Source organism: Tenebrionibacter intestinalis (genome assembly GCF_016632365.1).
Classification (GTDB): Bacteria; Pseudomonadota; Gammaproteobacteria; order Enterobacterales; family Enterobacteriaceae; genus Tenebrionibacter; species Tenebrionibacter intestinalis.
In genome coordinates this window covers 57,672-106,325 of sequence record NZ_JAEPBH010000005.1, presented here as the reverse complement: position 1 = coordinate 106,325, position 48,654 = coordinate 57,672, and the positions used below count along the sequence as shown (strand labels likewise).

Here is a 48,654-nt window from a genome sequence, read left to right as displayed (position 1 = left end):
GGTTTATTAGCGCTGAGTTTGTGGGGATCCCTCAGGGCTCAGGCCGGGTTTTTTGTTTTTCAATGCTAAGGAGAATGCGATGCCTGAATTACCTGAGGTTGAAACCAGCCGTCGCGGTATAGAACCACACCTGGTGGGCGCGACAATCCTTCACGCAGTGGTGCGTAACGGCCGTCTACGCTGGCCTGTATCTGATGAGATCCACGCCCTTAGCGACCAGCCCGTCCTGAGCGTGCGGCGCAGAGCGAAATACCTGCTGCTGGAATTACCGGCTGGCTGGATTATTATCCACCTGGGGATGTCCGGCAGCTTACGTATCCTGCCCGCAGAACTGCCGCCGCAGAAGCACGATCACCTGGACCTGGTTATGAGCAACGGAAAGATACTGCGCTATACCGATCCGCGCCGCTTCGGCGCGTGGCTGTGGACGAAAGCGCTGGAAGGGCACAGTGTGTTGGCGCATCTCGGCCCGGAGCCGCTTAGCGATGAATTCAGCGGCACGTGGCTATACGAAAAAAGTAAGCGTAAAAAAACAGCGATTAAACCCTGGCTGATGGACAACAAACTGGTGGTAGGAGTGGGCAATATCTACGCCAGTGAGTCGCTGTTCGCGGCGGGTATTCATCCAGACCGCCTCGCCAGCTCGCTATCTGTGGAAGAGTGCTGCCGTCTGGCGCAGACAATTAAAGCCGTATTGCTGCGCTCTATTGAGCAAGGCGGCACTACGCTGCGCGATTTTCTGCAAAGTGACGGTAAACCGGGCTATTTTGCACAGGAACTCCAGGTCTATGGGCGGGAGAAGGAACCGTGCCGCGTCTGCGGTACGCCGGTATCGGCTGGAAAACATGGGCAGCGTAGCACTTACTGGTGTCGCCACTGCCAGCGCTGATTAATCCAGCTTATTAAGCAGCGCCTTGCAAACGTGCTCTGGCAAAAAGTGGGAAACATCGCCGTGGTGGCGCGCCACCTCTTTTACCAGCGTCGAAGAGGTAAATGTCCACTCCTTTGTCGGCATCAGGAACACGCTTTCCAGTTCAGGCATCAGGTGGCGGTTCATATGCGCCAGTTGCATTTCATACTCAAAATCAGCAACGGCGCGCAGGCCGCGTACCAGTATATTTGCTCCCTGTTGGCGAGCAAAGTTGGCCATCAGGTCGCTAAACCCCATCACTTCTACATTCTTTATATGGGCTGTTGCCTGCCCGGCCAGCGCGACGCGTTCATCCAGCGTAAACAGCGTGTTTTTGTGTGGGCTGGCTGCAATAGCGATGATGATGCTATCAAACATCTGCGCCGCACGGTTGACGATATCAAGGTGACCATTGGTAATGGGATCGAATGTTCCGGGGTAAATGGCGCGTCGTTGCATCACAGGTTCTCAATGCTGTCTGGGTGGCAAATAAGGCTTCAGCAGGTCCAACAAACGCTGTAGCGCTCCCTGATTCTGGTATAACACCTCAACGGCATGGCGGCCATAGTAGTTACGGTAATCCTCATCAGAGAGCAGCGAACTGATTTCTTTAGCCAGCGAAGCCGCATCGGTAACGGTGATCAAACCGTCAGCTTGTTCGAGACGGGCGCAGATATCTTTGAAATTAAACGTATGCGGCCCCATCAGCACGGGTATAGCGTGAGCGGCAGGCTCCAGTGGATTATGGCCGCCACGCTCAACCAGAGAACCGCCAACAAATGCCAGATCGGACATACCGTATAGCAGCATAAGCTCACCCATTGTATCGCCGACGACAACCTGCGTACTGCCTGATGGAACCTCGCCTGAAGAGCGTGTGATGTAGCTCAGGCCGGCTGTGCGCACCAGTGAAATCGCATCCGGAAATCGCTCCGGGTGGCGCGGCACCAGAATGAGCAGGAGATTGGGAAATTGTTCAAGCAGCGACTTATGGGCAGCAAGAATAACGCTTTCTTCCCCTTCGTGAGTGCTGGTCGCTATCCAGACCGGGCGATGCGGCGCCCACTGCCGGCGTAACGTGACGGACTTTGCCGCCATCTGCGGCGTGACGGAAATATCAAACTTCAGGCTACCCGTAACGGCAAGCTGCGAGCGTCCGGCGCCGAGCGCAATAAAACGTTCGCCGTCTTCTTCATTCTGGGCCGCGATAAGCGTAATACGACGCATAAGGGTACGGGTAAATTTACCAAGCCTCGCGTAGCTTTTCGCAGAACGTGCGGACAGACGTGCGTTTGCAATAATCAGCGGTATCTGGCGACGGTGCAGCGCGGCAATCAGGTTCGGCCACAGTTCTGTTTCCATTACCAGCACCAGCCTTGGCTCGATATTATTCAAAAAGCGGCTAACGGCGTCTGGTAAATCATAAGGCAGGTAAACATGCTGCACATCGCGCCCGAATGCCGAGAGCACGCGCTCAGAACCGGTAGGCGTCATTGTGGTAACGGTGATGGGTAATGACGGGTAACGATGACGCAGGGCACGTACCAGTGGGATTGCGGCCAGCGTTTCACCCACGGAAACAGAATGCAGCAAAATGCCGCCCTGCTGTAATGGCTGGCGGTAAAAACCGTAGCGCTCTGCCCAGCGTTTGCGATAGGCGGGAGCCTTACGACCACGCAACCAAAGCCGAATCCAGATCAGAGGCTGGATAAGGTAAAACAGTGCGGTGTAAAGCAACTGGAGCATATTACATACTTATGCAGGGAACGTGCAGGGATTCTATGTATTTAGCCAGGGCAATGCTATTACTTTCGCGTCAGGAAGGTTCGATAGCGCACAGATGAAGCCGCAAAGCTGAATATATAATGCATTATCCGCCCGTCCACGCTGGATTACTTAATCAGGAGTAGGAAATTTAAGCCAATATATAAGATGTTGCTGTATAAAAAGCATTCATATCGGTTTGTGGAGCAGGAAGTGGTACACTGCCCGCCATATTGAAAACTGTGTCCGGTGAGCAGGTCATCGCGCCTGTCCGATGTCTCACCATTGCGGCACTTTCAGGGAGCGCATCGTCCCCTGCGGCGGATACCGGCATGAAAATTGCTTTTTGCTTATACAAATATTTTCCCTACGGGGGGTTGCAACGAGACTGTATGCGCGTCATGCAAACCGTTGCAGCGCGTGGACATTCTGTTCAGGTTTTTACTCAGCAATGGCAGGGCGAGCGCCCTGATAATCTGGATATCATCATTGTTCCGGCAACGGCTCGTACCAATCACGGTAAAAACGCGCAGTATCACGAATGGGTGAGTAAATATCTTGAACAACATCCTGTGGATCGCGTTGTGGGCTTTAATAAAATGCCCGGTCTTGATGTCTATTACGCCGCTGACGTATGTTATGCGCAGAAAGTCGCGCAGGAAAAAGGTTTCTTCTATAAACTCACAGCACGTTACAGACATTATGCCGGGTTTGAAAAAGCCACATTTCAGCCGGGCGCAAAAACAGAAATTCTGCTTCTGACTGAAAGGCAGCAGCATGATTTTCAAAAACATTATCATACTGAAAGCGCCCGCCTTCACCTTCTGCCGCCGGGTATTTATCCAGAGCGTAAATACAGCCACCAGATCGCAGACGGATATCAGATTTACCGTGAAAAAAACGGTATTAGCGATGAACAGTTCCTGCTGTTACAGGTAGGGTCGGATTACAGACGCAAAGGCGTTGTACGATCGTTACACGCTATTGCGGCATTGCCGGAAGCGATTCGCCAGCGTACGGTTTTTATGGTTGTAGGGCAGGATAAATCTTCACGTTATCAAGCCATTGCGCAAAAATTAAATATTGCTTCTAATGTGCGTTTTTTTACCGGGCGTGATGATATCTCACAACTTATGACGGCGGCCGATTTGCTGATTCACCCCGCAGTACAGGAGGCCGCTGGAATTGTGCTGCTTGAGGCACTAACCGCCGGGCTTCCCGTGATTGTCACGGATGTTTGCGGTTATGCTCATTACATCGCAAAAGCCCGGAGCGGAAGCATTATACCGGCGCCTTTTCGCCAGGAAGCACTGAATCAGTCGCTTAAGCATGCACTGGAAAACAAAACGCAGCGCGAGCGGTGGAGCCGGAATGCGCGACATTTTGCGGATACAGAAGATTTATACAGTCTGCCGGAGAAAGCCGCAGATATTATTTTAGGTAGTCGATATGGTTGAGTTAAAAGAGCCTTTTGCGTCGTTGTGGCGAGGAGAAGATCCTTTTACCGAGGTGAAAAAGCTGGACGGTAAAATATACCGCGCGCTGGAAACCCGTCGGACGCTGCGTTTTGATGTCATGGATAAAGGGTATTTCCTGAAATATCACTATGGCACAACGATAAAAGAAGTGCTGAAAAACCTGGCGTCTTTTCGCTTGCCCGTGCTGGGAGCCGATCGGGAATGGCGCGCGATTCATCGCCTGAAGGCGCTCGGTGTGGCGACCATGACGGGTAAAGCGTTTGGGCAAAAAGGACTCAATCCGTTACGCCGTACCTCGTTTATTATCACTGAAGATTTAGCACCGGCGATAAGCCTGGAAGATTTCTGTAAAGACTGGAAAAGTAACCCGCCAAATGTAAAACTAAAGCGTGAAGTTATCTACCGAATTGCCGATATGGTAGGGAAAATGCATCGTGGCGGAGTAAATCACCGTGACTGTTATCTGTGCCATTTTCTACTGGATCTGTCACAGTCTCCGCTACCAGAACATTTAAAAATATCGGTTATCGATCTTCATCGCGCGCAGATTCGCACAAAGGTTCCTCGCCGCTGGCGTGATAAGGACCTGACAGGACTCTATTTTTCTTCAATGAATATTGGCCTTACATCTCGCGATATATATCGGTTTCTACGTGTTTATTTTTTAGCCTCGCTGCGCACTATTTTTTGTCAGGAGCAACATTTACTTGCGCATGCAGCCAAAAAAGCAAAAAAAATACAAGAAAGAACAATAAGAAAGGCACTGTGAAGTGTTGATTGAATATGAAGGCTTGGGTACATGAACATTGACTTTAATAATGTTATTTTAAAGAAATACGACATCGATCGATCGGATAGTACATCGGTCAAAAAAATGAATATCGCCTATGGCGTCGATCGTAATTTTCTGTTCGGCTCCGGAATATCTATGACCTCGGTGTTGGTAAACAATCGGGATATTGCTATCCATTTTTTTGTTTTTACCGATTTTGTTGATAATGACTATATAGATTGCGTCACGCGTCTTGCAGAAACTTATCGTACAACGATTACTATCCTGGTATTCGATAATCAGGCATTTCGTCAGTTACCAAGCACAAAATTCTGGTCCTATGCGATGTATTATCGCTACGTTGCTTTTGAATACTTAAGCAAGGATTCTGAGTCGGTATTGTATCTCGACGCGGATGTTATTTGTAAAGGCCCATTGCGTGAATTAACGCAGATAGATTTTAACGGTGAATATGCCGCTGTTGTTAATGATATTGATGATGTCAGATTAAAATCTGGCGATCGCCTTGGTATTCCGAAACTGACAGAAACTTATTTTAACTCCGGCGTTGTGTTCGCAAACCTGGTTGTCTGGAAAGAACAGAAACTGTTAACAAAGGCCTTTGGCATCTTACTCGATAAAAATAAAGAGCTATTGTATTTCGATCAGGATGTGTTAAATATTCTTTTTGTAGGTAACGTGATACTTCTCCGCCGTGATTTTAACTGTATATACGGAGTTGACTGGATATTGTCCTATGAACAATATCAGGAATATATATTAGATAAACATTATCTCACTGATGAAACACGCTTAGTCCATTATGTAGGCGTTACTAAACCCTGGCATGGTTGGGCGAATTATCCTGTTTCAAAATATTTTATAAAAGCCTATAAAAAATCAGCATGGTCCGATAAACCGCTATTAAATGCAAATACAGCCAAATTATTTAAGCGTAAATCTCGTCATGAGCGCCTACAAAAAAAATATTTTCGCTCATTAATTAGCCATATTATGTACATTAAAGCAAAGCTGGGTAGTTAACGTGTTTAACATAGAACGCGGAGTTTGCATGAATTTTAATATAAGTGACGCCATTAAAGCAGTTTGCAAATATGGCCATAACGACAAAAAAAGTAATAACGAATTACATATTGCCTATGGAATAGATCAGCACTTTCAATTTGGGGCAGCAATATCTTTGACATCAGTATTGATGAATAATAGAGATATTAAACTTAATTTCCATATCTTTACAGACAACGAAGATAAACTATTTTTTAATAAGCTGAGGCAACTTGCTGAAAAAGAAACGGTTACAATAAATATCTACCTTATCGACAAATCTTTCTTTTCTGTATTGCCTAGCACCCTTGCCTGGTCAGTTGCAATATACTACAGATTTATTGCTTTTGAATATTTAGCGCAGACTTTTGCGCAAGTATTATATCTTGATGCTGATGTTATATGTAAAGGTTCTCTTCTGCCGCTAAGCCAAATGACTTTACCTGAGGGATGCTATGCTGCGGTTGTTAAAGATATCCCAGAGACAAGGCAAGGAGCGGGTAGCAGGCTTGACGAGCCACAGTTGAATGAAGACTACTTTAATTCTGGTGTGATGTTGGTTTCTCTTGATGCATGGCGTGTTAATCAAATTTTTCATCGATTACTGGAATTATTATTAACCAGCAAATTAAAACTTCAATTTTTCGATCAGGATGTATTAAATCTTCTATTTATTCGACATACCCGATTTTTGAGTGAAGACTATAATTGTATTTATGGCATCAAAAATGAACTTAAATATCGAGATATGAATAAATATAAAACAAAAATAAAAGACTCTACAATACTTATTCACTATATCGGGGTAACGAAGCCATGGAATTCCTGGGCTAATTATCCTTCAGCGCAATTTTTTAAAGTTGCTTACTTCTATTCCCCCTGGGCCACACAAAAGCTGCTCGGCCCAAGAACACCGAAACAATATAAGAAAAAATCCAGACATGAAAAGATGCAGGGAAAAATTATTGCCTCTATTATCAGTTATTTTGGTTATTTATGGGCAAAAATAAAACCATAATATAGTAATAACGCTCTCTGAGCGTTATATTATAAAAGGCGTGAGTAAAGATATTTTATATACCATTTTATGGATTGTAAATGTTTTCCCTGGCGCCAATTCTTCCTTGAATATACACGGTAATCGGTTGGGCGCATTCTTTCTTGATAAGAGCGTAGTGGAATATTTTTCCAGGGAGTAAAATGATGATAAAAAAGGAATAGCTGCTGGGATAGCCCGTCATGTTCTTTAAACCACGGTTTTCTTCCACCGGTAAAATGAATAATGCGGGGCAACTTCTCTTTTACGTAGAAAAAGGTTTCCTTTTGTTCTTCTGTATACCAGTTAAATATATAGTTCCAACTGTTATCAATAAAAATAAAGTTATTGCACATAGCGATATTCAGGGCATCTTGATCCGGATAAGGTAACGTTTCACCTTTTTCGAAAAGAATAAGATTAGCTTTTCTTTCAACCTCATTCGCTATCCAGTTTCCTATATTAATATATAAAAAACCAGAGTTAAAGTACTTACCAGTTTGTATATTAAGGCGTTGAGCATTTATATTATTATTTGTATCCAGGGAGTCATGGCTAACAGCACAAATAACTTCATCGATATTTATTTTATTGATGCCGCTGATGTCAGAAAAACACAGCGTATCAGCATCGAGGTATATAAATTTATCAACTTTCCCAGCTAATAGTCTTGGCACCGCAAGGCGCATATAAACTGATCGGTTGAGGTGTTTGATTGTAAAATTGTCTTGATACTTTTCAATCTCTGCTTTATCGATCTCAATAACCAAAATGAGTGGACTGGTCGCTCTTAATCTTTCAATATCGCTATCGCAAACATCATAAACAAAAACATAAAACGCCAACGGAATATGAACATTATTCATGATCACAGAAGTTATTGACGTTGCAACGTATTCCAGGTAATTAGCATCCGTACAATAAGCAATATTTATAGTTTTATTATTCATTACTGATTCTACCACCTTTAGTTCTGGTATGCCTGGCAAGCAGCGCAGCTACCGCTTCAGTAACTGCACTAACCGGTATCCAGGAAAGATATTTTTTTGAACGATCAAGCTCGTCTCTTTTAGGCATTACATGATAATCTCCAGCCCAAATTATTACAGCTTTATCTGTCCATGGACGCCACTGTAGATAGTTTGTCGCACCAAACAAACTGACCTGAGGAGTTTGCAGCGCAGCAGCCATATGCATAGGTGCCGAATCAACGCCAATATATAAGGTGGCACCGTCAATAAGGGCAGCAAGCTGCAGAAAGGTGGTTTTACCCGCAAACTGCAGATCTGGTTTATGAGTACACAGATTAGCAATATTTTTAACCTGTTCCAGTTCATTTTGTAAAGGTCCACAGGTTAGTATTACATGCAACCTGTACTGTGCCAGATAATCAATAACAGCTGCAAATTTACTGTCATCCCAGCATTTAAAGCATTGACGGGCAGTGGGTTGTATCACAACGTAGCGTTTATCATTAAGCATTGGGTTTATCTGAAGCAACGAACGCCGATCGCTTTCAGTATAATAAAGTGATAGCGCTTTAACCCAATATTTTTTTGCTATATTTATACCCGTTAATATTGACAAATTTTGTTCAACGATATGTGTGCCTGTTAGAGGTACAACGTGAGAAAATAACTTATTCCAGGAATTTTTATTACGTTCAAAAGAAACAGAAAAGCGATGTAATGAAGCAACCAATAGACCGATTGGCCACTGTTCAGATAAATTCAAAATGAGATCATATTTATTTTTTTTTAGCTTTCTTCTGATGTAGAGGAAGTTACAGATTTTTTTTATCAGCCCAACCTTTTTTTCAATGAGATAAAACTCATTAATATTAGGATCTGCAGATAAAATGGCCTTAGTATCTTTATAAAGCAATATATCTATATTTGCCTGAGGATAAATTTTTTTAAGGGTTGCTATTACTGGCGTAATAAGCAGCATATCCCCGTAAAATTTGAGTTTACAAATTAAAATACGGTTAACTTTTTCTGGCATATTATATTCCCTTGCCCGGTAGTAATACTTTGCAAGCTTTTAGTAAGCGGTAACGAACAGACGAGACGAAAGTATCAATAGCGATATATTTCATTTTAAAAATAACTTTCTTTTCAATAACGCCAGCATCACAATACCGTAACGCAGTTTGAATATTATCAATCATATCTGTTTCATAGCAATAGTATCCTTTTTTCTTACGCAGAATCTTTCGAGCCTCAAGAAAACAGTTAACAATCATCAAAGTGCCGAGGATCTTTTTTTCACTATTTTGAGATATATAGTGACACATTTTATTCATCGCAAAAAAAATGTGTCTGGCATCGCTTTCTTTAATATTTTCGGTGATACCTGATTTATTAACGCGGTAGAAATATAAATAATTTTCTATCTTAAGTATAGTGCTGCATTTAAAATACTGGAATGGACAGAACATAATGTCTTCATAACGACGATGCTCTTCAAAACGATCGCTACCGATAATACTTCTGCGAAAAACCTTAGTAACCAGGTGCCATTGTGAAGCCCTGAAAGTCGGCGTCAGTAAAGAAAGTCCCTGATCTGATAACGCTATCACTTGTTCGTTAATAGGGCAATCCCGATAAAGGTTGAACCCTTGCAGCTCGTCCATATTTCTGGTGAGTTTAAACTCAACAATGTCATAGCGCTCATTTTTCAGTTTTGGCAACAAAATATTAAAGTAGTCAGGGCTAATAACATCATCACTATCAACGAATGCGATATATTTTCCGCTTGCATTTTCAAGGCCCACGTTACGAGCGATGGCAACACCAAGGTTATCCTGGCAAAAGTATTTTACGTTAGGGTTTGGATTGCTTTGATAAAATTCAACTATCCGTTGTTCAGTTTCGTCAGTAGATCCATCATTGACGATGATGATTTCAACTTCATCGGTGATTTTTCTTTGTAATGAACTCAGCGTGCTAACAATCAGCTCAGCGTTATTAAACGCTGGTATGATGATGCTGAGCAAATAACCTGACGGATTATTCATGGTTTTGCTCTCTCGCCATATTTAGCGTAATCATTAATGCAAGACATAGGTAAGACATACAATTTAGGGCGCCACTTTTATCATACAATAGTGTGTCACTAAGCCCATAAATAATAATAGCTAACGTAATAGTTAAGAGCGCTATGCTGCGATTAAGTTTTGCTGCGTGTAACATAGCACCATAAACCCCAAGCAGCAAAACGACTCCAATGATGCCCTTTAAGGAAAAAGTATCTGCCATTTCATTATGAAAATGCGTATTTTTGTAACTTAACACGCTTTTAAAGGTTGGATTTAATTTAATCAGTTCATCTAAGCCATTGCTTCTTGCTTCAAGGGATTGACCGAATGGATGCGACATTCCCGTAAATACACCAGCCTGTTGCATAGCAAAGCGAGCACCAATAGATGTATTACTGTTTTTGTTACCGTATGAAATAAGATCATGTTGGAAATCAGAGTAACGTTTTACCAGAATCGGCTTGAGCAGAGCAAAAATCATACAACCAAAAAAAATAAAAAAGAAAAAAGCTCGTATAAGTAATTTCCTGTCATGGCGGAAATGTATAAAAAATAAAAAAATACTGAGGAAAGGATAAATAAGTATCGCTGCTCGAGTTTGAGTGCTAATGATAGCCGATAATGAGATAATAAAATGCAGTAAATAGAATACAATACACCATTTAGAACGTAGATTTATAATAGCTTGTGAAAACCCTAAAGCTACAAAAGTTAATGCATATGCTGCAGTTGTTGCATTTTCATAACCAAGTTGTACTCGATAAGTGGTGAGGTTTGCTCCGCTATTATGATATAACTGCCAGCCGGCATAACAATAGAGTCCTGTACCCACTAAAAAGATGAAATAATGTAACGAAAAAGTTGCTCTTAACTGACGGGAAGATGGACAGCAAAGCGCAGCCACAATGAAGGAAGTAAATATAAGAATTTTTCCTCCATTTTGATAAGCACGATATGCTCCTGTGAAAGCGCTTCCGTGTACTTTAAACACCGCGACCCAGATAACTTGCATAAGTCCTAAAGCCAACAGCATACCCGGCAGGATAAGTTGTTTTTTGTTGCCTTTCAAATAAGGCAAATTTTTGTAGATAACGGCCAGAGAAATAATAGCACTAAAAATAAAGACCTTAAGTGCTTTTTCAGGAATAACCGGAGCCATCGCAAAAGATAGCATACATCCCAGGTAGAGCATGATGCTGGCTACTCCAGCCGAATCGTTTTTTGAGCTATCCATAATACGCGAGAAAATATGGCTACAAAGCATAATAAGACTCTGGAATAGTTATATGATATTCAAACGTAAGAGCAAATTGTTCACTGAGTCTGCATACGTCGATGACATTTTCAGATCTTCGCTAATCAACGCATACTGATTTTTTCCATATCCGCCAATCAACCCAGGGTCGGTTGGACCATATAGCGTCACATTGGGGCGGTCAAGCGCCGCTGCAAGGTGGCTAAGCCCGGTATCTACCGACACAATAAATTTAGCGCCTGCCAGCAGCCGCGCCACCTCTGCAAGGCTCATCCGTGGCAGTACGTCAACATAGTCAAATCCCTGAGCCAGCCGTTTTGCTCGTGCTTCTTCATGAGGCGCCCCCCAGGGCAGTTTGATACGTAAGCCTGTGGACGCCATTAGCGCAATCAGCTCTCGCCAGCGCGCTTCCGGCCAGTGTTTATCGTCACGCGTAGTGGCATGCAGGAATACTGCGTAATTTGCTGCGTCAGCATGCCGATCGTGCGAAAAAGCGTGGGCGATAGCATAGTCGCCCTTTGCTTGCGGCTTGTGGTACCCGAGGCTTTTAGCAAACAATTCACGCGTACGTTCAACGGCATGTTGCGCCCTGGGGACAGGATGACGGCGTTGGTAAAAAAGGCAGGCCAGGGGTTCACGCGCGCTTTGCCAGTCCATTCCGTGCTTTATCCCTCTGGCAAGACGCGTTACCAGCGCTGCGCTTTTTACCAGCCCTTGCGCATCAATTATGGCATCGTAGCGTACAGATTGCAGCGTTTCCCTGAAGGCTTGCCGCTCTTTTTTGACCGGCGCCGAAAACCACGCTTTACGCCAGCGTCGCAGCGCAACGGGAATCACTCGCTCTACCGCGCTGTGCCAGCCGGGAATCTGCGCAAATCCCTCTTCGACCGCCCAGTCGAAACGAATGCCGTTAATTGCCTGAGCGGCGTCGGTTAACGAAGGTAACGTGTGAAGCACATCTCCCATAGAAGACGTTTTAACGATCAACACTCGCATCCGTTATGCGTCCCCCGCTCTGTAATAAATCATGTAGCTCGTCCAGCACCTGCTGCGGTTTGATATCAATCAGACTCTGATGATAGCCGCTTTCTTTATCGCCCTGTCGAATTTTGAGATAACCCTTGATTAGGCGGATAACGCGCGCCTTGTTAGACAGCGGTGGCGTAAAATCCGGGCTGCTTGGGCCATAAAGCGCCACCAGAGGTCGCCCAAGCGCGGCAGCAATGTGCATCAGCCCCGAGTCGTTAGTAACCACCGCTTCGCAGGCGGCAATTAAGGCGACGGCCTGCTCTAGCTGGGTTTCACCTGCCAGTGTACGGCACCAGCAGCGCATTTCTGCAGGTAGAGCGGCGACAATTTCTTCGCTGGCTTCGCGGTCCTTTACAGAGCCGAAAAGCGCTATTTGCTTCCCCTCGGATATAAGCGTTCGTGCCAGCGCGGCATAGTGATAATGCGGCCAGCGTTTGGCCGGGCCAAATTCCGCGCCGGGGCAAAAACCAATAATGGGACGTTTACAGCTCAGTGAGAAACTGGCGCAAACCTGGCTTTTTTCATCATCGCTGACCTGTAACTGTGGCCACAGTAGCGGCTGAGGAAGATCTTTTGCCGATAATATTGTGCCCTTGTCATAGGCCAGCGCCACATAGCGCTCAACCATTAGCGGCCACGCTTGTTTGTCAAGGACGCGCACATCGTTAAGCAGGCCATAGCGCATCTCGCCACGCCAGCCGGTGCGTAACGGAATACGGGCAAAGAAAGGGATCAGCGCCGATTTAAATGAGTTAGGCAGCACGAAGGCGCGATCGTAACAACGCTCGCGCAGGCTAATGCCCAGTCGGCGGCGTTCGCCAGGCGCCAGCGCGCCGTGTCCGAGCGGCATTTCAATCGCTTCGTTTACCTCGGGCATACGCGACAGCAGCGGACGGCACCATGCTGGCGCCATCACGTCGATTGTCGCATGGGGATAGCGAGCCTTGAGCGTGCGATACAGACTTTGCGACATCATCATGTCGCCCACCCATGAAGGGCCAACCACCAGTATTCTCATAAACCAGATTGTCCGTTATGCGTCGCGGTTAAGCCAGGCCATGTATTCCGTCACGCCTTCGGCAACGGTTTTGAATGGCTTGTTATAACCCGCAGCGCGCAGATTGGTTAAATCTGCCTGGGTAAAGGCCTGATAGCGGCCTTTTAGCCGATCGGGAAAGGCGATGTACTCAATTTTGCCTTTTTTATGGTACGCCAGCGCGGCATCGGCCACCGCCTGGAAAGATTCAGCCCGGCCTGTGCCGCAGTTAAAGATGCCGGAAACGCCGTTTTGCCAGAACCACAGGTTGACGGCGGCGACATCGCCAACATAGATAAAGTCGCGCCTGAACCTATCGCTGCCTTCAAACAGCTTCGGGTTTTCGCCATTATTTAGCTGCGTATTAAGATGGAACGCCACACTTGCCATGCTGCCTTTATGCCCTTCGCGCGGCCCGTAAACGTTGAAGTAGCGAAAGCCGACCACCTGTGAATCAACATGCGGCAGGATCTCACGTACATACTGATCGAACAGAAATTTAGAATAGCCGTAGACATTAAGCGGCTGCTCGTACTCACGCGACTCGATAAAATCGCTGGTACGACCGCCGTAGGTCGCCGCAGATGAGGCATACAGGAACGGAATTTCACGCTCCAGACAAAAATGAAGCAACTCTTTGGAATACTGATAGTTGTTGTCCATCATATACTTGCCGTCCCACTCGGTAGTGGAAGAGCAGGCGCCTTCGTGGAATACCGCTTCAATGTCGCCAAAATCATCGCCCGCCATCACTTGCATAAGAAAGTCTTCTTTATCCATGTAGTCAGCGATGTCGAGGTCAACCAGATTTACGAATTTGGTGCCGTCTTTGAGATTGTCGACAACCAGAATATCTTTACGGCCGAGTTCATTCAGCGCTTTTACAATGTTGCTGCCGATAAAGCCGGCGCCGCCGGTGACGATGATCATAAGCATTAACCTTCTAAGATAGGGGCCTGGAGGTCATTTCCGGGCGCGAATGTCTCTTATCATACCATCACATCCCCGTGACCGGCATCCAACAGCCGACGTTATGACGGCAACCTTGTTCTTTAGCGCGTGATTTATGCTGCAAAATGTAAACATACTGAAGCGTCGTCTCGTTACGGGGCCTGGTTTTGGGTAAAATATGCCGTATTTTGCCATGCCTGGAGAATGGAAATGCGAGAAGATTTTTATCAGCAGTTAGCGGCCAGCCTGGATACAGCGCGTGCGGAGGGGCTGTTTAAGGAAGAGCGCATTATCACTTCTGCGCAACAGGCGGATATTGCTGTTGCCGACGGTAGCCATGTTATTAACTTTTGCGCCAATAATTATCTCGGCCTGGCTAATCACCCGGCGCTGATTGAGGCTGCGAAACAGGGGATGGATTGTCACGGTTTTGGTATGGCGTCCGTACGTTTTATCTGCGGCACACAGGATAGCCACAAGGCGCTGGAAAAGGCGCTGGCGGCGTTTCTTGGTATGGAGGACGCTATACTTTATTCCTCCTGCTTTGATGCCAATGGCGGTCTTTTCGAAACGCTGCTCGGGCCAGAAGACGCCATTATTTCCGATGCCCTGAACCATGCTTCTATTATTGATGGCGTACGCCTGTGTAAGGCCAGGCGCTATCGCTATGCGAATAACGATATGGGCGAGCTGGAATCCCGGTTGAAAGAGGCGCGTGAAGCGGGCGCTCGCCACGTTATGATCGCAACAGACGGCGTTTTTTCTATGGACGGCGTCATTGCAAATCTTAAAGGCGTTTGCGACTTAGCGGATAAATACGATGCGCTGGTTATGGTTGACGATTCGCATGCGGTTGGTTTCGTTGGGGCTAACGGGCGCGGTACGCATGAGTATTGTGACGTGATGGGGCGTGTTGACATTATCACCGGCACGCTGGGGAAAGCGCTTGGCGGCGCATCCGGCGGCTACACCGCGGCGCGTAAAAATGTGGTGGAATGGCTGCGCCAGCGCTCACGTCCGTACCTTTTTTCTAACTCTCTGGCGCCGGCGATTGTTTCTGCTTCCATTAAGGCGCTGGAAATGTTGGAGACTGGCGATGCGTTGCGCAACAGCCTCTGGCGTAACGCGCGTCTGTTCCGTGAAAAGATGACTGCCGCAGGTTTTACGCTGGCAGGAGCCGATCATGCCATCATTCCGGTAATGTTAGGCGATGCCGCTGTTGCGCAATCCTTTGCCCGCGAACTGCAAAAAGAAGGCATATATGTTACCGGCTTTTTCTATCCTGTCGTGCCGAAAGGGCAGGCGCGCATTCGTACCCAGATGTCCGCAGCGCACACACCTGAACAGATCGCGCGCGCGGTAGATGCGTTTACCCGTATCGGTAAACGGTTGGGCGTCATTTCCTGAGGATAAGCGATGAGAGCATTAGCGAAACTGAAAGCCGCAGAAGGCATCTGGATGACTGACGTTCCTGAACCGGAAGTGGGCCACAACGATTTGCTGATTAAAATCCGTAAAACGGCGATCTGCGGTACTGACGTACATATTTACAACTGGGATGCGTGGTCGCAAAAAACCATTCCCGTGCCGATGGTAGTCGGCCATGAGTACGTAGGCGAAGTGGTAGGGATAGGCCAGGAAGTTCGCGGCTTTAAAATTGGCGATCGCGTTTCCGGCGAGGGGCATATTACCTGCGGCCACTGCCGCAACTGCCGGGCTGGCCGTACCCACCTGTGCCGCAACACTATTGGCGTAGGGGTTAATCGACCGGGATGCTTTGCCGACTATCTGGTGCTGCCGGCGTTTAACGCATTCAAAATTCCCGACAACATCTCCGACGACCTCGCGTCAATCTTTGATCCCTTTGGTAACGCGGTACATACCGCGCTGTCATTTGATCTGGTAGGTGAGGATGTACTGGTATCCGGCGCGGGGCCTATTGGAATTATGGCTGCGGCCGTGGCGAAGCATGTAGGCGCGCGCAACGTGGCTATCACCGATGTAAACGACTACCGTCTGGCGCTGGCACGCGATATGGGCATAACGCATGCGATAAACGTAAGCCAGCAAAACCTTGCAGATGTCATGTCTGAACTGGGTATGACCGAAGGGTTTGACGTAGGGCTTGAGATGTCCGGCGCGCCCGCGGCATTTCACACTATGCTGGATACTATGAATCATGGCGGCCGTATCGCAATGCTGGGAATTCCGCCTGGGGAAATGTCTATCGACTGGAATAAAATCATCTTTAAGGGGTTGTTTATAAAAGGAATTTATGGGAGGGAGATGTTCGAAACCTGGTATAAAATGGCGGCGCTGATTCAGTCTGGCCTCGATCTTTCCCCCATTATCACCCACCGTTTTTCTGTTGATGATTTCCAGCAAGGGTTTGACGTCATGCGGTCAGGCCAGTCCGGGAAAGTGATTCTCTCCTGGGATTAAGCGTGAACAGGCCGGTTTTGCGGCCTTTTTATCAAGTTTTATCTGAAAATGACGGTCGGTTGTAAATTCGTTCAGGTGATATAAAACTTTATCTGCGTTCGTTACTCTTATAACGATGCAGGCTTGTTAGTTGTACTTTGATTGAACCTGGCGCACCTGCGTCATGGCAGTACGCCGCTGAGTTCAGGCCTAACTCAACAAGAAGAGTTTGCAAAGGCGTTTTGAGTACCAAAGCGCCAAAACAATCCATATGAAGGGTAACCGGAAACAGCAATATTTATGTCTGAATTTAAACGATTAAGCGTCATTATGCCGCTTTATAACGCCGGCGATGATTTTGTCGCCTGCATGAATTCTTTAGTGGCGCAAACGTATCCTGAGCTGGAAATTATTATTGTTAATGATGGTTCGACCGATAAATCCCCTGAAATCGCCGCACGTTATGCAGAAAAATATGCGCATATCCAGCTATTACATCAATCCAGCGCCGGCGCTTCAGTAGCCCGTAACCGTGGACTGGAAGCCGCGACCGGGGAGTACGTCGCTTTTGTCGATGCGGATGATATTGTTTATCCCGATATGTATACAGTCCTGATGAAAATGGCGCAGGAAGACGATCTTGATGTTGCGCAATGTAATTCAGACTGGTGCATACGCAGCAATGGCCACACCTGGCCTTCCATCCCCGTCGAACGCCAGGGTTCGACCGGCGTTATGCGCGGCCCGGACTGGCTGCGCGCGGCGCTGGCAACCCGCCGCTGGACCCACGTCGTCTGGATGGGCGTTTATCGACGAACGTTGCTGAACCAGACCGGTATCCGCTTTATCCCCGGCTTGCATCATCAGGATATTATATGGAGCACTGAATTCATGTTTAACGCGCGCCGCGTGCGTTATACCCAGCAACCCCTTTATAAATATTTTATACATGAACAGTCGGTCAGCCGTCAGCGTCGCAGCGGCGACAGGAATGTCGCTTATCAGCGTCATTACATAAGAATCACCCAGTTGCTGGAAAAAATGAACCGCGACTACGCCGACAGGATCCCCATTTACCCGGAGTTTCGTGACCAGATAACGCGTGAAGCGCTGCGTGTATGCCATGCAGTACGCAAAGAGCCGAATGAAGAGACGCGGCAAAAAATTATTCACGAGATATTTAACAGCGGCACACACCGGCTTATGTTGCGCAACACGCGTAGCCTGAAGCTGTGGTATCAGGTTTTACTGTGGCTGACGCGTCTGTACTGCTGGCGTAACAGGAAAACCGGCGTTCGTCGGCTGCTTTCTCTCAAATAATTGTCGCAGGCAGGGGCATGCGCTTAATTGCGCGGCTTATCCCACCCCTGCCACTGTAGCTGTAAATATTTGACCAGCATGCTTTCGCTGATGCTGTCGCTTATTACGCTAAAGAAACGCGTGGCGTTGACGGGGGCAGGCGGATATTTTGCGCGGCAAAGCTTCACGCCAGAAAATGGATTGCGTGGCGCGCTGGGTTCCCGGAGCGCTGGCGTTTGTTCCTGTCCGCCGGAAGGCGTTGTTCCTGCCTGAGGCGCATTCAATAAGGCGCTTGGGCGTACAAGTTTAATATCTGCGGGCAGCCTGGGGATCATTTGCTGTAAAACGCGTATGGTGGAGGGGTGTGGATGCCCGATGGCGATGGCTGAACCATTGCGGCGCGCCAGCGCAACCGCATGATTAAATTGTTGGCGAATAGCGGCTTCATTCTGGCTGTCGTCAAGAAACACCTTGCGTTTAATGACCTTAACGCCGGTGCCGGCTGCGGCGCGCGTAGCCTGGCTGTTGCCAATAGTGACGCTGTCGAGAAAATAAATATTGTAGCGTTCCAGCGCCTGCATCACTTTTTGCATGCCAAACAGGCTGGATGTCATCGCGCTGCCCATATGGTTATTCAACCCAACGGCGTAAGGCACGTTGTTCACGGCATTACGGATGATACGCTCAATTTCCGCGCTGCTCATCTCCGGGCGCAGCGTATCTTTCTCAAGAGGTTGTTTACTCAGCGGCGCCATTGGCAAATGGATCAGCACTTCATGACCCGCGTGGTGAGCTTTCTCGGCCATTACACGGGCGTGCGGGGCGTTAGGTAAAACGGCAACGGAAATGGGTGCAGGCAGCGCAATGATCTGATTTTCCTGATGAGGGCGGTAGCCAAAATCATCAATAACCAACGCCAGTTTTCCTGCATCCGCAGAAGCGGCCGCCAGCGCGGCCAGAGCAAAAACAACGCGACGAAATTGCAACAAACTATCTTCCTAACCACGGCAGTGGATTTACGGCCTGACCCTGGCGTCGGATTTCAAAATAGAGTGACGGCCTGCCCTGACCGCCGCTGTTGCCCACCAGAGCGATGGGCTGACCTGCGCGAACCTGTGAACCTACATTCACCAGCGCGCTCTGATTATAGCCGTACAGACTCATATCGCCTTTGCCGTGCTCAACGACAACCACCAGCCCATAGCCCTGCAGCCAGTCGGCGAGGATCACGCGGCCATCGGCGATAGCGCGTACTTCCGTGCCTTCCGAGGCGCCAACAACAATGCCTTTCCAGCGCAGCTCTCCCTGGAGTTGCTCGCCGTAGCGGTGCAGTAGCGTGCCTCTGACCGGCCAGCGCGCCTGGCCGCGCGGAGAGCCCAGGCCGCCGGTTCGTGCCATGAGCGCGCGTTCGTTTTCCGTGGGTTTATAGGTGGAGCCTTTGCGGGTAGCTTCCTGCTGACGTTTTCGTACCTGCCGGGCTTCTTTAGCTTCACGATCGGCGCGCGCTTTTGCCGCCGCTTCGGCGCGCGCAATGCTGTTACGTAGCTGAGATTCATTGCGCCGTAGCACGCCGAGCTGCCGTTGCCCCTTCTGTATAGACGTTTCAAGGCTGCTTAGCGTTTTTTTACGCTCGTTGCGGGCTTCTTCAAGTTTAGCTTGTTGGGCACGCTGGCTGTACAATAGCGTCTGCTGCTGAGACTGCTTTTCCTCCAGCGCGGCGCGTTGACCGGTGACTTCTGCGCGGGTTTGCTGTAGCTGGGCAATGGTTTCCTGACGCGCCTGATTCAGATAGCCAAAATAGGCCTGCAGACGTTGACCGCGCTGGCTTTCTTCATTGCTGAAAAGCAACTGGATGCCGGTGTGCGGCCCCTGACGAAAAGCGGCATCGAGCTGGGCTGCAAGGTTGCGCTCCTGTACGGCGCGCTGCTTTTCCAGCCGTGCGATTGAGGCATTCATTGCAGAAATCTGGCGATTTAGCCGATCGAGCGTATTCTGTGTTTCACGCAGCCTGCGCGCAACGGCGGCAATGGCCTTCTCTTGCGCTTTAAGCCTGTCTATCAGGGCGGCGTACCGCTGCTGCTGCTGGCGCACGGCCCGCTCTTTGGCGGCAATATCCTGCTGCAGACTCTTTAGCTGCGTGCGATCGTCGGCGTAGGTAAAAGGCAGATATAACAATACGCCAGCGCTAAGCGCGCTGGCGTAAATCACGGGCCTGATGAACCTGCCCCATGTTAATAAAGCAATCGTCTTTCCCCTCATGGGGAAAGATTATTCCACGATGAACAGCGGCTTGCCAGTCATCTCTTTCGGGATTTCCAGGTTCATGAGGCTTAACATGGTCGGAGCGATGTCGGAGAGCTTACCGCCGTCAACGGCCTTAACGGTTTTATCGCCGACATAAATTAGCGGAACCGGCAGATTGGTGTGCGCCGTATGCGCCTGACCGGTAGAGGGATCGCGCATTTGCTCTGCGTTGCCGTGATCTGCGGTAATCAACAGTTGGCCGCCAACGCCTTGCACGGCACGGGTAACCTGATCAATGCAGCGATCAAGCGCTTCCACGGCTTTTACGGCAGCGTCAAACACGCCGGTATGGCCTACCATATCGCCGTTCGGATAGTTACAGATGATGGCGTCATATTTGCCGCTTTCAATAGCAGCAACCAGCTTACCGGTAAGTTCTTCAGAACTCATTTCCGGTTGCAGGTCATAGGTCGCCACTTTCGGCGAGTTAATTAAAATACGCTCTTCACCGTTAAACGGCGCTTCCACGCCGCCGTTAAAGAAGAAGGTGACGTGAGCGTATTTCTCCGTTTCAGAAATACGTAGCTGCGTTTTGCCTTGTTTCGCCATCCATTCGCCGAACGTATTAAGCAGCGCGCTGGGCGGATAAGCGCAGGCGGTTTTAATATCCGCGGCATATTCGGTTAGCATGACAAAATCACAAAACTTCACCACTTTTTTGCGATTAAAGCCGTCAAATTCAGCGTTAACAAACGCGCGCGTGATCTGGCGGGCGCGGTCAGCGCGGAAGTTCATGAAAATCAGCGCGTCGCCGTCTTCCATAACCGCGCTCTCTTCGCCTGCGGCACGGATAGTTGTAGGTTTAACAAATTCGTCATTTTCATCGCGGGCGTAAGCTGCTTTAAGCCCCGCAACAGCGCTGTCGGCCTGGAATTCGCCCTGCGCAAGCGTCATCAGATCATACGCCAGCTCAACGCGATCCCAGCGGTTATCGCGATCCATTGCAAAATAGCGGCCAATGATGGAGGCGACGCGGCCTTTACCGAGGCTTGCGAATTTATCTTCAAAACGCTTCAGCGTTGCTTCTGCGCTGCGTGGCGGCGTATCCCGACCATCGAGAAACGCATGTAGATAGATTTTTTCTGCGCCGCGTTTAGCGGCTAAATCAACCATAGCAAGGATGTGATCTTCGTGGCTATGCACGCCGCCTGCGGACAACAGACCCATAATATGAACCGCTTTGCCAGCAGCGACGGCGTTATCCACAGCGCGGGTCAACACGGCGTTTTCAAAAAAAGCGCCTTCTTTGATTTCCACATCCAGGCGCGTCAGGTCCTGGTAAACAATGCGGCCTGCGCCCAGATTGACGTGACCGACTTCTGAATTGCCCATCTGACGGTCTGGCAGACCCACTTCCAGCCCGGAGGCGTCAATCAGCGTATGGGGGCGCTGGCGCCACAAAGTATCCATAACCGGCGTGCGGGCGTTGGAAATAGCGTTGTCTTGCTGGTCTTCGCGGTAGCCGTAGCCATCCAGAATCACCAGAACCATAGGTTTTTTAGAAACCGACATTGGTAGTTAACCTCATGCAGAGAAGATAAAAAATTTGTGTAATTTTACTACGATGTATAGCGGCGGGTAACCCCGAAAGATCAAAGAAGCGCCGGGAAAAGCGCGCCTGTGGCGGCTATTTTTATTATTTTTCCGTAACACTACGCAGAAAATGCATTACCTGCAGTTCACTGGCTGTAATTGACACAACGCGCAGGTATACTCTGCGCTGGTTTTCATAAATATTTGTCGGGAGTTGTTACCCCCCATGCAAGAGATTATGCAATTCGTTGGTCGCCATCCGATACTGAGTATCGCATGGGTTGCGCTTCTGGCGGCAGTCATCTACACCACCTTTAAGGGCATGACCTCAAAAGTTAAGGTTATTACCCGTGGTGAAGCCACGCGCCTTATCAACAAAGAAGAGGCTATCGTTATCGATGTGCGTCAACGCGATGAGTTCCGCAAAGGACATATTTCGGGCGCGCAGAACTTCCCGTTAAGCGATATTAAAAACAACAATTTTGGTGAACTGGAAAAACACAAAAACAGGCCCATTATTGTGGTTGATGCCAACGGTATGTCAGCGCAGGAGCCGGGCAATATGCTTTATAAAGCCGGTTTTGAACACATCTTCGTGATGAAAGAGGGCGTGGCTGGCTGGAACAGCGAGAATCTGCCGCTGGTACGCGGAAAATAAACGCACTGGAGCGACCTATGGCCAATATCGAAATCTACACGAAAGTCACATGCCCCTACTGCCATCGTGCAAAAGCGCTGCTGGAGAGTAAAGGCGTGACGTTTGAAGAACAGCCAATTGATGGCGATGCATCAAAGCGCGAAGAAATGATCAAGCGCAGCGGTCGTACAACGGTGCCGCAAATTTTTATTGATGCGCAGCATATTGGCGGCTGTGACGATTTGTTCGCACTGGATGCGAAGGGCGGGTTAGACCCCCTGCTGGTCTGATGTTGTTCGGTTCGCGCCTTTGAAGGGCAAACTGAATGCGCCAACTGGCGAGTCGTTTTCGGGTTTGGGCGACAAAGAGCGCCCGGCCCGTTATCTAATGGAATTTAAAATATCACTATTAAGGGGTTTCTTTAATGTCTGAACAAAACAACACCGAAATGACCTTCCAGATCCAGCGTGTTTACACCAAGGATGTTTCCTTCGAAGCGCCGAATGCGCCGCAGGTTTTTCAAAAAGAGTGGCAGCCGGAAGTGAAACTGGATCTGGACACGGCGTCCAGTAAACTGGCTGACGATGTTTATGAAGTTGTGCTGCGCGTTACCGTAACGGCAACGCTAAACGACGAAACGGCATTCCTGTGCGAAACTCAGCAGGCCGGTATTTTCAGCATTGGCGGCATTGACGGCCCGCAGTTGGCACACTGCCTGGGCGCCTACTGCCCGAACATTCTGTTCCCTTACGCGCGCGAATGTATTACGAGCCTGGTTTCACGCGGCACTTTCCCGCAGCTTAACCTGGCGCCTGTGAACTTTGATGCGCTGTTTATGAACTACTTACAGCAGCAGCAGGCCGGCGCTGAAGGTGAGCCGCCACATCAGGATGCCTGATGAGTACCCTACATGCGTCAATGACAGTAATCGGTGCCGGCTCGTACGGCACCGCTCTAGCCATCACACTGGCGAGAAACGGCCATCAGGTCGTGCTCTGGGGGCATAACCCGCAGCATATCGCTCTGCTGCAGCGCGAGCGCTGTAATAGCGCTTTTCTTCCCGACGTTCCGTTTCCGGATACGCTCCATCCTGAAAGCTCGCTCGCCGATGCCCTGCGCGCCAGCCGCGATATTCTGGTCGTGGTGCCAAGCCACGTATTTGGTGAAGTGCTAAACCAGATTAAGCCGTTAATGCGCCCTGACGCGCGCCTTGTGTGGGCGACAAAAGGCCTGGAGGCGGAAACCGGGCGACTTTTGCAGGATGTGGCACACGAGATTCTGGGCAAGAAAATCGCGCTGGCGGTTATTTCCGGCCCAACATTCGCCAAAGAGCTGGCCGCAGGTATGCCGACGGCTATTGCCGTTGCGGCGACGGATGATGCTTTTGCGCAGGATTTACAGCAGCTTTTGCACTGCGGTAAAAGTTTTCGCGTCTATCGCAACCACGATTTTATCGGCGTGCAACTGGGAGGCGCGGTAAAAAACGTCATCGCTATTGGCGCCGGCATGTCTGACGGTATTGGCTTCGGCGCTAATGCCCGTACGGCGCTTATCACACGCGGTTTGGCAGAAATGTCGCGGCTTGGCAGCGCGCTTGGCGCCGATCCGGCTACGTTCATGGGTATGGCGGGCCTGGGCGATCTGGTGCTGACCTGCACCGATAACCAGTCACGTAACCGCCGTTTTGGTATGTTGCTGGGACAGGGGATGGACGTTATCAGCGCGCAGGACAAAATAGGCCAGGTGGTGGAAGGTTACCGAAATACCAAAGAAGTGCGTGAACTTGCCGCGCGTTTTTGTGTAGAAATGCCAATAACTGAGGAAATTTATCAGGTATTGTATTGCGGAAAAAACGCGCGCGAGGCAGCATCAACCCTGTTAGGTCGTACGCGCAGAGACGAAAGCCGCTGACGGAATAAAAATAATCACCGCAGGCCCGGTAATTTGTCTTCAGATTGCCGGGTTCGTTATTTCTGGAGAAAGCGATGTTGTGTGAAGAAGTTAATCTGGTCTGGAATAATATCAAAGCCGAAGCCCGGGCGCTGGCGGATTGCGAACCTATGCTGGCCAGTTTCTATCACGCAACGCTCCTCAAACATGAAAGCCTCGGTAGCGCACTGAGCTATATGCTGGCGAATAAGCTTGCTTCAGCGATTATGCCCGCCATCGCGATTCGTGAGATGGTAGAAGAGGCCTACGCGGCCGACCCGCAAATGATTGCTTCTGCCGCTTATGATATTCAGGCGGTACGCACGCGCGATCCGGCGGTGGACAAATACTCCACGCCGCTGCTTTATCTCAAGGGCTTCCATGCACTACAGGCTTACCGTATCGGCCACTGGCTATGGAATGAAGGACGTCGGGCGCTGGCGATCTTCCTGCAAAATCAGGTGTCGGTTTCTTTTCAGGTTGATATTCATCCGGCGGCTAAAATTGGTCGCGGTATTATGCTCGATCACGCGACCGGTATTGTGGTGGGTGAGACGGCTGTCATTGAAGATGACGTCTCCATTTTGCAGTCAGTAACCCTGGGCGGCACCGGTAAAACCAGCGGCGACCGCCATCCGAAGATTCGTGAAGGGGTTATGATTGGAGCAGGCGCGAAAATCCTCGGTAATATTGAAGTCGGGCGCGGCGCTAAAATTGGCGCAGGTTCCGTAGTGTTGCAGCCTGTTCCCGCGCATACCACTGCCGCAGGCGTGCCTGCGCGCATTGTTGGCCGCCCCGAAAGCGATAAGCCGGCAATGGATATGGATCAGAATTTTAACGCAATGCAGGGCTTTGAATACGGCGATGGCATTTAGCGTTGCCTGCCGACAGGCGCTTTCGGGCGTGTTCAGATTTATTTGCACGCTAAAAGCGCGATCCTGGCCAGCCGCGCTGGCGCCGCCCCCTCCCCAGCTACTTACCTTTCTCTGAAGCCTGGCGCGTTTTTTACGTAGAGCTTTTCCATGTGGCGCAATTTAAATGGGCCGATCGACTTCAAAGAAAATCAGGGCAGACGGCGCATTGGGGCGGGCAAGGAAAGTGAATTTCATCAACCTCAGCGCGTCAGAGCGCCGGGGAATCCCAGTTGACGCCATGCTTCATACACCACCACAGATACCGCATTTGACAGGTTCATGCTACGGCTGTCGGGTAACATAGGGATACGGATTTTCTGCTCTGCGGGCATTGTGTCAAGAATGCTGGCGGGCAGACCGCGGGTCTCCGGCCCGAACAGCAAATAATCCCCTTCGTTATAGCTAACAGCGCTGTGCGCTGGCGTGCCTTTCGTTGTCAGAGCGAACAGGCGTTTCGGTTGCGCCGTTGCCGTAAAAGCTGCAAAGTCGGCATGGCGATTCACCTGGGTAAACTCGTGATAATCCAGCCCGGCACGCCGCAGGCGCTTATCGTCCCAGGCAAATCCCATTGGTTCAATGATATGCAGACGAAAGCCGGTATTGGCGCACAGGCGAATAATATTACCAGTATTAGGCGGTATTTCTGGTTCAAACAGCACGATATTGAGCATCAGCCCTTCCCTTCCGTTCGGGGGGCGCAGAATAGCAGATTTGCCGGCAGAGGGCATCTCTTCTCCCGTCACAGGAAGAAGAGAGTCAGGTTTACGTGCGGCGATGCAACGGTAGCCAGAGCGTGAGGCGCAGCCCTCCCAGGGGGCTATTATCGGCTTTTACCCAACCGCGGTGTTGCTGCACAGCGGTCTCCACAATCGCAAGCCCCAAACCGGTACCGCCGGTTTCGCGATCGCGGGCTTCGTCGGTACGAAAGAACGGGCGAAAAATCTGCTCACGATCTTCTGCGCTAACGCCCGGGCCATCATCATCAACCGTAACGGTAACGCCTTGTTTATCCACTGAAAAATTTACGGCGATACGGGTATGTGAATAGCGCAGCGCGTTACGAACAATGTTTTCCAGCGCGCTTTCAAGCGCATTAGGGTTACCGTACAACAGCCACGGGCCTGGCGGATAGGTAATCTCCAGCGTTTTGCCTTTTTGCTCAGCTTCAAAGACGGCGTTGTCCAGCATTTCACTCCATAGCTGGTTCGCCTTCAGCGTTTCGCTGACCAGCGCGTTTTTCTGCTGCGTGCGCGACATAACCAACAGATCGTTAATCATGCTGTCCAGGCGCTGTGCCTCTGTTTCGATACGTTCCAGTTCTTTGCTCTCACCGCTGCGGCGGCGCAGGAGCGCGGTACCAAGCTGCAGACGCGTAAGCGGCGTACGCAGTTCGTGAGAAATATCAGACAGCAGGCGCTGCTGGCCGGTCATCATGCGTTCAAGGGCAGACACCATCTGGTTAAAGCTGGCGCCGGCGGCATGAAACTCCTGCGGCCCGGATTCCAGTTCGGGATGCTGGCGCAGGTTGCCCTGAGCGACTTCATCTGCGGCATTTTTCAGTTTACGCGCAGGCTTTGCCAGGCTCCAGGCAAGCCACAGCAGTAGCGGCGAGCTAACCAGCATCGTCACAATGAGCAGCAAAAGCGGGCGGTCAAACAATAAATTAATAAAGTCGGACTGAGAATTACTGGCCGGGCGAATCAGGTAGAGTTGGTAGCTATCTTCGCCGTCCCGCACGGAAAAAGGCCCAACCAGCTCCTGGCGGCCATATTTTTTCTTTTGCGGGCGATCGACGTTATCGGACTGGCCGATAAAGTTGCGAATGATCTGCATTTCATTGCGCTGGGCGCCGATAACACGCCCTTCGCTGGTAACCAATAGCAATCGCTGCCCGGGGGGAGCCCACTTGTCGATAGAACGAAACAAGCGACGCCACCACATCAAATCATTGGGTGGATCGTTCGCCAGCTCGGCTTCAACATGTTGTTCAATCATGGTGCCCTGGCGCTGCTCGCTCTCCAGAAGTTCCGTCATCTGACGAGAGTCGAGCTTAGGCAACATTAAAACCAGCATTAATACCAGCGCCAGCGTTAGCCAGAAAATGGCAAAAATGCGTGCGGTAAGGCTTCCTATCATGAAGCCGATACCATCAGATAACCGCGTCCTCTGAGCGTTTTAAACCAGGGGTGGCCATCTTTGCGTTCCGGGAGCTTGCGACGCAGATTGGAGATATGCATATCAATGGCGCGATCGAACGGCGTCAGGCGTTTACCCAACACTTCCTGACTCAGATGCTCGCGGGATACCACCTGGCCGAGGTGTTGCGCCAGTAAGTAAAGCAGCGTGAATTCGGTGCCGGTCAGTTCCAGTATTTTACCGTCAAAGCTGGCTTCCTGGCGACCGGGGTTGAGGCTCAGCGAGTCCACTTCCAGCGTTGGAGAACCTGTTTCGGTCGTTTGCTGTTGTTCACTCCAGTGCGAGCGTCGCAGGATAGCGCGAATGCGGGCGACCAGCTCACGGTCATTAAATGGTTTCGGCAGGTAATCGTCAGCGCCCAGCTCAAGGCCCAGCACGCGATCGAGCTCGCTGCCGCGGGCTGTTAGCATAATGACAGGGGTTTGATGCGACTGGCGCAGCTCCTTAAGCGTATCAATGCCGTTTTTTTTCGGCATCATGACATCCAGCAATAGCAAATCCACGGTATCGTCCAGAAGATTTAACGCCTGCTCGCCGTCGTGGGCGACAAGAACATTAAACCCTTCCATATCGAGTAATTCCTTAAGAAGGGAAGTGAGCTCCCGGTCATCGTCGACTAACAGAATTTTATTCATTTTTAATACCTCCGGCGCAGAAATTACGTCATCCAGGACGGCTAATCCATGACTTTACGTTGTTTTACACCCCCTGACGCTAGTTTTCAGCGGGAATCGTACACTCCTTCTCGTTGAATCGCAGCACACAAGATTTTTTGGGAGTAAGTGATGCGCAATGTTACTGCTGTCATCATGGCCTCGGCCCTGGCGCTCACTCTGTTCCCCGGGCAGGTTGTTGAAGCAAACACAGGCGACAGATGGCATCAGGTTGAAGAGACAACGCAGCACAACATCATTCAGCAGCATATGTTTGACGGTATTAGTCTGACTGAACAGCAACGCCAACAAATGCGCGATCTGATGCATCTGGCAAAACATAGCCAGTCCCCTGTTAATGTTAGCGAATTAGAAGTTATGCACCGGCTTATTACGTCTGAAAATTTTGACGAAAAAGCTGTGCGTATTCAGGCTGAAAAAATGGCCCGGGAACAGGTTGCCCGCCAGGTGGAAATGGCAAAGGTACGCAACCAAATGTTTCGGCTGCTAACGCCTGAGCAACGGGCAATTTTAAACGATAAACATCATCAGCTTATGAACGAGCTTCGTGAAATTGCCGACCAGCAAACGCATTCCATTTTACAGCTTAGTAGCAGTAATCCGTAACCTTAGTAACCAGTAATACTTCTGTTTTCCTTGCCATAGACACCATCCCTGTCTTCCCCCACATGATGTGGGGGCCTTTTTTATCAGGCAGTGAGAAGAAAACCCTTAAAAATGAGTCCACCGTAAAAACGTTTTAAGCAGTTGCAAGTCGCTTTAAGCGCCTGGGGTTATCCGTCTCTACAGACAGTGACGGATCTTCAAACTGGCGTATTGTTGAAATATTTCATTGCCAGGGCGCCTCTTCTGCCAGCATTTTTCCCGTTGCCTGACTTGCTGACAGCCCAACAGAGCAAATATTTACATCGCTGACCGGTACACGGCGCAAGATTTTTTACAGCAGATCTTTTACCCTTTTGGCATTTATCCCCTCAGGACTAAATGCCGTGAAACAGCTCACTTTTGCGCCGCGTAACCATCAGCTTACCAATATCAACGCCTGGACGCCCGACGGCCGCTGGCTGGCTTTTGACGTCCGCCCGTCCGGATCATCGTTTACCGGTGAGACCATTGAGCGCGTAAACGTGCAAACAGGAGAGGTACAGGTGATTTACCGGGCACCACACGGCGCACACGTGGGTGTTGTAACCGTAAATCCGCAGTTGCCGACACGCTATGTGTTTATTCACGGGCCGGAAAACCCGAACGCAGACTGGCATTACGACTTTCATCACCGGCGCGGCGTGGTGGTGGCGCAGACAGGACAGGCGAGCAATCTGGATGCGATGGATATTACTACGCCGTATACGCCCGGCGCGCTGCGCGGCGGCAGTCACGTTCACGTCTGGAGCCCGGACGGCAGCCGTCTGAGCTTTACCTATAACGATCATGTATTGCATATGCGCGATCCGGCGCTTGATTTGCGCAACATAGGCGTGGCGCTGCCCTATGGGCCGGTTACGCCGCCGGGGCGCCATCCGCGTGAATATGCAGGCAGCCACTGGTGCGTGCTGGTTAGCCGCACTATGGCGCAGCCGCAGCCCGGCAGCGACGATATCAATCGAGCTTATGAAGAAGGCTGGGTGGGAGCAGAAGGATACCTGAAGCCAGACGGCACGCGTCAGCGCTGGGCGCTGGCGTTTATTGGCGACACCCGATCGCTTCAGGGCGATAACGTGCCGGAGTTATTTATTGTCGATTTACCCGCAGATGAGAACGCCTGGAAGCAGGCGGGCGATGCGCCGCTACAGGGAACGGATGACACCCTACCGGCGCCGCCGGCAGGCGTGGCCCAACGCCGCCTTACGTTTACCCATAACCGACGCTATCCGGGGCTGGCAGGCACGCCCCGCCACTGGATTCGCAGCGATCGGCAGGGAGAAAACCTGGCCTTTTTAATGCTTGATGATGGCGGCGTTGCGCAATTGTGGCTGCTTTCGCCTAACGGCGGCGAACCGCGTCAGTTGACGCATGGCGCGGGCGTGGATTCTGCGTTTAACTGGCATCCTGCCGGAAGCCATATTGGCTTTGCGCAGGGTCGCCGTATTGTAATATGCGACGCGCTAACCGGTGAAATAACGGCGCTCACTGACGAATTGCCCGTCGCGCCTTCGGCGGATGCCGTGCTGTTTTCGCCTGACGGTAGCCAGGTAGCATGGATGCAGGACGTAGGCGGTTTCCGGCAACTCATGGTGACGGAAACCTCGCTATAGCTATGGTTTAGCCGGAGGAATAACGGAATTAGTGAAGAGAGAGGAATCCTCGCTCTCCTTTACGCGGTTTTTCACCGATTTATCGGTGCGAAAGGCATCCCAGGGCAGCAGCACGGTATCCATAATGGCGGAGAAGGGCAGATCCAGCGCCGCAAGCGGTTTCATTCCCCAACTGGTCTTGTCGTCTTTTAGCATGTTATAGCTGGCGCGCGTGCCTGTATAGTAGCCCGGCTCGCCTCCGGTATGGGTCATAATGCTCGAACAGCCGCATAAAACGGCGACCGCGCTGCCGAATAAAATTCTATGAAAATAGCTTCTCAACATCATTTTCTTCCCCTGGAAGTGAGGCACTGCGCAATGCCTGTTAAAGGGTTATAAACACCCCGGTCCGTATTGAATAGTCTTAAAACTCCGCTCTGTGGGTGTGTTCGCAGATTCTCTGGAATTTACTGCTCGCAACGCATATTTTCTGGCTACTTCCGCCCTGTAGTCTAAGCAAAGAACGTGCGTAGCTCAAAAAAATAACGATACCCGCCTTGAAATTCAGATTTTCGGATTCATTTTATATTCGTGGTCTGAAAGCGGCTTGCCGAACGGGAGCGCACACCACAAGGCCTGTCCAAATGGAAGGCGTTATACATTCTCGCTGATTTCAGGAGCTAGCACTTATGCGTAATTTTGACCTGTCCCCGCTGTATCGTACTGCTATCGGCTTTGACCGCCTGTTTAACCTGCTTGAAAGCAACCAGAGCCAGGGCAATGGCGGCTACCCTCCATACAACGTTGAACTGGTAGATGAAAACCACTACCGCATTGCGATTGCCGTCGCCGGGTTTGCTGAAAATGATCTTGATATTACGGCTCAGGATAACCTACTGGTAGTCAAAGGCGCTCGTCCTGGCGAGCAAAAAGAGCGTACATATTTGTATCAGGGCATCGCCGAACGTAATTTCGAACGCAAATTTCAGTTGGCGGAAAATATCCACGTGCGTGGCGCCACGTTGGTTAACGGCCTGTTGTATATCGAGCTTGAACGTGTCATCCCGGAAGCGATGAAACCGCGTCGTATCGAGATTAATTGATTTACCGCGCGCCGCCGCACGGCGCGTTTACCTTAATTGCTTGCCGTTAACGGAAGCAGATGTCGGCCGCCTGTGCTGACAATATTCACTCGCTTCAAAGAAGGAGTATCATTATGCGTAATTTTGACGTATCCCCGCTGCTGCGGCAGTGGATTGGTTTTGACAAACTGGCTAATGCGCTGCAAACCACCGGCGAAGCACAGAGTTTTCCTCCCTATAACATCGAAAAAAGCGATGATAACCACTATCGCATCACACTTGCGCTGGCGGGTTTTCGTCAGGAAGACCTGGAAATTGAACTGGAAGGAACGCGCCTGAGCGTAAAAGGCCATCCGCCACTGCCCGCAACCGAGCCAAAGTGGCTGCACAAGGGGTTGGTAACACAGCCATTTAGCTTAAGCTTCACGCTGGCGGAAAATATGACAGTTGCCGGCGCGACTTTTACCAATGGCCTGCTGCATATCGATCTGGTGCGTAACGTCCCGGATGCGATTGAACCGCAGCGCATAGCCATCAGCGAACGACCTGCGCTGAATAGCTAATTGCGCTGCAAGTAAAAAGGCCCGGAGATAAAACGGGACTCGCTCAGGCCATAACAGCCTCTCGTCGTACGAGAGGCTGTACTGCGCAGAAACTGGCGAACCGGAGCGCAACAGAAAATTAGCCCGCCCGAATGGCGGGCTGAATTCGCAAAGCAAACGCCCCTTATCCTGCCTGTCTGGCAACAAATTTCCGCCTTGCAAGTAAACAGAACACGCTCTTACCCCCATCGACCGCCATTTCCCCACAGGTTTTTTATAGAAATACGCCCAAACACCCTATTTGACCTTTGCACAGGCGAAAAGTGACTACTTCTGAATCGGCCGGGCAGGTTAAATATCAAGCGGTGTTTAAGCATATGCATAACGTAATCCAGCCATCTGCGTAAAGAGCGATAGTTTGTTTTTGTCGCGAGCCGTGGCTGAATGCTTTTTAAACGTGTTTCCTTATTGAATTTCATGAAATTCATCTTAAAACCTGGGATATCGCCTGGCGAAGTTACAGGGAGCGCACTCCCGCCAGCCATTGGCAGATAATTAATATTCATAATAAAAACAGCAAAATAAAGCGCCAGCAGGCGATTAAAAATATTATTGATATGCGCATATCGTTTAACGACACAGCAGATGTCGTTGAACGTTCTGGCGTTGCGGCGTTTTTTCTGAATAGTCAAAGCTGGGGTTAAACGTTACAGTGATTTCTTTATGGCGCGCAAGGAGAAAAGAATGCTTTATATCTTTGATTTGGGGAACGTCATTATTGATATCGATTTTGGTCGCGTGCTTGGCGTGTGGAGCGACTATACGCGTGTTCCGTTGGCGAACCTGCAAAAAAGTTTTGTTCCCGGCGAAGCGTTTGAGCGCCACGAGCGTGGAGAAATCAGCGATGAAGATTTCGCAGCAGCCCTTTGTCAAGAGCTGGCGCTGCCGCTGAGCTATGAGCAGTTCGCCGCAGGCTGGCAGGCGGTGTTTGTCGGGCTACGTCCGGAAGTGATTGAGATAATGCACAATCTGCGGGCACAGGGCAATCGCGTAGTGGTGCTGTCCAATACAAACCGTCTCCATACCACCTTCTGGCCAGACCAATATCCGGAAATTTATGCCGCTGCGGACCGCGTATGGTTGTCCCAGGATATGGGGATGCGTAAACCGGAGGCGCGTATTTTTCAGAAAGTGCTGGAAGAAGAAGGTTTCAGCGCGGCAGATACGCTATTTTTTGATGACAACGCTGAAAATATTCGAGGCGCAGAAGCATGCGGCATCGCCAGCGTGCTGGTAGTTGATAAATCGACTATCCCTGGCTACTTTGCAGCTAGCGCTGCGCTAAGATGAGTACATCCCGCCGTATAAAACAGACCCCGAAAGTTGGACGTTCAACGATTAGGGGTTTTTATTGCGTATTAGCGCAGGCGGTTGAAGGAAACAGTGAGTGTGATTATCCCCGGCAGAAATGTTCATCCTGATTACATGGGCTGTGCGCGCAACCGACGTTTCCCATGCCGGAGCGCTTGCCCGGTAACCTGTTTGCTGCCACTCTCACAGGTTGTGAGTAATAAAAAAGCCTTACGGAATTGCCATGATTGCATTAATTCAGCGCGTAACACGCGCCAGCGTTACCGTAGATAATGTGGTAACAGGGGAAACAGGCCCCGGACTTTTGGTGTTATTAGGGGTCGAAAAAGAAGACGATGAACAAAAAGCGGACCGCCTGTGTGAACGGGTGTTGGGCTACCGCATTTTCAGCGACGACGAAGGGAAAATGAATCTTAACGTGCTGCAGGCTGGCGGTAGCATATTAGTGGTTTCGCAGTTCACGCTGGCGGCGGATACCACGCGAGGTATGCGGCCTGGTTTTTCTCGCGGCGCGCGCCCCGAACGCGCTCAAGCGCTTTACAACTATTTTGTTGAACGCTGCCGCGCGCAGGGCGCTGAAACCGCAACCGGTCGTTTTGCCGCCGACATGCAGGTTTCGCTGGTCAACGATGGCCCGGTGACCTTCTGGCTTCAGGTCTGATGCGCCGTGTGCGGCGCCGTTAACCGCAGAGAGTACAACAATGTATCACCTACGTGTACCGCAAACGCAGGAAGAGCTGGAGCGCTATTACCAGTTTCGCTGGGAAAAGTTGCGCAAACCTTTACACCAGCCCAAAGGCTCTGAGCGCGACGCCTGGGATGCGCTGGCTCACCACCAGATGGTGGTGGACGAAGACGGTAAGATCGTTGCCGTTGGGCGGCTTTATATCAACGCTGAAAATGAAGCGTCGATACGCTTTCTGGCCGTGGATGCGGCAGTACAGCATAAAGGGCTGGGTACGCTGGTTGCAATGACGCTGGAGTCAGTCGCGCGCCAGGAGGGCGTTAAGCGCATTACCTGCAGCGCGCGTGAAGATGCTGTTGCATTTTTTAGCAAGCTGGGCTTTATCGATCAGGGGGAGATCACCACGCCGCAGACGACCCCGGTGCGCCATTTTTTAATGGTAAAACCGGTGCAGACCCTGGATGACATTTTGCATCGTGCCGACTGGTGTGGGCAGCTACAGCAGGCCTGGTATCAGCACATTCCGCTGAGCGAAAAAATGGGCGTACGTATACTTCAGTACACCGGGCAAAAATTTATTACCACAATGCCCGAAAGCGGCAATCAGAACCCTCACCATACCCTGTTTGCCGGTAGCCTCTTTTCCATCGCGACGCTGACCGGCTGGGGGCTTATCTGGCTAATGCTGCGCGAGCGCCACCTTGGCGGTACGATTATCCTCGCTGACGCCCATATCCGCTATAGCAAACCCATCAGCGGCCGCCCCGGCGCCATTGCGGATCTGGGTTCGCTTAGCGGTGACCTCGATCGCCTGGCGCGCGGGCGCAAGGCACGGGTTCAACTGGAGGTAGAGCTATACGGCGACGATGAAGTCGGCGCCGTGTTCGAAGGCGTTTTTATCGTATTGCCCGCTTGCCCGTTTGGGCCACTCGAAGAAGGCGGTAACGAAGAGGAGTAGTCAGATAAACCCTGCGTCGAACGCCTGATGCTCAGGCTGCCCGGTGGTCGCATTCGCCGGCGCCTCACGGGCTTCATCGCGGCTGGCAGAACTATCCTGCGCAGCCGGCTGGTTTTGCGCGGCTGCGCTGTCTTCCTTGTTTGGCTGTTGTGGTTGCGTTAAGGCTTCGCCGCCGCGAAGGATACCGGCTTCCATTGTCTGCTGCGCCGTGTTGCCCTGCCCGTCTACGGCATGTAGCTGACCGCTAATAGTCGGCCTTAGCGGTTGCCCTGCCTGCAGGCTTCCCTTGATATTCATGCGTAGCGCCCCGTTTCCCTTCAGCATGAGCGGTGGCCAGCCCCAGTTATTAAGCAGATCGAGCGGTACGTTGCGTGCGGATACGTTTAGCGTAAACGGGCGCTGGAATTGCTGGCCGATACTCCCCGTCGCTTCCAGCATGCCTTCACCGGCAAACGCGCTCAGTTCGCTAATGTTGATATGTTCCGGCATGGCGCTGAGCTTCAGAGAAGGACGGCGAACATCGTTGCGGTTAAACGTGGCCGCCGCCGCCGTCAGATCGAGTTTGCCATCCCATAGCCCCCACTGCCTGTTATGCGCCAGCCGTAGCCGTTGGCCGCTGGCATCCAGTGAGGTTATCTGGAACGGGAAAGTTGGATCAATATCAATCAGCAGATTGCGGCTGGCGGAAAGGTTTTGCACGGTAACCTCGCTAAGCCAGCCCGGGAGTGGAGCAAGCCATACGGCTTTCCAGTTTTCAGGCAGCGTATATTCCAGCCCTGCCAGCGCCAGATCGGTAAGCGCCAGGGTGTGCGTATCCCGTAGCCACTGGCCGGAAGCCCGTACCATGCCCTTTTGCCAGTGAGAACTAAACTGGCGCAGCGTTACGCCCTGCGCGGATAAATTAGCGTCAAGTACAGGGTTACTGAATTGCTGATTGCCCCAGATGACTTCGCCGGCGTTTAGCGACAGCGTTCCATCCTGGCTGCTCCATCTGCCTTTTTCCAGGGTGAGATTTCGCAGGCTAAGGCTGAGATCGCTCAATGCCCAGCCAGGGCCTTCAAGGCGGGCATCAACAATTTCCATACGTTCAAGCGTTAGCTCTGCCAACTGGCTAACGGGAGAGAGCCATTCTGCCAGCGGTTTATCGCTTTGCAAACGAATGTCATTCAGGCGCAGGTTTTTCACCCGCCAGCGTCCCTGTGCGTCGCGCAGGGCGCGGCCGGTAAGCGTGCCGCGCGCCAGATCGGCCCCTATTGTCTGTAAATTAATTTCGCCGTTGCTGACGCTGCCCTGTACCAGCGCGTTGCGCGCATTAATGCCGTTGAGCGTCAGTTCTTCGGCGCTAAACTGAAACTGCGCCCTGCGCCCGAGAATATGTTCTGCATCTGGCTGCCAGGGGCGAATTCCCCCGGTAACCTGGCGGGCGCTAACGGCAATACCCTGACCGGGGTTAGTCACCGAGACGCCCTTCAGGCGCAGCGTATCGGCACGCAGCGGTAAGGGCGCAAACGCGAGGTTTAGCGCGCCGTTTTCCAGCAAAATGCTGTCAACCCGGCGCGGTTCAGCTATCTGGCGGCGGCTCAGGCCAATATCTACCTTTTTTGCTACAAGCGCAGCAGGCTCGCCGCTGCGGCCAATGCTAACGTTTTCAAAAATCAGGTGCGAGGGGGATGACCAGCGGTGGTCCATTCTGTCGAATGTGAGACGCCAGCGGCTGTTTTCAGCGATAAGATTGCTGATGGCACTCGCTCCCCAGTGCGTCTGCAACAGAAAATACAGAGCGATCCCGAGACTCCCAGTGATGATCAGCACTGTTATAACGAGTTTTTTCAACAATTTCATAAATCCCTTCCGTTAGCGCATCCAAACCGGCCCAGCAGGTGTTATGCCTGAATTATTGTGACAGCTCAAGGGAAGGGATTCGCAAAACAGCGCGCGGAAGAATCACCGCGTAGATTGACGGCAAAGAGAGCAAAAGCACAGTCTTGCCCTCTTTGTGGTTAGCAGATGAAAAACAAGGCGATTAATTTGTTGTTATTGCAAACTGCAATGGTTTGACCCAACCTTTGCCAACTGCTTTAGCAGCGACGAACCGCTGCTAAAGCAGAATCAATTTTTTTCCGGCGGGAAAATCAAATTCAGCACAATAGCTGTGATACCGCCCGCAGCAATACCGGAAGAAAACAGATTTTTAATCCAGTCCGGCATGAATTGCAGTATCAGCGGCTGTTGGGAAATCCCTAACCCGGCCGCCAGCGACAGCGCGATAATCATAATAGAGCGGCGATTAATAGGCTCACGCGACACGATGCGCACGCCAGAGGCGGCGATAGTACCGAACATTACGATAGTTGCGCCGCCGAGCACGGGTTCAGGAATATGTTGCACGAATCCGCTTACTGCCGGGAACAGGCCCAGTACGATAAGCATCAGCGCAACCACAAATCCGACATAGCGGCTGGCGACTCCGGTTAGCTGAATGACGCCGTTATTCTGACCGAAGCAGGAGTTAGGAAAGGTATTGAAAACGGCGGAAACGAACGAGTTAAGGCCGTTTGCCAACACGCCGCCTTTCAGGCGCCGCATATACAGCGGCCCGGAAACCGGTTGCTCTGAAACATCGGAGGTAGCAGTGATATCGCCAATGGTTTCCAGTGAAGTGATCATGAACACCAGCACCAGCGGCAGCAGCAGATTCCAGTCAATACCGAGGCCGTAATAGAGCGGCGTGGGAACCATAATCAGTGCGTCGTTGGCTGGGGCGGTATTCTGCGGCAGCATATCCAGCGCCCAGGCCAGCAGGTACCCCACGACCATTGCAATTACCAGTGAAGCGATACGCAGATAAGGATTACGCTGGCGGTTAAGCAGGATAATCGTTAAAACAACGGCGCCGGCCAGCAACAGGTTTTTCGGCGCGCCAAAAGTATGATTGCTTATTGCTGAATACCCCCCGCCTATCGACGTTAACCCTACCTGAATCAGCGACAGACCGATAATCATCACCACCACGCCGGAAACCAGCGGCGTAATAATGCGCCGGGCCAGATGGAGCACGCGTGAAACAACCATTTCGGTGCAGCTTGCCAGCATCAGCGTACCAAACAGCGCGGCCATCATCGTCGGCACGTCAGCGCCGCCGTTTTTCAGCGCCATTCCGCCCATAATAAGCGGTGAAACAAAATTAAAACTGGTGCCCTGAATTGACAGCAACCCCGAACCTACCGGCCCCCAGGCTTTAATCTGAATAACAGACGCCACGCCCGACGCAAACAGCGACATGCTGATAATATGCTGGGTATCCTGAGCGGGCAGCCCCAGCGCCTGGCAAATTAACAGCGCAGGGGTAATGACGGCAACAAACATCGCCAGCAGGTGTTGCAGCGCGGCAAAGAAAGTTTGCGGCAGCGGTGGTCTGTCTTCGAGACGGAAAATCAGTTCGCTGGGGGTGGATGGCGTGTGTGGCTGCGTATTCTGCGAACCGGCTGTGTTAACGGACATCGGAAGCTATTATCCCGTGGTGGAAAAACGCTGATTTTATCGAAGTGTGATACAGGAAAGCAAACGATTGCTCCACAGGCCGGATTTGCGAAGGCACAGAGGCGGGCGAACGCATCGCTGCTTGCCTCACTTTTTCTTTTCAATCAAAAATTGATGTCGAAATACAGAGACTAAAGTCAGCATAGCTATGTTTGTTACCGCCACACGCGCAGACGCTGTGGTTTCGACAACGGTGGAGGCTGCCAGCCATAAAGTATTTGGGCATTAGCGTGAGCGGTTGTGGGACATTTTGCGCTTAACACAGCTAGCGCAGTCATTTCGCGAAGCTGTAGAGCGACAGGAAAGCCGCTTGCCGGGCACGCAGGGAGAAAGGAGATAATAGAGAGCGACTGCTTTCCGGGGCAAAATTCAGGCGTTGGAGTAGCGCTCGGTTTGCGGCATCCAGCGTTCAATCAGCGCCGCCGCCTGTTGCGGCCAGCGTTCGTGAATATGGCGCGCCATACGCTGTACTTGCGGGATCATAGCCTGGTCGCGCAGTAAATCGGCAACCTTAAACTCCGCGTTTCCGGTCTGGCGGACGCCAAGCAGCTCGCCGGGGCCGCGGATTTCCAGATCTTTTTGCGCGATAGCAAAGCCGTCGTTACTGTCGCGCAGCACCTGCAACCGTTTCCGGGCAGTGGCGGAAAGCGGCGACTTATACAGGAGCACGCAGTGAGACGCCACCGCGCCGCGCCCCACGCGCCCGCGTAGCTGGTGTAGCTGAGCCAGCCCAAGCCTCTCCGGGTTTTCAATAATCATCAGGCTGGCGTTTGCGACATCTACGCCAACTTCAATAACCGTGGTTGCAACCAGCAAATGCAGTTCGCCTTGCTTAAACATCTGCATAACAGCCTGCTTTTCAAGAGGCTTCATACGGCCGTGTACCAGCCCAACGTTTAGCTCCGGTAGCGCCAGCTTCAGCTCTTCCCAGGTGGCCTGCGCCGCCTGCGCTTCCAGCAGGTCTGATTCTTCTATTAGCGTACATACCCAGTATGCCTGGCGGTTTTCTTCCATACAGGCGTGACGCACGCGGTCAATGATATCGCTACGGCGAGTATCGGCAATGGCAGCAGTGGTAACCGGCGTGCGGCCCGGCGGCAACTCGTCGATAACCGAAGTATCCAGATCCGCATAGGCGGTCATAGCCAGCGTACGCGGAATGGGTGTCGCAGTCATAATAAGCTGGTGCGGATGAAAACCTTGTTGCTGCCCTTTTTCCCACAGCGCCAGGCGCTGATGAACGCCGAAACGGTGCTGTTCGTCAATAATAACCAGCGCGAGCGCGCTAAACTGCACCTGCTCCTGAAATATAGCGTGGGTGCCCACAATCATTGCTATCCTGCCGCTGGCGATAGCCTCCTGCTGCATCAGACGCGCTTTGCCTTTCTGTTTACCGGAAAGCCAGCCGACTTCCACGCCAAGCGGTTCAAACCAGGCGCGGAACGTATTCGCGTGCTGCTCGGCAAGAAGCTCAGTAGGCGCCATTAATGCCGCCTGCTGGCCATTGGCAATCGCCCGCAGCGCGGCCAGCGCGGCTACCAGCGTTTTCCCTGAGCCGACATCGCCCTGAAGCAGCCGCATCATCGGCACGTTTGACTGGAGATCGCGCTCAATATCCGCCACCACACGCTTTTGCGCGCCCGTAGGTTTAAAAGGCAATGCGTCCAGCAGGCTGTTTTTTAGCGTATCCACGGCGGCAAGCGGCCTGGCGTGATAACGTTGCGCGCCAGCCCGCAACGCCAGCATACTCAGGTTGTGCGCCAGCAGTTCCTCTATAATCAGGCGACGCTGGGCCGGATGCTTGCCGCTTTCCAGATCGCTAAGTTGCATTGAGGGAGGCGGGCGGTGCAGCGTGCGCAGCGCTTGCGGCAGGCTCATTAACCCCTGCGCCAGTTCTGGCGGCAATAGCTCGGCAATGGCGCAACTGTCGAGCAGATCCAGCGCCTGGTCGGTCAACTTGCGTAAAGTGGCCTGCCTGACGCCTTCGGTGGTTGGATACACCGGCGTCAGGGTTTCCTGTAGCACGGGTGCGTCATGTTCACCCTGAAGCTGGTATTGCGGATGAATCATCTCCGCGCCGTGTTGCCCGCGCTTTGCCTCGCCATAGGCCAGCACGCGGCGGCCCGTGACGAGGCTATTTTTCATTGCCGCATTAAAATTAAAAAAGCGCATGGTAAGAATGCCGCTGCCATCGCTAACCTGGCAAACCATCATGCGGCGGCGGCCAAACGTGACCGCGCAGTTAAGAACCTCTCCCTCAACTGTGGCATACATACCGGGAAGAAGTTTGCCGATGGCGTAGAGCTGCGTTCGGTCCTCATAGCGCAGCGGCAGATGCAACAAGAGATCCTGCACCGTGTGCAGACCAATTTTTGCCAGCTTCTCGCTCTGGCTGGCGCCGACGCCGGTCAGCGAGCTAAGCGCAATAGCGTCCAGCAGCCTGCCTTTCATGGTTTATTCCCTCGCCTGTATACAAACCCGTAAGCCGGCAACGGCGTCAATTCCGCCGGTATCCTGTGCGCAATGCCGGTTTTTTTCCTGTTCATAAGAATATGGGGCGAGCGGGGGCTATCGATATGGCGAAAATCAGCGGCTGGGGGGGAAAAACGGGCGGCGAGCATGTGTAACCACCGCGCCCTAAGACGAACGCTCGTATTACCCACGGCTGCGCGTAACCAACCTGTGGTCCTGATGGCGCGCGTTTTATGTATCATGACGGCTGCCGAGCGGAAAACAGCCGATATAGCAGGCGTCTTCCCCATGCATACTGTGAGTCCGGGCTGACGTAAGCCCAGCCTTTCACCGAGATGTGCATAGCGCCGTGGGTTCATAATTTAGTTTCGGTTGCGGTTCACTTTAAACACATCCGGCATTACGCGAATTTTACGCATAATGTTTGCCAGTTGGACGCGATCGCGCGCCGTCAGGCGAATAAACGCGGTATAGACGCGGCCGTCTTTCTCTTCCGTATTCAGGCTCTGGATACTGGAGCCCGCAGTATTAATAGATGCCGTCAGGTTTGCCAGCGCGCCATGGTGGTTGAACATTTCAACCTTAATTTCAGTGATAAATTCCTGCTCGGTTTCGGCTGCCCATTCTACCGCCATGAATTTCTCAGGCTCTTTCTGATAGCCGCGAATATTGCGGCAGGATTCATGGTGAATCACCAGGCCTTTGCCCGGGCTGACGTGTGCGACAATAGGATCGCCGGGAATCGGGCGGCAGCATTTGGCAAAGGTAATAAGGACGCCATCGGCGCCTTTGATGGGCAGGTGACTGTGGCCGATAGCCGAGGTTTGCATAGCCTGCTGCGCGGCGCTTTCACCCTGCAACAGGTTCTTTGCAATAACCACGCTCATGGCGTTGCCCAACCCAATTTCCGCCAGCAAATCGTCAAGCGTTGTCAGCTTCATGCGATCCAGTTCGCGCTGGATGTTTTCCGGCGGAATTTCCGCCAGCTTGCGGCTACCGCCAAGCGCGTGGTTAAGCAAGCGGCGGCCCAGGCTTACAGAGTCTTCCCGGCGCAAATTTTTCAGCATCTGGCGAATGCGCGCACGGGCTTTAGAGCTGACCACAAAGTTCAGCCAGGCGGCATTGGGCCGCGCGCCTGGCGCGGTAATGATTTCTACCGTCTGGCCACTAAAAAGCGGTTGAGACAGAGGATAGGGCTGGCGATCCACGCGCGCGCCGACGCAGGCATGGCCGATATCGGTATGTACAGCATAGGCGAAGTCCACAGGCGTAGCGCCTGCGGGCAATTCAACAATGCGGCCTTCTGGGGTGAATACGTAGATTTCGTCCGGAAAGAGGTCTGATTTTACGCTTTCAATAAATTCAAATGAACTGCCGGCGCTTTGCTGAAGCTCAAGCAGGCTTTGCATCCAGCGCTGGGCGCGGATCTGCGCCGTTGTGCTGCTTTCGCCCTGTTCTTTATAAGCCCAGTGCGCCGCCACCCCCATTTCCGCCATCATATCCATATCTTCGGTGCGAATTTGCACTTCAACCGGCACGCCGTGCGGGCCAATCATAGAGGTATGAAGAGACTGATAGCCGTTAGCTTTAGGGATGGCGATATAGTCTTTAACGCGGCCGGGACGGGGTTTGTACAGATTGTGCATCTGCCCCAGCACGCGGTAGCAGGTATCCACATCTTTTACGATAACGCGAAACGCATAGATATCCATAATGGAGTGAAAGCGTTGCTCTTTAAGCACCATTTTGCAATAAATGGAATAGAGGTGCTTTTCGCGGCCGCTAACGAGGCAAAGTATGCCAGCCTCCTGTAATCGCCCCTCGATTTCAGAAAGGATCTTCTGGATCATCTCCTTACGGTTGCCGCGCGCGGCTTTTACCACTTCTTTAATGACGCGGTAACGGTTAGGGTATAGCGCCTCAAACCCCAGCTCTTCAAGCTCGGTTTTAAGATTATGGATGCCGAGGCGGTGCGCCAGCGGACTGTAAATTTCCAGCGTTTCTCTGGCAATGCGCCGACGCTTATCCGGGCGCAGCGCCCCGAGAGTACGCATATTGTGCGTTCGGTCGGCGAGTTTGATCAGTATGACGCGGATATCCTGCACCATCGCCATGATCATCTTGCGAAAGTTTTCGGCCTGCGCCTCTTTCTTGTCGCGAAATTTCAGTTTATCCAGCTTGGAGACGCCCTCTACCAGTTCGGCAACGCTTTTGCCGAACAACTGTTCCATGTCCTGGTAGGTGGCGGGGGTGTCTTCGATCACATCATGCAGCAGGGCCGCCATTAGCGTTTCGTGGTCGAGCTTCATCTCGGCCAGAATACAGGCTACCGCTACGGGATGGGTGATGTAGGGCTCGCCGCTTGAACGAGTCTGGCCCTCGTGTGCGTCACGTGCGACCAGATACGCCTGCTGCAGCCGCTTGATCTGGTCTGCAGGCAAATAGTTTTGAATCAGTTGATTCAGGCTTTCAAACAGATACAAGGGTTACCCGCTGCTGGTTAATTAACGTCGCCCTTCAGCAATCGCGGTGACTGCCTGCAGTTCGGCGGCTTCCTGCTCCTGCTGCTCCTGGCGCTCGCGCACGTCGAGGATCTGATTGTTGATCAGGCCTTCTTCAATTTCGCGCAGCGCAATAACGGTAGTCTTATCGTTTTCTTCCGGCACCAGCGGATCTTTGCCACCAACCTGCATCTGACGAGCGCGACGCGCAGCGACCAGCACCAGGTCAAAACGGTTACCAATTTTCTCTACAGCGTCCTGAACAGTTACGCGTGCCATAATTACAATGCCCCACAGGTGAAGAAATGACTGAGCATAATACCCGAAAGCGCCCTCAGTCTGCCAATAATTTGCTGATTAAACCGCCGTGACGCTGCTTTTGGCGTTCCATTCGCAGGCGCTCAGCGCGAATAACGGTCTTGAGGTCGCTCAGCGCTGTGTCAAAATCGTCATTAACAATAAGATAATCATATTCAGCATAGTGGCTCATTTCCGCCACGGCCTGCCTCATACGCTTAGCGATAACCTCTTCGCTGTCCTGACCGCGTCCGCGCAGGCGGCGGTCAAGCTCAGCCGTTGACGGCGGCAGAATGAAAATACTGCGCGCCTGCGGCATTTTTTGTCGGATTTGCTGAGCGCCCTGCCAGTCAATATCAAGAAAAATATCCACGCCGGTGGCCAGCACCTGTTCGATGGCTTCGCGCGACGTGCCGTAAAAGTTGCCGAAGACCTCCGCATACTCAAGGAAAGCCTCCCGGGCGATCATCGCGTTAAACTCGTTTTTATCAACAAAGTAATAATGTTCGCCGTGAACTTCGCCGGGGCGCGCCGAGCGTGTTGTATGCGAAATGGATACCTGCGTATCGTACAGCGGTTGTGTTTTCAGTAATGCCTGAATAAGGCTGGATTTACCGGCTCCGCTGGGTGCGGAAACAATATAGAGCGTGCCCTGGACCATGAATAGAGTTGCTTATGGTATATGTCATTAAAAGTTAGCCATGTCGTGCCCGACACAGCGTCGGCTGCGCTGCGGGTCCCGGTGGGATACGCGGCCAGCCAGCGCCTGGGTACAAATACGGCGGTCGGATAAGCGTTTATTATACACAGCAAAGGCAGCGGGCGTATGTCCGCAGCCCGCTTCTCTTTAGTTTCACGCGCTGTTTTCCTTCTTTTTAGCGCAATAGCCGCAAAGGCGATGGTTTACGTGAAGCGCGCTCGCACGTATGTAACGAAGCTCGAAATGCGAAGCGGCCAGCGTTATACCGGTATTTCTCACGCAACAGGAAGCTAATGGGTGGAATCGACAAATCGCCTGTTCACCACTCCCCCGGCAGCGTAGCGCCATTATACGCAGCAAAATAGCGCATTTTGCGCAACGCTAATTGCCGCAATGGCCCGCCCTGACGCAGTTTTGCATCAGCATCGCGATAGTCATCGGCCCCACGCCGCCCGGCACAGGCGTAATTGCCCCAACTATATCTTTCACGCTATCGAAATCCACATCGCCGCACAGCGTGTTATCCGCCATACGGTGAATCCCTACATCAATAACCACCGCGCCGGGCTTCACAAAATCAGCGTTAATCAAACGCGGTACACCGACGGCCGCTACCAGTATGTCCGCACGGCGGCACACCTCAGCCAGGTTACGGGTGCGGGAATGGCACTGCGTGACGGTGCCGTGCGCCTGCAACAGCAACTGCGCGACCGGCTTGCCCACAATATTGCTGCGCCCGACCACCACGCATTCCTTACCGTTAATATCCACGCCGTTGCTTTTAAGCAGCGCGATAATACCTGCCGGCGTACAGGGCAACAGGCAATCTTCGCCCAGCATCATTCGACCGATATTAATTGGGTGGAAACCGTCTACGTCTTTCGCCGGATCGATCGCACGAATCACCTCACCCTCATCTATTCCTGACGGTAGCGGTAGCTGCACCAGAATCCCGTCAACGTCCTCACGGCTGTTAAGCGTATGAACGGTGTCCAGCAGGCTGCCGCTGGTGATATCGCCTTCAAGATGAATGTGCAGCGAACGAATGCCGACTTTCTCACAGGCTTTATGTTTGTTGCGTATGTACACCGTTGAAGCCGGATCGTCACCTACCTGCACCACGGCGAGAGTTATCTGCCGCTGCTGCTGCGCCACGCTATTTTTCAGTTTCGCCATCAGGCTCGATGCAAGCGCTTTACCATCAATAAGCTGTGTCATAGCACATCCTTTTAAGTTTAAAACAGCCCGCTGATAAGACCGTTATCGTCGATATCTATACCCAGGGCTGCGGGGGTTTTTGGCAGGCCGGGCATCGTCATGATATCGCCCGCAAGCGCAACCACGAAACCTGCGCCAGCCGCAACATAAGCATCGCGAATGTGAACTGTAAAACCTTCTGGTCGCCCCAGCTTTTTCGGGTCATCGGACAGTGAATACTGGGTTTTTGCAATGCATACCGGGAACGACGCCATACCGACATCGCTAATTTTTTTAAGCGCTTTTTGCGCCGCCGGGCCAAACGTCACGCCGTCCGCACCGTATATTTCTCGGGCAATGGTGGCGATTTTGTCCTCAAGCGGCATGGCGTCCGGGTACAGCACCCGGAAATCAGAAGGCCGGTTTTCCAGCGTATTTAGCACGCTTCGGGCCAGCGCCATGCCGCCCTCGCCGCCTTTTTCCCAGACTTCAGTGAGCACAACCTCGCAACCGCGCGCGCGACAGTAATCGCTAATCAACGCCTGTTCAGCCGGCGTGTCGGTAACAAAGGCATTCAGCGTTACCACCACCGGTACGCCAAACTTCTGCAGGTTCTCAATATGTTTGCCGAGGTTAACAATGCCGCGCTCAAGCGCGGCCAGGTTCTCCACTGCCAGCTCGCTTTTTGCCGCGCCGCCGTTGTATTTTAACGCCCGCACCGTTGCCACCAGCACCACGGCATCAGGCTTCAGGCCGCTTTTACGGCATTTAATATCAAAGAATTTTTCGGCGCCAAGATCGGCGCCGAATCCGGCTTCAGTAACGACCACATCCGCCAGCTTCAGCGCGAGCCTTGTTGCGCGCACGCTGTTACAGCCATGAGCAATATTGGCAAAAGGCCCGCCGTGTACAATTGCCGGGCTGTTTTCAAGGGTTTGTACCAGGTTCGGCTTAAGCGCATCCTTAAGCAGTACCGCCAGCGCCCCGGTAGCGCCCAGATCCGCCGTGGTTACCGGGCTGCCGTCATAACGCCAGGCAACAATCATGTTACCCAGCATCCGTTTAAGGTCGGCCAAATCGCCGGCCAGGCAAAGGATAGCCATGATTTCAGAGGCAACGGAGATAACAAAGCGATCTTCACGCACGACGCCATCCGCTTTACCGCCAAGGCCAACGACAATATTGCGCAACACGCGATCGTTCATATCCAGGCAGCGCTTAATAACGATTTGCTTGCTGTCTATTCCCAGCGCATTACCCTGGTGAATATGATTATCAAGCAGCGCCGCGAGCAAATTATTTGCAGACGTAATGGCGTGAAAGTCGCCGGTGAAGTGCAAATTTAACTCCTCCATCGGCACAACCTGCGCATAGCCGCCGCCGCTGGCGCCGCCTTTAATGCCAAAACAGGGACCAAGCGACGGCTCACGCAGCGCAACCGTCGCTCTTTTTCCAAGGCGGCTTAGCGCCTGACCAAGCCCAACCGTGACGGTGGTTTTGCCTTCGCCTGCCGGCGTTGGGTTGATAGCGGTAACCAAAACCAGCTTGCCCAGCGGCGCATGCGCCAGTTTATTCCACAGCGTATCGCTTAGTTTGGCTTTGTATTTCCCGTAAAGCTCCAGGTCGTCTTCGGGTATGTCCAGCACGCGCGCAACTTCGGCAATGGGCTTCATCCGACAATCTCTGGCTATCTCAATATCTGCTTTCATTCTTGTCTCCCTGACAGGGTCATTGGCGAGGTTTGAATAGAAACAACAGGCACGCATTCGCGTGACTCAGGGTTATTTCGCATTAAATGCATTTATGCATTTGATGCAAGTAATTTCTTTCATTTTAATGATCGGCCCGACGAAGAAGCGGCAATACTTTGCAGGGAGGGAAGTTCCGGTCAACGAGACGACCGGATAAATTACGAGGAAAAATTACTGTAACGCAAAGCGCTCAATAGCGTGCGCAACGCCATCTTCCAGATTGGCGCGCGTAATAAAATCGGCCGCCTTTTTTACAGAATCAATCGCGTTGCCCATCGCTACACCGGTACCGGCGTACTCAATCATGGCGATATCGTTTTCCTGATCGCCTATCGCCATGACTTCATCTGCGCCTATGCCGAGCGCCTGCGCCAGCGAGCGCACGCCAGTGCCTTTATCCACACGTTTATCAAGGATTTCAAGAAAATAAGGCGCGCTTTTCAGCAGGGTATAACGCGCTTTAACCTCCTGTGGAATACGGGCTATCGCGTTATCCAGTATTTCCGGCTCATCAATCAGCATTACTTTAAGTAATGCGATATCGCGCGGCATATTCTCCGCCTCGCAAAACACGAGCGGAATGGTGGCAACATAGGATTCATGTACGGTGTAATAGCTGATATCGCGGTTGGCGGTATACAGTTTGTGTCTGTCAAGCGCATGGAAATGGGATCCGACCTCGCGTGACATTCGCTCCAGATAGCGATAGTCATCATAACTCAGCGTGGTTTGCACAACCGTGCCGCCGTCACTGGCTTTTTGCACCAGCGCTCCGTTATAGGTAATACAATAGTCGTCCTGTTGATCCATTTTGAGCGTCTGGAGATAACGGCGCACGCCTGCGTAAGGGCGCCCTGTCGTCAGCACAACTTTAATACCACGAGCGCGGGCTGCGGCAATAGCGGCCTGTACGGCTGGAGAGATAGTGTGGTCCGGTAGCAGCAGTGTGCCATCCATATCGAGCGCAATCAGTTTTATAGCCATAGTGTCCGGGGCTCTAATGACGTGAGTAAAGAGGTAAATTTACAACATTTTAGCGTGATTATGGTCACAGAAACAGCAGCGATGCACGTCAGGGTAT

At 51.5% G+C, this 48,654-nt stretch carries 47 protein-coding genes; 20 read left to right on the top strand and 27 right to left on the bottom strand.

Annotated elements, in window-relative coordinates:
* Positions 1-79 precede the first annotated feature (79 nt).
* A complete protein-coding gene (gene mutM / locus JJB97_RS03315) occupies positions 80-889 on the top strand; it encodes a bifunctional DNA-formamidopyrimidine glycosylase/DNA-(apurinic or apyrimidinic site) lyase (protein WP_238712381.1) in 810 nt (269 codons plus the stop codon).
* Here the strand turns inward: mutM and coaD are convergent, their stop codons facing one another.
* The 3 genes from coaD to JJB97_RS03300 form a co-directional block, all read right to left on the bottom strand.
* Positions 890-1,369 carry a pantetheine-phosphate adenylyltransferase gene (coaD, locus tag JJB97_RS03310; protein ID WP_238712384.1) on the bottom strand — a complete coding sequence of 160 codons (480 nt, stop codon included), beginning with the start codon at positions 1,367-1,369 and terminating at the stop codon, positions 890-892. It abuts the gene before it with no gap.
* A gap of 9 nt (positions 1,370-1,378) precedes the next feature.
* The gene (gene waaA / locus JJB97_RS03305; RefSeq protein ID WP_238712380.1) at positions 1,379-2,656 is read right to left on the bottom strand and encodes a lipid IV(A) 3-deoxy-D-manno-octulosonic acid transferase; all 1,278 of its coding nucleotides are present in this window, start codon (positions 2,654-2,656) and stop codon (positions 1,379-1,381) included.
* A 169-nt stretch (positions 2,657-2,825) separates the two neighbouring features.
* Entirely contained in the window at positions 2,826-3,032 is a 207-nt protein-coding gene (locus JJB97_RS03300; protein ID WP_238712385.1) for a hypothetical protein, read from the bottom strand.
* Here JJB97_RS03300 and JJB97_RS03295 point away from each other — a divergent pair.
* The 4 genes from JJB97_RS03295 to JJB97_RS03280 are packed head-to-tail and all read left to right on the top strand — an operon-like array spanning position 3,007 to position 7,007.
* The gene (locus JJB97_RS03295; protein WP_238712379.1) at positions 3,007-4,131 is read left to right on the top strand and encodes a glycosyltransferase family 4 protein; all 1,125 of its coding nucleotides are present in this window, start codon (positions 3,007-3,009) and stop codon (positions 4,129-4,131) included. The genes JJB97_RS03300 and JJB97_RS03295 overlap by 26 nt on opposite strands.
* A complete protein-coding gene (rfaP, locus tag JJB97_RS03290; RefSeq protein ID WP_238712378.1) occupies positions 4,124-4,921 on the top strand; it encodes a lipopolysaccharide core heptose(I) kinase RfaP in 798 nt (265 codons plus the stop codon). Before JJB97_RS03295 ends, rfaP begins: the two co-directional genes overlap by 8 nt.
* A 30-nt stretch (positions 4,922-4,951) precedes the next feature.
* The gene (locus JJB97_RS03285) at positions 4,952-5,968 is read left to right on the top strand and encodes a glycosyltransferase family 8 protein (RefSeq protein WP_238712377.1); all 1,017 of its coding nucleotides are present in this window, start codon (positions 4,952-4,954) and stop codon (positions 5,966-5,968) included.
* A 28-nt stretch (positions 5,969-5,996) separates the two neighbouring features.
* A complete protein-coding gene (locus JJB97_RS03280; RefSeq protein WP_238712376.1) occupies positions 5,997-7,007 on the top strand; it encodes a glycosyltransferase family 8 protein in 1,011 nt (336 codons plus the stop codon).
* A 29-nt stretch (positions 7,008-7,036) separates the two neighbouring features.
* Here the strand turns inward: JJB97_RS03280 and JJB97_RS03275 are convergent, their stop codons facing one another.
* From JJB97_RS03275 to rfaD, 7 genes are read right to left on the bottom strand one after another with little or no spacing between them, the layout of a single operon-like run.
* Entirely contained in the window at positions 7,037-7,975 is a 939-nt protein-coding gene (locus JJB97_RS03275) for a glycosyltransferase family 8 protein (protein ID WP_238712375.1), read from the bottom strand.
* Positions 7,968-9,029: a lipopolysaccharide core heptosyltransferase RfaQ gene (gene rfaQ / locus JJB97_RS03270; protein ID WP_238712374.1), complete on the bottom strand. Its 1,062-nt coding sequence runs from the start codon at positions 9,027-9,029 to the stop codon at positions 7,968-7,970. The genes JJB97_RS03275 and rfaQ overlap by 8 nt, the downstream gene beginning before the upstream one ends.
* A gap of 1 nt (position 9,030) precedes the next feature.
* Positions 9,031-10,044: a glycosyltransferase family 2 protein gene (locus JJB97_RS03265; RefSeq protein WP_238712373.1), complete on the bottom strand. Its 1,014-nt coding sequence runs from the start codon at positions 10,042-10,044 to the stop codon at positions 9,031-9,033.
* Positions 10,037-11,299 (bottom strand): O-antigen ligase family protein, encoded by a 1,263-nt coding sequence (locus tag JJB97_RS03260; RefSeq protein WP_238712372.1) that lies wholly within the window; start codon positions 11,297-11,299, stop codon positions 10,037-10,039. Before JJB97_RS03260 ends, JJB97_RS03265 begins: the two co-directional genes overlap by 8 nt.
* A 48-nt stretch (positions 11,300-11,347) precedes the next feature.
* Complete coding sequence (gene rfaC, locus JJB97_RS03255) at positions 11,348-12,316, bottom strand: lipopolysaccharide heptosyltransferase RfaC (RefSeq protein WP_238712371.1); 969 nt, start codon at positions 12,314-12,316, stop codon at positions 11,348-11,350.
* On the bottom strand, positions 12,297-13,367 hold the full coding sequence (gene rfaF / locus JJB97_RS03250) for an ADP-heptose--LPS heptosyltransferase RfaF (RefSeq protein ID WP_238712370.1): 1,071 nt from the start codon (positions 13,365-13,367) through the stop codon (positions 12,297-12,299). Before rfaF ends, rfaC begins: the two co-directional genes overlap by 20 nt.
* A gap of 15 nt (positions 13,368-13,382) precedes the next feature.
* Entirely contained in the window at positions 13,383-14,315 is a 933-nt protein-coding gene (gene rfaD, locus JJB97_RS03245) for an ADP-glyceromanno-heptose 6-epimerase (protein ID WP_238712369.1), read from the bottom strand.
* Positions 14,316-14,546: 231 nt separating this feature from the next.
* Here rfaD and kbl point away from each other — a divergent pair, with 231 nt between their 5' ends.
* From kbl to JJB97_RS03230, 3 genes are all read left to right on the top strand, one after another.
* Positions 14,547-15,743 carry a glycine C-acetyltransferase gene (gene kbl, locus JJB97_RS03240; protein ID WP_238712368.1) on the top strand — a complete coding sequence of 399 codons (1,197 nt, stop codon included), beginning with the start codon at positions 14,547-14,549 and terminating at the stop codon, positions 15,741-15,743.
* Between the two features lie 9 nt (positions 15,744-15,752).
* Positions 15,753-16,778 (top strand): L-threonine 3-dehydrogenase, encoded by a 1,026-nt coding sequence (gene tdh / locus JJB97_RS03235; protein ID WP_238712367.1) that lies wholly within the window; start codon positions 15,753-15,755, stop codon positions 16,776-16,778.
* Between the two features lie 279 nt (positions 16,779-17,057).
* Positions 17,058-18,077, top strand: a complete 1,020-nt coding sequence (locus tag JJB97_RS03230) for a glycosyltransferase (RefSeq protein WP_238712366.1) — start codon at positions 17,058-17,060, stop codon at positions 18,075-18,077.
* Positions 18,078-18,100: 23 nt separating this feature from the next.
* Here the strand turns inward: JJB97_RS03230 and JJB97_RS03225 are convergent, their stop codons facing one another.
* The 3 genes from JJB97_RS03225 to gpmM are packed head-to-tail and all read right to left on the bottom strand — an operon-like array spanning position 18,101 to position 21,872.
* A complete protein-coding gene (locus tag JJB97_RS03225; RefSeq protein WP_238712365.1) occupies positions 18,101-19,045 on the bottom strand; it encodes a divergent polysaccharide deacetylase family protein in 945 nt (314 codons plus the stop codon).
* Position 19,046: 1 nt separating this feature from the next.
* Positions 19,047-20,315 (bottom strand): murein hydrolase activator EnvC, encoded by a 1,269-nt coding sequence (gene envC / locus JJB97_RS03220; RefSeq protein WP_238712364.1) that lies wholly within the window; start codon positions 20,313-20,315, stop codon positions 19,047-19,049.
* Between the two features lie 9 nt (positions 20,316-20,324).
* Positions 20,325-21,872, bottom strand: a complete 1,548-nt coding sequence (gene gpmM / locus JJB97_RS03215; RefSeq protein WP_238712363.1) for a 2,3-bisphosphoglycerate-independent phosphoglycerate mutase — start codon at positions 21,870-21,872, stop codon at positions 20,325-20,327.
* Between the two features lie 247 nt (positions 21,873-22,119).
* Between gpmM and JJB97_RS03210 the strand changes: the two genes are divergently transcribed.
* The 5 genes from JJB97_RS03210 (at position 22,120) to cysE (ending at position 25,334) form a co-directional block, all read left to right on the top strand.
* On the top strand, positions 22,120-22,551 hold the full coding sequence (locus JJB97_RS03210) for a rhodanese-like domain-containing protein (protein WP_238712362.1): 432 nt from the start codon (positions 22,120-22,122) through the stop codon (positions 22,549-22,551).
* 17 nt (positions 22,552-22,568) lie between these two features.
* On the top strand, positions 22,569-22,820 hold the full coding sequence (gene grxC, locus JJB97_RS03205) for a glutaredoxin 3 (RefSeq protein ID WP_238712361.1): 252 nt from the start codon (positions 22,569-22,571) through the stop codon (positions 22,818-22,820).
* Positions 22,821-22,954: 134 nt separating this feature from the next.
* On the top strand, positions 22,955-23,428 hold the full coding sequence (gene secB / locus JJB97_RS03200) for a protein-export chaperone SecB (protein WP_238712360.1): 474 nt from the start codon (positions 22,955-22,957) through the stop codon (positions 23,426-23,428).
* Positions 23,428-24,441: an NAD(P)H-dependent glycerol-3-phosphate dehydrogenase gene (gene gpsA / locus JJB97_RS03195; protein ID WP_238712359.1), complete on the top strand. Its 1,014-nt coding sequence runs from the start codon at positions 23,428-23,430 to the stop codon at positions 24,439-24,441. Before secB ends, gpsA begins: the two co-directional genes overlap by 1 nt.
* A gap of 74 nt (positions 24,442-24,515) precedes the next feature.
* The gene (gene cysE / locus JJB97_RS03190) at positions 24,516-25,334 is read left to right on the top strand and encodes a serine O-acetyltransferase (RefSeq protein WP_238712358.1); all 819 of its coding nucleotides are present in this window, start codon (positions 24,516-24,518) and stop codon (positions 25,332-25,334) included.
* A 239-nt stretch (positions 25,335-25,573) separates the two neighbouring features.
* Here cysE and trmL read toward each other — a convergent pair whose 3' ends face one another.
* The 3 genes from trmL to cpxR form a co-directional block, all read right to left on the bottom strand.
* Positions 25,574-26,044 (bottom strand): tRNA (uridine(34)/cytosine(34)/5-carboxymethylaminomethyluridine(34)-2'-O)-methyltransferase TrmL, encoded by a 471-nt coding sequence (gene trmL, locus JJB97_RS03185; RefSeq protein WP_238712357.1) that lies wholly within the window; start codon positions 26,042-26,044, stop codon positions 25,574-25,576.
* Between the two features lie 91 nt (positions 26,045-26,135).
* Positions 26,136-27,509, bottom strand: coding sequence for an envelope stress sensor histidine kinase CpxA (cpxA, locus tag JJB97_RS03180; RefSeq protein ID WP_238712356.1), 1,374 nt, complete (start codon positions 27,507-27,509; stop codon positions 26,136-26,138).
* The gene (cpxR, locus tag JJB97_RS03175; protein WP_238712355.1) at positions 27,506-28,204 is read right to left on the bottom strand and encodes an envelope stress response regulator transcription factor CpxR; all 699 of its coding nucleotides are present in this window, start codon (positions 28,202-28,204) and stop codon (positions 27,506-27,508) included. The genes cpxA and cpxR overlap by 4 nt, the downstream gene beginning before the upstream one ends.
* A gap of 150 nt (positions 28,205-28,354) precedes the next feature.
* Between cpxR and cpxP the strand changes: the two genes are divergently transcribed.
* Both cpxP and JJB97_RS03165 read left to right on the top strand, forming a co-directional pair.
* Entirely contained in the window at positions 28,355-28,849 is a 495-nt protein-coding gene (gene cpxP / locus JJB97_RS03170) for a cell-envelope stress modulator CpxP (RefSeq protein ID WP_238712354.1), read from the top strand.
* 383 nt (positions 28,850-29,232) lie between these two features.
* Positions 29,233-30,498, top strand: coding sequence for a DUF3748 domain-containing protein (locus JJB97_RS03165; RefSeq protein ID WP_238712353.1), 1,266 nt, complete (start codon positions 29,233-29,235; stop codon positions 30,496-30,498).
* On the opposite strand, the gene JJB97_RS03160 is transcribed toward JJB97_RS03165, so the two are convergent.
* Entirely contained in the window at positions 30,499-30,822 is a 324-nt protein-coding gene (locus tag JJB97_RS03160) for a YceK/YidQ family lipoprotein (RefSeq protein WP_238712383.1), read from the bottom strand. It lies immediately after the preceding gene.
* Positions 30,823-31,166: 344 nt separating this feature from the next.
* On the opposite strand from JJB97_RS03160, the gene ibpA reads away from it, so the two are divergent.
* Together ibpA and ibpB are read left to right on the top strand one after the other, a co-directional pair.
* Positions 31,167-31,580, top strand: coding sequence for a small heat shock chaperone IbpA (ibpA, locus tag JJB97_RS03155; protein ID WP_238712352.1), 414 nt, complete (start codon positions 31,167-31,169; stop codon positions 31,578-31,580).
* Positions 31,581-31,693: 113 nt separating this feature from the next.
* Positions 31,694-32,122, top strand: a complete 429-nt coding sequence (gene ibpB / locus JJB97_RS03150; protein ID WP_238712351.1) for a small heat shock chaperone IbpB — start codon at positions 31,694-31,696, stop codon at positions 32,120-32,122.
* A gap of 218 nt (positions 32,123-32,340) precedes the next feature.
* Here the strand turns inward: ibpB and JJB97_RS03145 are convergent, their stop codons facing one another.
* Positions 32,341-32,793: a hypothetical protein gene (locus JJB97_RS03145; protein WP_238712350.1), complete on the bottom strand. Its 453-nt coding sequence runs from the start codon at positions 32,791-32,793 to the stop codon at positions 32,341-32,343.
* A 52-nt stretch (positions 32,794-32,845) separates the two neighbouring features.
* On the opposite strand from JJB97_RS03145, the gene yihX reads away from it, so the two are divergent.
* The 3 genes from yihX to fabY all read left to right on the top strand — a co-directional run bounded on the left by yihX (position 32,846) and on the right by fabY (position 35,115).
* Positions 32,846-33,451: a glucose-1-phosphatase gene (yihX, locus tag JJB97_RS03140; RefSeq protein WP_238712349.1), complete on the top strand. Its 606-nt coding sequence runs from the start codon at positions 32,846-32,848 to the stop codon at positions 33,449-33,451.
* Positions 33,452-33,695: 244 nt separating this feature from the next.
* A complete protein-coding gene (dtd, locus tag JJB97_RS03135) occupies positions 33,696-34,133 on the top strand; it encodes a D-aminoacyl-tRNA deacylase (RefSeq protein WP_238712348.1) in 438 nt (145 codons plus the stop codon).
* Between the two features lie 40 nt (positions 34,134-34,173).
* On the top strand, positions 34,174-35,115 hold the full coding sequence (gene fabY / locus JJB97_RS03130) for a fatty acid biosynthesis protein FabY (RefSeq protein ID WP_238712347.1): 942 nt from the start codon (positions 34,174-34,176) through the stop codon (positions 35,113-35,115).
* Here the strand turns inward: fabY and JJB97_RS03125 are convergent, their stop codons facing one another.
* The 9 genes from JJB97_RS03125 to yidA form a co-directional block, all read right to left on the bottom strand.
* Entirely contained in the window at positions 35,116-36,957 is a 1,842-nt protein-coding gene (locus tag JJB97_RS03125) for an AsmA family protein (RefSeq protein ID WP_238712346.1), read from the bottom strand.
* 267 nt (positions 36,958-37,224) lie between these two features.
* On the bottom strand, positions 37,225-38,616 hold the full coding sequence (locus JJB97_RS03120; protein ID WP_238712345.1) for a nucleobase:cation symporter-2 family protein: 1,392 nt from the start codon (positions 38,614-38,616) through the stop codon (positions 37,225-37,227).
* 408 nt (positions 38,617-39,024) lie between these two features.
* The gene (recG, locus tag JJB97_RS03115; protein WP_238712344.1) at positions 39,025-41,106 is read right to left on the bottom strand and encodes an ATP-dependent DNA helicase RecG; all 2,082 of its coding nucleotides are present in this window, start codon (positions 41,104-41,106) and stop codon (positions 39,025-39,027) included.
* A gap of 383 nt (positions 41,107-41,489) precedes the next feature.
* Positions 41,490-43,610 carry a bifunctional GTP diphosphokinase/guanosine-3',5'-bis pyrophosphate 3'-pyrophosphohydrolase gene (spoT, locus tag JJB97_RS03110; RefSeq protein ID WP_238712343.1) on the bottom strand — a complete coding sequence of 707 codons (2,121 nt, stop codon included), beginning with the start codon at positions 43,608-43,610 and terminating at the stop codon, positions 41,490-41,492.
* A gap of 21 nt (positions 43,611-43,631) precedes the next feature.
* Positions 43,632-43,907, bottom strand: a complete 276-nt coding sequence (rpoZ, locus tag JJB97_RS03105) for a DNA-directed RNA polymerase subunit omega (protein WP_000135058.1) — start codon at positions 43,905-43,907, stop codon at positions 43,632-43,634.
* Positions 43,908-43,962: 55 nt separating this feature from the next.
* The gene (gene gmk / locus JJB97_RS03100) at positions 43,963-44,586 is read right to left on the bottom strand and encodes a guanylate kinase (RefSeq protein WP_238712342.1); all 624 of its coding nucleotides are present in this window, start codon (positions 44,584-44,586) and stop codon (positions 43,963-43,965) included.
* Positions 44,587-45,006: 420 nt separating this feature from the next.
* On the bottom strand, positions 45,007-45,843 hold the full coding sequence (gene folD, locus JJB97_RS03095; RefSeq protein WP_238712341.1) for a bifunctional methylenetetrahydrofolate dehydrogenase/methenyltetrahydrofolate cyclohydrolase FolD: 837 nt from the start codon (positions 45,841-45,843) through the stop codon (positions 45,007-45,009).
* 17 nt (positions 45,844-45,860) lie between these two features.
* Complete coding sequence (locus JJB97_RS03090; RefSeq protein ID WP_238712340.1) at positions 45,861-47,531, bottom strand: formate--tetrahydrofolate ligase; 1,671 nt, start codon at positions 47,529-47,531, stop codon at positions 45,861-45,863.
* 213 nt (positions 47,532-47,744) lie between these two features.
* Positions 47,745-48,557 (bottom strand): sugar-phosphatase, encoded by an 813-nt coding sequence (gene yidA, locus JJB97_RS03085; protein WP_238712339.1) that lies wholly within the window; start codon positions 48,555-48,557, stop codon positions 47,745-47,747.
* Positions 48,558-48,654: the final 97 nt, after the last annotated feature.

Bases quoted from the DNA above. Each gene is read 5' to 3' on its own strand.
- cysE (WP_238712358.1), top strand. From the start codon at position 24,516: ATGTTGTGTGAAGAAGTTAATCTGGTCTGGAATAATATCAAAGCCGAA.
- cpxR (WP_238712355.1), bottom strand. From the start codon at position 28,204: ATGAATAAAATTCTGTTAGTCGACGATGACCGGGAGCTCACTTCCCTT.
- JJB97_RS03280 (WP_238712376.1), top strand. From the start codon at position 5,997: ATGAATTTTAATATAAGTGACGCCATTAAAGCAGTTTGCAAATATGGC.
- cpxA (WP_238712356.1), bottom strand. From the start codon at position 27,509: ATGATAGGAAGCCTTACCGCACGCATTTTTGCCATTTTCTGGCTAACG.
- rfaF (WP_238712370.1), bottom strand. From the start codon at position 13,367: ATGAGAATACTGGTGGTTGGCCCTTCATGGGTGGGCGACATGATGATG.
- rfaP (WP_238712378.1), top strand. From the start codon at position 4,124: ATGGTTGAGTTAAAAGAGCCTTTTGCGTCGTTGTGGCGAGGAGAAGAT.
- fabY (WP_238712347.1), top strand. From the start codon at position 34,174: ATGTATCACCTACGTGTACCGCAAACGCAGGAAGAGCTGGAGCGCTAT.
- JJB97_RS03210 (WP_238712362.1), top strand. From the start codon at position 22,120: ATGCAAGAGATTATGCAATTCGTTGGTCGCCATCCGATACTGAGTATC.
- envC (WP_238712364.1), bottom strand. From the start codon at position 20,315: ATGAGGGGAAAGACGATTGCTTTATTAACATGGGGCAGGTTCATCAGG.
- JJB97_RS03265 (WP_238712373.1), bottom strand. From the start codon at position 10,044: ATGAATAATCCGTCAGGTTATTTGCTCAGCATCATCATACCAGCGTTT.
- waaA (WP_238712380.1), bottom strand. From the start codon at position 2,656: ATGCTCCAGTTGCTTTACACCGCACTGTTTTACCTTATCCAGCCTCTG.
- rpoZ (WP_000135058.1), bottom strand. From the start codon at position 43,907: ATGGCACGCGTAACTGTTCAGGACGCTGTAGAGAAAATTGGTAACCGT.
- yihX (WP_238712349.1), top strand. From the start codon at position 32,846: ATGCTTTATATCTTTGATTTGGGGAACGTCATTATTGATATCGATTTT.
- yidA (WP_238712339.1), bottom strand. From the start codon at position 48,557: ATGGCTATAAAACTGATTGCGCTCGATATGGATGGCACACTGCTGCTA.
- coaD (WP_238712384.1), bottom strand. From the start codon at position 1,369: ATGCAACGACGCGCCATTTACCCCGGAACATTCGATCCCATTACCAAT.
- rfaQ (WP_238712374.1), bottom strand. From the start codon at position 9,029: ATGCCAGAAAAAGTTAACCGTATTTTAATTTGTAAACTCAAATTTTAC.
- cpxP (WP_238712354.1), top strand. From the start codon at position 28,355: ATGCGCAATGTTACTGCTGTCATCATGGCCTCGGCCCTGGCGCTCACT.
- JJB97_RS03260 (WP_238712372.1), bottom strand. From the start codon at position 11,299: ATGGATAGCTCAAAAAACGATTCGGCTGGAGTAGCCAGCATCATGCTC.
- gpmM (WP_238712363.1), bottom strand. From the start codon at position 21,872: ATGTCGGTTTCTAAAAAACCTATGGTTCTGGTGATTCTGGATGGCTAC.
- recG (WP_238712344.1), bottom strand. From the start codon at position 41,106: ATGAAAGGCAGGCTGCTGGACGCTATTGCGCTTAGCTCGCTGACCGGC.
- rfaC (WP_238712371.1), bottom strand. From the start codon at position 12,316: ATGCGAGTGTTGATCGTTAAAACGTCTTCTATGGGAGATGTGCTTCAC.
- JJB97_RS03230 (WP_238712366.1), top strand. From the start codon at position 17,058: ATGTCTGAATTTAAACGATTAAGCGTCATTATGCCGCTTTATAACGCC.
- trmL (WP_238712357.1), bottom strand. From the start codon at position 26,044: ATGCTCAATATCGTGCTGTTTGAACCAGAAATACCGCCTAATACTGGT.
- JJB97_RS03275 (WP_238712375.1), bottom strand. From the start codon at position 7,975: ATGAATAATAAAACTATAAATATTGCTTATTGTACGGATGCTAATTAC.
- folD (WP_238712341.1), bottom strand. From the start codon at position 45,843: ATGACACAGCTTATTGATGGTAAAGCGCTTGCATCGAGCCTGATGGCG.
- rfaD (WP_238712369.1), bottom strand. From the start codon at position 14,315: ATGATCATCGTCACCGGCGGCGCCGGCTTTATCGGCAGCAACATTGTA.
- grxC (WP_238712361.1), top strand. From the start codon at position 22,569: ATGGCCAATATCGAAATCTACACGAAAGTCACATGCCCCTACTGCCAT.
- gpsA (WP_238712359.1), top strand. From the start codon at position 23,428: ATGAGTACCCTACATGCGTCAATGACAGTAATCGGTGCCGGCTCGTAC.
- JJB97_RS03285 (WP_238712377.1), top strand. From the start codon at position 4,952: ATGAACATTGACTTTAATAATGTTATTTTAAAGAAATACGACATCGAT.
- JJB97_RS03090 (WP_238712340.1), bottom strand. From the start codon at position 47,531: ATGAAAGCAGATATTGAGATAGCCAGAGATTGTCGGATGAAGCCCATT.
- ibpB (WP_238712351.1), top strand. From the start codon at position 31,694: ATGCGTAATTTTGACGTATCCCCGCTGCTGCGGCAGTGGATTGGTTTT.
- JJB97_RS03295 (WP_238712379.1), top strand. From the start codon at position 3,007: ATGAAAATTGCTTTTTGCTTATACAAATATTTTCCCTACGGGGGGTTG.
- JJB97_RS03120 (WP_238712345.1), bottom strand. From the start codon at position 38,616: ATGTCCGTTAACACAGCCGGTTCGCAGAATACGCAGCCACACACGCCA.
- mutM (WP_238712381.1), top strand. From the start codon at position 80: ATGCCTGAATTACCTGAGGTTGAAACCAGCCGTCGCGGTATAGAACCA.
- JJB97_RS03160 (WP_238712383.1), bottom strand. From the start codon at position 30,822: ATGTTGAGAAGCTATTTTCATAGAATTTTATTCGGCAGCGCGGTCGCC.
- JJB97_RS03125 (WP_238712346.1), bottom strand. From the start codon at position 36,957: ATGAAATTGTTGAAAAAACTCGTTATAACAGTGCTGATCATCACTGGG.
- kbl (WP_238712368.1), top strand. From the start codon at position 14,547: ATGCGAGAAGATTTTTATCAGCAGTTAGCGGCCAGCCTGGATACAGCG.
- ibpA (WP_238712352.1), top strand. From the start codon at position 31,167: ATGCGTAATTTTGACCTGTCCCCGCTGTATCGTACTGCTATCGGCTTT.
- tdh (WP_238712367.1), top strand. From the start codon at position 15,753: ATGAGAGCATTAGCGAAACTGAAAGCCGCAGAAGGCATCTGGATGACT.
- gmk (WP_238712342.1), bottom strand. From the start codon at position 44,586: ATGGTCCAGGGCACGCTCTATATTGTTTCCGCACCCAGCGGAGCCGGT.
- secB (WP_238712360.1), top strand. From the start codon at position 22,955: ATGTCTGAACAAAACAACACCGAAATGACCTTCCAGATCCAGCGTGTT.
- dtd (WP_238712348.1), top strand. From the start codon at position 33,696: ATGATTGCATTAATTCAGCGCGTAACACGCGCCAGCGTTACCGTAGAT.